General features: G+C 44.2%; 43 protein-coding genes and 3 pseudogenes (1 of these 46 only partly in view). 23 read left to right on the forward strand and 23 right to left on the reverse strand.

What is annotated here, in order from left to right; all coding sequences use genetic code 11:
* From AB4209_RS05810 to AB4209_RS05820, 3 genes are all read right to left on the reverse strand, one after another.
* Positions 1 to 1,042: DEAD/DEAH box helicase (locus AB4209_RS05810; RefSeq protein WP_136975199.1), on the reverse strand; the 1,042-nt coding region annotated here is incomplete at its 3' end.
* Positions 1,043 to 1,099: 57 nt separating this feature from the next.
* Positions 1,100 to 1,711 carry an ACP phosphodiesterase gene (locus tag AB4209_RS05815; RefSeq protein ID WP_372055124.1) on the reverse strand — a complete coding sequence of 204 codons (612 nt, stop codon included), beginning with the start codon at positions 1,709 to 1,711 and terminating at the stop codon, positions 1,100 to 1,102.
* Positions 1,712 to 1,916: 205 nt separating this feature from the next.
* Positions 1,917 to 2,045: a hypothetical protein gene (locus AB4209_RS05820; RefSeq protein WP_017059831.1), complete on the reverse strand. Its 129-nt coding sequence runs from the start codon at positions 2,043 to 2,045 to the stop codon at positions 1,917 to 1,919.
* 446 nt (positions 2,046 to 2,491) lie between these two features.
* Between AB4209_RS05820 and AB4209_RS05825 the strand changes: the two genes are divergently transcribed.
* Positions 2,492 to 3,715 carry an aromatic amino acid transport family protein gene (locus AB4209_RS05825; RefSeq protein ID WP_017064640.1) on the forward strand — a complete coding sequence of 408 codons (1,224 nt, stop codon included), beginning with the start codon at positions 2,492 to 2,494 and terminating at the stop codon, positions 3,713 to 3,715.
* Between the two features lie 148 nt (positions 3,716 to 3,863).
* On the forward strand, positions 3,864 to 5,288 hold the full coding sequence (locus tag AB4209_RS05830; protein ID WP_136973510.1) for a methyl-accepting chemotaxis protein: 1,425 nt from the start codon (positions 3,864 to 3,866) through the stop codon (positions 5,286 to 5,288).
* 408 nt (positions 5,289 to 5,696) lie between these two features.
* On the opposite strand, the gene AB4209_RS05835 is transcribed toward AB4209_RS05830, so the two are convergent.
* From AB4209_RS05835 to AB4209_RS05845, 3 genes are all read right to left on the reverse strand, one after another.
* Positions 5,697 to 6,422, reverse strand: a complete 726-nt coding sequence (locus AB4209_RS05835; RefSeq protein ID WP_017059834.1) for an HAD-IA family hydrolase — start codon at positions 6,420 to 6,422, stop codon at positions 5,697 to 5,699.
* Between the two features lie 303 nt (positions 6,423 to 6,725).
* Positions 6,726 to 8,534 (reverse strand): HD domain-containing phosphohydrolase, encoded by a 1,809-nt coding sequence (locus AB4209_RS05840; RefSeq protein WP_372055127.1) that lies wholly within the window; start codon positions 8,532 to 8,534, stop codon positions 6,726 to 6,728.
* 60 nt (positions 8,535 to 8,594) lie between these two features.
* Positions 8,595 to 9,089 (reverse strand): hypothetical protein, encoded by a 495-nt coding sequence (locus AB4209_RS05845; protein WP_017064644.1) that lies wholly within the window; start codon positions 9,087 to 9,089, stop codon positions 8,595 to 8,597.
* A 248-nt stretch (positions 9,090 to 9,337) separates the two neighbouring features.
* Here AB4209_RS05845 and AB4209_RS05850 point away from each other — a divergent pair, with 248 nt between their 5' ends.
* From AB4209_RS05850 to AB4209_RS05865, 4 genes are all read left to right on the forward strand, one after another.
* A complete protein-coding gene (locus tag AB4209_RS05850) occupies positions 9,338 to 9,814 on the forward strand; it encodes a CreA family protein (protein WP_017059837.1) in 477 nt (158 codons plus the stop codon).
* Positions 9,815 to 9,942: 128 nt separating this feature from the next.
* Positions 9,943 to 11,247, forward strand: a complete 1,305-nt coding sequence (locus AB4209_RS05855) for an inosine/guanosine kinase (RefSeq protein WP_017069885.1) — start codon at positions 9,943 to 9,945, stop codon at positions 11,245 to 11,247.
* A gap of 294 nt (positions 11,248 to 11,541) precedes the next feature.
* On the forward strand, positions 11,542 to 13,290 hold the full coding sequence (locus AB4209_RS05860; RefSeq protein ID WP_372055129.1) for a formate--tetrahydrofolate ligase: 1,749 nt from the start codon (positions 11,542 to 11,544) through the stop codon (positions 13,288 to 13,290).
* A 237-nt stretch (positions 13,291 to 13,527) separates the two neighbouring features.
* Positions 13,528 to 15,432, forward strand: a complete 1,905-nt coding sequence (locus AB4209_RS05865; protein ID WP_372055131.1) for a diguanylate cyclase — start codon at positions 13,528 to 13,530, stop codon at positions 15,430 to 15,432.
* A gap of 63 nt (positions 15,433 to 15,495) precedes the next feature.
* Here the strand turns inward: AB4209_RS05865 and AB4209_RS05870 are convergent, their stop codons facing one another.
* Positions 15,496 to 16,101 carry a beta-phosphoglucomutase family hydrolase gene (locus AB4209_RS05870; protein ID WP_017069882.1) on the reverse strand — a complete coding sequence of 202 codons (606 nt, stop codon included), beginning with the start codon at positions 16,099 to 16,101 and terminating at the stop codon, positions 15,496 to 15,498.
* A gap of 87 nt (positions 16,102 to 16,188) precedes the next feature.
* On the opposite strand from AB4209_RS05870, the gene arfB reads away from it, so the two are divergent.
* Complete coding sequence (gene arfB / locus AB4209_RS05875) at positions 16,189 to 16,599, forward strand: alternative ribosome rescue aminoacyl-tRNA hydrolase ArfB (protein WP_017059842.1); 411 nt, start codon at positions 16,189 to 16,191, stop codon at positions 16,597 to 16,599.
* Between the two features lie 93 nt (positions 16,600 to 16,692).
* On the opposite strand, the gene AB4209_RS05880 is transcribed toward arfB, so the two are convergent.
* The gene (locus AB4209_RS05880; RefSeq protein ID WP_017059843.1) at positions 16,693 to 17,010 is read right to left on the reverse strand and encodes a helix-turn-helix transcriptional regulator; all 318 of its coding nucleotides are present in this window, start codon (positions 17,008 to 17,010) and stop codon (positions 16,693 to 16,695) included.
* Positions 17,011 to 17,210: 200 nt separating this feature from the next.
* On the opposite strand from AB4209_RS05880, the gene AB4209_RS05885 reads away from it, so the two are divergent.
* Positions 17,211 to 17,537: a hypothetical protein gene (locus AB4209_RS05885; protein WP_029236416.1), complete on the forward strand. Its 327-nt coding sequence runs from the start codon at positions 17,211 to 17,213 to the stop codon at positions 17,535 to 17,537.
* Positions 17,538 to 17,637: 100 nt separating this feature from the next.
* Here AB4209_RS05885 and AB4209_RS05890 read toward each other — a convergent pair whose 3' ends face one another.
* From AB4209_RS05890 to AB4209_RS05900, 3 genes are all read right to left on the reverse strand, one after another.
* Positions 17,638 to 18,699 (reverse strand): trypsin-like serine protease, encoded by a 1,062-nt coding sequence (locus AB4209_RS05890; RefSeq protein ID WP_136981868.1) that lies wholly within the window; start codon positions 18,697 to 18,699, stop codon positions 17,638 to 17,640.
* Positions 18,700 to 18,978: 279 nt separating this feature from the next.
* The gene (gene gcvT, locus AB4209_RS05895) at positions 18,979 to 20,112 is read right to left on the reverse strand and encodes a glycine cleavage system aminomethyltransferase GcvT (protein WP_372055134.1); all 1,134 of its coding nucleotides are present in this window, start codon (positions 20,110 to 20,112) and stop codon (positions 18,979 to 18,981) included.
* Between the two features lie 447 nt (positions 20,113 to 20,559).
* On the reverse strand, positions 20,560 to 21,183 hold the full coding sequence (locus tag AB4209_RS05900) for a helix-turn-helix domain-containing protein (protein ID WP_017059847.1): 624 nt from the start codon (positions 21,181 to 21,183) through the stop codon (positions 20,560 to 20,562).
* Positions 21,184 to 21,623: 440 nt separating this feature from the next.
* On the opposite strand from AB4209_RS05900, the gene AB4209_RS05905 reads away from it, so the two are divergent.
* From AB4209_RS05905 to gcvP, 3 genes are all read left to right on the forward strand, one after another.
* Positions 21,624 to 22,916, forward strand: a complete 1,293-nt coding sequence (locus tag AB4209_RS05905; RefSeq protein ID WP_017072175.1) for a serine hydroxymethyltransferase — start codon at positions 21,624 to 21,626, stop codon at positions 22,914 to 22,916.
* 51 nt (positions 22,917 to 22,967) lie between these two features.
* Positions 22,968 to 23,348: a glycine cleavage system protein GcvH gene (gcvH, locus tag AB4209_RS05910; protein ID WP_017072176.1), complete on the forward strand. Its 381-nt coding sequence runs from the start codon at positions 22,968 to 22,970 to the stop codon at positions 23,346 to 23,348.
* Between the two features lie 89 nt (positions 23,349 to 23,437).
* Positions 23,438 to 26,317, forward strand: coding sequence for an aminomethyl-transferring glycine dehydrogenase (gene gcvP / locus AB4209_RS05915; RefSeq protein WP_372055136.1), 2,880 nt, complete (start codon positions 23,438 to 23,440; stop codon positions 26,315 to 26,317).
* Positions 26,318 to 26,660: 343 nt separating this feature from the next.
* Here the strand turns inward: gcvP and AB4209_RS05920 are convergent, their stop codons facing one another.
* Complete coding sequence (locus AB4209_RS05920; RefSeq protein ID WP_372055138.1) at positions 26,661 to 27,479, reverse strand: DUF2971 domain-containing protein; 819 nt, start codon at positions 27,477 to 27,479, stop codon at positions 26,661 to 26,663.
* Positions 27,480 to 27,887: 408 nt separating this feature from the next.
* On the opposite strand from AB4209_RS05920, the gene AB4209_RS05925 reads away from it, so the two are divergent.
* Positions 27,888 to 29,270, forward strand: a complete 1,383-nt coding sequence (locus tag AB4209_RS05925) for an MATE family efflux transporter (RefSeq protein ID WP_372055140.1) — start codon at positions 27,888 to 27,890, stop codon at positions 29,268 to 29,270.
* A 97-nt stretch (positions 29,271 to 29,367) separates the two neighbouring features.
* Here the strand turns inward: AB4209_RS05925 and AB4209_RS05930 are convergent, their stop codons facing one another.
* The 6 genes and pseudogenes from AB4209_RS05930 to AB4209_RS05955 form a co-directional block, all read right to left on the reverse strand.
* Positions 29,368 to 29,937 carry a type II secretion system protein gene (locus AB4209_RS05930; protein ID WP_136973498.1) on the reverse strand — a complete coding sequence of 190 codons (570 nt, stop codon included), beginning with the start codon at positions 29,935 to 29,937 and terminating at the stop codon, positions 29,368 to 29,370.
* A gap of 413 nt (positions 29,938 to 30,350) precedes the next feature.
* Positions 30,351 to 31,205, reverse strand: a pseudogene (locus tag AB4209_RS05935) (DUF1254 domain-containing protein); the annotation flags it as partial.
* 226 nt (positions 31,206 to 31,431) lie between these two features.
* Positions 31,432 to 32,058 carry a LysE family translocator gene (locus AB4209_RS05940; RefSeq protein ID WP_017066602.1) on the reverse strand — a complete coding sequence of 209 codons (627 nt, stop codon included), beginning with the start codon at positions 32,056 to 32,058 and terminating at the stop codon, positions 31,432 to 31,434.
* A 234-nt stretch (positions 32,059 to 32,292) separates the two neighbouring features.
* Positions 32,293 to 33,156: a delta-class carbonic anhydrase gene (locus AB4209_RS05945; RefSeq protein ID WP_017064661.1), complete on the reverse strand. Its 864-nt coding sequence runs from the start codon at positions 33,154 to 33,156 to the stop codon at positions 32,293 to 32,295.
* 606 nt (positions 33,157 to 33,762) lie between these two features.
* Complete coding sequence (locus AB4209_RS05950) at positions 33,763 to 34,563, reverse strand: hypothetical protein (protein WP_065583740.1); 801 nt, start codon at positions 34,561 to 34,563, stop codon at positions 33,763 to 33,765.
* A gap of 209 nt (positions 34,564 to 34,772) precedes the next feature.
* Positions 34,773 to 35,402: pseudogene (locus tag AB4209_RS05955) on the reverse strand (D-serine ammonia-lyase); the annotation flags it as partial.
* Positions 35,403 to 35,534: 132 nt separating this feature from the next.
* Here AB4209_RS05955 and AB4209_RS05960 point away from each other — a divergent pair.
* Complete coding sequence (locus tag AB4209_RS05960) at positions 35,535 to 36,728, forward strand: CynX/NimT family MFS transporter (protein WP_372055142.1); 1,194 nt, start codon at positions 35,535 to 35,537, stop codon at positions 36,726 to 36,728.
* A gap of 14 nt (positions 36,729 to 36,742) precedes the next feature.
* Here the strand turns inward: AB4209_RS05960 and AB4209_RS05965 are convergent, their stop codons facing one another.
* Together AB4209_RS05965 and AB4209_RS05970 are read right to left on the reverse strand one after the other, a co-directional pair.
* Positions 36,743 to 37,540: a helix-turn-helix transcriptional regulator gene (locus AB4209_RS05965; RefSeq protein ID WP_372055144.1), complete on the reverse strand. Its 798-nt coding sequence runs from the start codon at positions 37,538 to 37,540 to the stop codon at positions 36,743 to 36,745.
* 56 nt (positions 37,541 to 37,596) lie between these two features.
* On the reverse strand, positions 37,597 to 38,130 hold the full coding sequence (locus AB4209_RS05970; protein WP_372055146.1) for a YbhB/YbcL family Raf kinase inhibitor-like protein: 534 nt from the start codon (positions 38,128 to 38,130) through the stop codon (positions 37,597 to 37,599).
* 243 nt (positions 38,131 to 38,373) lie between these two features.
* Here AB4209_RS05970 and AB4209_RS05975 point away from each other — a divergent pair, with 243 nt between their 5' ends.
* The 5 genes and pseudogenes from AB4209_RS05975 (at position 38,374) to AB4209_RS05995 (ending at position 42,654) form a co-directional block, all read left to right on the forward strand.
* The gene (locus AB4209_RS05975; protein WP_372055148.1) at positions 38,374 to 39,783 is read left to right on the forward strand and encodes a DUF3404 domain-containing protein; all 1,410 of its coding nucleotides are present in this window, start codon (positions 38,374 to 38,376) and stop codon (positions 39,781 to 39,783) included.
* A complete protein-coding gene (locus AB4209_RS05980; RefSeq protein ID WP_372055150.1) occupies positions 39,761 to 40,408 on the forward strand; it encodes a response regulator transcription factor in 648 nt (215 codons plus the stop codon). The genes AB4209_RS05975 and AB4209_RS05980 overlap by 23 nt, the downstream gene beginning before the upstream one ends.
* The gene (locus AB4209_RS05985; RefSeq protein WP_372055152.1) at positions 40,408 to 41,220 is read left to right on the forward strand and encodes a DUF2861 family protein; all 813 of its coding nucleotides are present in this window, start codon (positions 40,408 to 40,410) and stop codon (positions 41,218 to 41,220) included. Before AB4209_RS05980 ends, AB4209_RS05985 begins: the two co-directional genes overlap by 1 nt.
* Before the next feature lie 103 nt (positions 41,221 to 41,323).
* Positions 41,324 to 41,647, forward strand: a pseudogene (locus AB4209_RS05990) (glycosyl hydrolase); the annotation flags it as partial.
* A gap of 149 nt (positions 41,648 to 41,796) precedes the next feature.
* Complete coding sequence (locus AB4209_RS05995; protein WP_017060503.1) at positions 41,797 to 42,654, forward strand: polysaccharide lyase family 7 protein; 858 nt, start codon at positions 41,797 to 41,799, stop codon at positions 42,652 to 42,654.
* A gap of 160 nt (positions 42,655 to 42,814) precedes the next feature.
* On the opposite strand, the gene AB4209_RS06000 is transcribed toward AB4209_RS05995, so the two are convergent.
* A complete protein-coding gene (locus AB4209_RS06000; protein ID WP_017060504.1) occupies positions 42,815 to 43,726 on the reverse strand; it encodes a LysR family transcriptional regulator in 912 nt (303 codons plus the stop codon).
* Positions 43,727 to 43,854: 128 nt separating this feature from the next.
* Between AB4209_RS06000 and AB4209_RS06005 the strand changes: the two genes are divergently transcribed.
* The 5 genes from AB4209_RS06005 (at position 43,855) to AB4209_RS06025 (ending at position 49,988) form a co-directional block, all read left to right on the forward strand.
* Entirely contained in the window at positions 43,855 to 44,919 is a 1,065-nt protein-coding gene (locus AB4209_RS06005) for an HlyD family secretion protein (RefSeq protein ID WP_017066726.1), read from the forward strand.
* Between the two features lie 3 nt (positions 44,920 to 44,922).
* Positions 44,923 to 46,473 (forward strand): DHA2 family efflux MFS transporter permease subunit, encoded by a 1,551-nt coding sequence (locus AB4209_RS06010; protein ID WP_017060506.1) that lies wholly within the window; start codon positions 44,923 to 44,925, stop codon positions 46,471 to 46,473.
* A gap of 289 nt (positions 46,474 to 46,762) precedes the next feature.
* The gene (locus AB4209_RS06015) at positions 46,763 to 48,352 is read left to right on the forward strand and encodes a response regulator (RefSeq protein WP_017064673.1); all 1,590 of its coding nucleotides are present in this window, start codon (positions 46,763 to 46,765) and stop codon (positions 48,350 to 48,352) included.
* Positions 48,346 to 48,678: an Hpt domain-containing protein gene (locus AB4209_RS06020; RefSeq protein ID WP_017060508.1), complete on the forward strand. Its 333-nt coding sequence runs from the start codon at positions 48,346 to 48,348 to the stop codon at positions 48,676 to 48,678. Before AB4209_RS06015 ends, AB4209_RS06020 begins: the two co-directional genes overlap by 7 nt.
* 413 nt (positions 48,679 to 49,091) lie before the next feature.
* Positions 49,092 to 49,988 carry an RNA polymerase sigma factor RpoD/SigA gene (locus AB4209_RS06025; RefSeq protein WP_229647550.1) on the forward strand — a complete coding sequence of 299 codons (897 nt, stop codon included), beginning with the start codon at positions 49,092 to 49,094 and terminating at the stop codon, positions 49,986 to 49,988.
* 187 nt (positions 49,989 to 50,175) lie between these two features.
* On the opposite strand, the gene AB4209_RS06030 is transcribed toward AB4209_RS06025, so the two are convergent.
* The gene (locus AB4209_RS06030) at positions 50,176 to 50,529 is read right to left on the reverse strand and encodes a hypothetical protein (RefSeq protein WP_017060510.1); all 354 of its coding nucleotides are present in this window, start codon (positions 50,527 to 50,529) and stop codon (positions 50,176 to 50,178) included.
* Between the two features lie 206 nt (positions 50,530 to 50,735).
* Positions 50,736 to 57,671 carry part of the coding region annotated (locus tag AB4209_RS06035) for a tandem-95 repeat protein (RefSeq protein ID WP_372055154.1) on the reverse strand (this coding region is incomplete at its 5' end). Its footprint extends 9,578 nt past the window's final position, so 6,936 of the 16,514 annotated nt are shown.

Below are 57,671 nucleotides of genomic sequence, written 5' to 3' on the forward strand. Positions count from 1 at the left end.
TGTTACCCGCACGGCCAGTACGTCCGATGCGGTGAACATAATCTTCTGCTTTAAATGGCATGTCATAGTTCACAACTTGTTCTAGCTGCTGAATATCAATACCACGAGCTGCCACGTCGGTTGCGATCAACGCACGAACTTTGCCTGACTTGAAATCGTCTAGGGCTTTTTGACGCGCACCTTGGCTCTTATCGCCATTGATTGATGCCGCTTTAATGCCGTCTAACTTAAGCTCTTTAACGAGAGCATCAGTGCCCTGCTTAGTCTTTGTGAACACCAACACTTGTTGCCAGTTTTTTGAACCAATCAAATACGCTAATAGCTCACTTTTACGCGACTTATCTACCGGGTAAACCATCTGTGTTACGGTTTCAGCGGTGCTGTTTTTTGGCGTAACTTGGATTTCACTTGGCTTCTGCATCATACGGTGTGCAATCGCTTTGATTTTGTTATCAAACGTTGCAGAGAAGAACAGAGTTTGACGCACTTCGTTCATGCGAGAAAGAATACGCTTGATGTCAGGCATGAAGCCCATATCTAACATACGGTCAGCTTCATCCAGTACCAGTACTTCCGTTTGGCTCAACATGATGTTTCTAGTGAACATGTGATCAATAAGACGACCAGGCGTCGCGACAAGAATATCTGCGCCACCGCGTAAGTTATCAGTTTGCACCTTCATGCTAACGCCGCCGTAAGCCACCACGACTTTAATGTCGGTGCCCTTTGCGTAGCTAGTTAAGTTATCGAAAACCTGTTGTGCCAATTCACGAGTTGGCACTAATACAAGCGCACGAACGAGCTTAGGGTTCGGAATAACGTTGTCTTTTGTCTCGATTAATCTTTGAATAATCGGTAAACCAAACGCAGCCGTTTTACCTGTACCCGTTTGAGCACCAGCCAGTACATCTTTGCCTTCTAATACCAATGGAATTGCTTGTTCTTGAACACTGGTAGGAGCCGTAAAATTAAGCTCAGACAACGTGGCAAGAAGATGCTCAGATAATCCTAGTTGGTTAAAAGATTTTGTAGATTCAGACATAGTATGATGCTCAAAGATTAAATAGGCGCGGATTGTAGCAAACCTGCATTACGCTGTTTACCTTTCCTTTTGATTTTTCTTCATTTGAAGCGCATTAAACTGCTTAGCTTCCTCTAAAACGTTGGGATAAAGCTCATTAAAGTGACACTGCAACGTATCATAGTGACGTTCGAGGTCATCGTAACATGTCTCGAGCATACCGAGCTTAGGCCTTCTCAACGCCATTCGCTGCAACACCACCTCTATAGATGACATGTCTTGATAGCTCTCTAACCATCTATGCTCAGCCATTTTCTGATGAACCATAACGAAATTTTCAGGCCAGTGTGGCTCTTGATGTTCAAAGATCTGCTCATGGCTATCTAAACAAAAACGCTCTAATGTCTGCTGTGAAAACTGATCCCAATGATTGGCTAAGCAGTGATCCCAAAATACATCGAGTGCGATAGGCGCAAAGCGTCGTGTTTGGTCTGAGAAAAGTGATTTTGCAGAACGAGATACATCATGACGATCAGTATAGCTATCAACAAATCGATGAAGCCTAATACCGTCAGAAAGGGAATCAGAATAGTGTTTATTAGGGTCGCCTTTAACAAAATCACCTAACAGGTTACCTGCTAAGTTGCTGTTACAGTGCTTGGCGATGTGAAGGTGTGCGAGAAAGTTCATTGAACCTCATTAAAGTATCGAGAACTAAGTAACATGGTAAACGTACTCGTTTATCTTCGCGAACTTTAATGAGGATAGTTTTGGTATGACGTGTGAGCGAATACGATTTGCTCAGTTTAGAATTGTTTGCTTTGAGAAGCTTTAGCTAAGAAAACTTTTAGCTTTAAAACGTTTCAGTTGAAACTGAATTAAAGATCTTAAAAGCTTAGTTCGAAGACTTGAAAAGCTCTTCTGCTAACTGTTTCACTGTCTGCTCATAGTCAGACAAATCAATGCCAATTTCCATAGCATCTAACAACTCTAGACTTTCGTCATTATAAGATTGGTCACTCATTGTGCCCCCTCTATTCCTTGATGTGGACATGATGTCCGATTAACTAGTGCACCATCTTGGACTTATATTATGTCACTTTGATGAACGCACTCTACTCTACCCATTCCATATTCATAGCTTAAAGCTACTCGCGATCATTAACGCTTTTTTGCGCTAAAGGGGTATACGCGAACGACATATGTACTGCCACCTTACACCAAGTACAACAAATTACTCTATAAATTTTGAAACCGATCATGGTCAAACGTTTGCTTTGCTCATTTGAATGCTGACACGCCCCTTTGTGTAAATATTAATTTACAGTGGATGTTTTTAATTACAATAAGAATTGCATTTGGAATTAAACTCAATCAGAATACTTCAAAATCGAGATATTCTTTGGGTTTATGCGCTTAAGCTAGAAGAATTACAATGAACACACACCCTAACGTAAAGAATTATATACAATGAATAAATCAAAGGTTTTTGGTAGTACTTTGATCATTGCAGGCACAACCATTGGTGCTGGCATGCTCGCTCTTCCACTTGCTTCTGCAGGTATTGGCTTTTCAACTTCACTTTTCTTGATGCTGGGTTTATGGGCGTTAATGGCTTTTACTGCGCTATTAATGGTAGAGCTTCACCAATTCGCAGAATCTGACGCTACCCTACACACGTTAGCTCATACCATTTTGGGGACAAAAGGAAAGTGGATTGCGAGCTTCGCGGTGATGTTTCTTTTCTACGCTCTGTGTGCGGCATACATAGCTGGCGGCGGTGCGCAATTTAACCAACGAATTTCGGATATCGCGGGTATCGAACTTAATGCTCAAATCACCACGCTTCTATTTACCCTATTAGTTGCCGGCGTTGTTACGATTGGTACACACAGTGTTGATAAAGTTAACCGCGTTTTGTTTGGCTTAAAGCTTATCGCGATGGTTTTGGTACTCAGCTTCCTAGCGCCAAACATTACCTCTCAATACTTAATGAGCATGCCTTTACAGCAAGGCCTGATTGTTGCGGCTATTCCGGTTGTGTTTACCTCTTTTGGTTTCCACGGCAGCATCCCATCAATTGTTCGATACCTAGATGGTGACGTTCGTTCTTTACGTAAGGTAATGATTATTGGCTCGGCACTGCCTCTGGTTATCTACGTTTTCTGGCAAAGTGTTACTTTGGGTGTGATTAGCCAAGAGCAATTATTGTCTGATACAAGTTTAGGCGCGCTATTAGTCTCACTATCGCAAACTGTTCATCAATCCAACCTAAGCGTGATCGTCGGTGTGTTTGCGGACCTTGCACTGCTGACATCTTTTATTGGTGTAAGCTTGGGCTTATTTGAATTCATGGGCGACTCACTGAGCAAGAAACTAGGTAACGCAAAACGTGTTAAGACAGCTGCTATCACCTTCTTACCGCCACTGGGTTTTGCCTTATTTTACCCACAAGGCTTCATCATGGCTTTAGGCTACGCAGCCATTGCACTTTCAGTGCTCGCGATTCTGTTACCAACAGTGATGGTCTACAAGGTTCGTTACACTGATTTCTCTGTCAAACCTCAATCTGCAGAAGCCAGTTACCAAGTGTTAGGCGGTAGCAAAGCGTTGTTTTTAGCAGGTAGCGTTGGCGTATTTATCATTGCCATTCAAGTTCTTATTTCAGTAGGGTTACTGCCTTCTTTGGGCTAATAAACCTATACAGAACTAATTTACTTGATCCAGATCTCACAAATAACATGTCACTATCATTAATTTTCACAATTAGTCGATTGAAGTCACATTTTTATTGAGGTCGGTTATTTAGAGTCCACGGTAAAGGATTTACCGTGGAGTTTTTATGAAAGAAGTACAATTTCGAACGATAGACAAACTGTTTATCAAGATGTCGATCAACGACAAATTTTGGGTCATTTTCTTAATCTTTTTTGCCGCTTTGGCAAGCCTAGCTGGACTGAACTACGTCAACAAAATGGAACACATTGACGTAACTGCAAAACAGCAGGTCGAGTATCAACTGCAAGGCATTTTATCAGCATCAGATTCCCCTGCTTCTGTTCGCTCTGTTAGCCAGCAAACTCGCGCTCAACAAACCACTATTTCAAACAATGGTTCGGTGACTGCCACAGCACTCGCACAAGATGGCAACTACTACTCACTTACCGTTTCAACTAACGATATACAGAATCAAAAGCAGCAAGCACTGTACACTTTCTTACTGAGCTTTTTGTGGTGTGTGCCTTTTGGTCTTTTCTGTTACTGGGTAGCGACTTTCCTAGGCGGCGCACTTTGGGTTCTTTATTCAACGACTCAAAAGATTGGTGATGGTGACTTAACATCACGCCTTGGCTTCCACCCTGGCCGTGACGAGTTCGGCACGATTGGTTGTGCGCTTGACCGTTCAATGGACACGCTTAGCGAGTTAGTCAACAACGTAAACCACAGTGCAGCAACGCTAAGTGAAACGTCAGCTTCTTTCGAAACAGAGATGAAGCGCAGCGAAACACAAATCATGAGCCAAAATGCCTCTCTAGACTCTGTAGCGACAGCAATGGATCAGATGACAGCTTCAGCAAATGAAGTCTCTAACATCTCTGCACGCTCAACGGAACAAACCGAGCAAGACGCGCAGCAAATCAACGATAGCCACGCGAAAGTTCAACAAGCGATCTCAGAAATCACCACCCTTTCTTCTTTGATTGAGCAAACCTCATCTTCTGTTACTAGCTTGAATGTGAATACGAGCCAAATTAACGAGGTCATCACGACGATCAATGCTATTTCAGAGCAAACTAACTTACTTGCTTTGAATGCCGCGATTGAAGCCGCTCGTGCGGGCGAACAAGGCCGAGGTTTCGCTGTTGTTGCTGATGAAGTAAGAACACTGGCAAGCCGCACTCAGTCGGCAACGGTAGAAATCCAAGCGATGATTGAGCGCTTACAGCAAGAGAGCCAAAATATCGCGAAGATCACCGAACAGACGGTTGATCAAGCGCAAACCAGTAGCCAGTTGATTTCGGACATTGGTCACGACGTAAACTCGATTGCAGATTCAGCTCAAGCGCTAATGGACATGAGTATCCAAATCGCAACATCAGCCGATGAGCAAAGTAACGTTGCCAATACGATTGCAGCAGAGCTTAACGATATTCGAAGCCAATCCGATGTGATTAAAGACGTGGCTCAGAATTCTTCAAATGGCGTATCTAGGCTAACAGAAGCGTCGGTTTCTCTATCTCAGACATTGGCACGCTACCGAACTTAAGGATCAACTGGTGAACTAGCGGCGTGAATTGAAAACAAACTAATGAGGACTCGTAATGGGTCCTTTCTTTTTGGCTTTTGTTTAATAACATTACAAGAACCATGGTCGATAACGATGACATTATCAATTACCATGAAGCAAGTCGCAAAGGAGAGATTAAGAAGTGTCAGAACTGTCTAATATTCGAGCTTAGGAGTAATCTAATTGAACGGGTCTTTTTTCGCTTACCCCCTTGCTGCAGGTGACACATAATGAATAAAACAGAAACACCAAACACCGACGACATTACATGCCCTTTATGCCAACACGACGAGTATCTGCTTTCAGAAAGTGGAGAAAAGTTTACTTGTGCATCTTGCGGTTTCCACACCAAACAATTTAGTAAGGTAGTCAGCCTTCAACTAAGCTCTACCCCACCAAAGCTGCAGAATTCGATATACCACCATTTGAGCAGTGCTTGCCATTAATCCAAACTGAAATTTCTTCTAAACTGTAGATATCCTGAGCCGCGAGTTCTGCTGAGTCGGCTTCGGGATCTACGATTGCTTCATCAATACTCGGGCGTAATCGAAACGATTGGATACCCGCGCGAACACCAGCCTCAATCCCTTTCAACGTATCATCCACGTAGATGCACTCATTTGGCAGAAAGCCCATGTTCATGGCCGTGTACATGATTAGATCAGGCTCTGGCTTCCAGCTGTTAGCATCAAAAGCTGAGAACACTTTGCCTTTGAAGTCGTCTAACATGCCTGTCATCGCCAATGAAGATTCAACCCTAGATTTCGGTGCATTGGAAGCAATACAAAACTCGATGTCTTGTTGTTTGAGGAATTCAATAAGTTCGATAGCGCCATCCATCGGTTTTAAATGACGCTGGAACAGTGCTTGTAATTCATTGCGATATAACGGCTCAAGTGTATCAATCGAGATAGATAACCCAAGACGTTCTTGTGTATCCATTAAGATGTCGGCTAGCTTCCCGCCTTGAAAGTGCGCATAGCAGTCGTTGACGTTTAGCTCCGCTCCAAAGCCAGTGAAAACGTTCACCAAAGCTTGGCAGCACAGCTTTTCACTATCGATAAGTGTTCCGTCACAATCGAAAATCACACATTTAGTCTGTTCTAACCGCATAGGTATCTCACTCAGATTGAATCCAAGTTTTATCCTATAGTGTTCTTTCAATGCGCGAGATGATTGAGGTAACAGTTTGCAGATACAGGCTTATTTCTCTTCGCGAAATATGGAGTTGATCACTTTATCGCTCAGCATAAGCAATAGTTTTCATTAAATTAACCCAGATTCTACGAAACCAAATACTGCGAGCTTTACATAAGCTACTCAATTTCAGGAGAAAATATAAATCACTACTTCCTAGCCGGATCGTGGTGAATCGATAAAAAAAATGGCTTATAGGCTACTCAGATAGAGCGACAATTAGCTAACAACCGACTCTTCTAAGACCTTAGCTTCAAGCGAAGGTGAAGACGCATATTCTACAGTTCCAGTATCGGGGTACGAATCTCGGATAGCGACAAACTCGGATAAGTGTTTCAGTAGCAATTTAGTTAGCTGAGGATCAAACTGGTAGCCACACTCTCGCTCAAACAAATCGACCACCATATCTAACGGCCACGGTTCTTTGTAGCAACGTGCACTAAGCAGCGCATCAAACACATCGGCTACGGCAGTGATACGAGAAAACAGGTGTATTTCATCACCCACTTTTCCATTCGGGTATCCAGCACCATCCCAACGCTCGTGATGTTCGTTAGCAATGATTGCCGCGAGGTTGGTAATATCACCCGCTCCGCTCTTTAGTAAGTTATAGCCAGCCGTAGTATGAAGCTTCATCACCTCCCACTCTTGGTCGGTTAATTTCCCAGGTTTATCCAAGATTGATTCAGGGACTGAAATCTTACCCACATCGTGCATTGGGCTGATGATCTCAATCATCTCGACCTCGCGATGGCTCAAGCCACGATACTTAGCAAGCAGTGCAGACAACTTGGCTACACGCTTAACGTGATTACCAGTTTCGCCAGAGCGGGTTTCAATTGCCTCTCCGAGAACATGAATCATATCCTTTTGGATATTCAAGGTCTGTTTCTGAAGCTTTAAGATTCGTTTGTTCTTATTCGCCAACTCTTTCTTTTGGCGCAGAGTGACAAATTGCATCAAGATGATCAGGCTCAAACCCGCAATCACCATCGACAGCCCCAATAACAACTGGAAGTTTTTGCGAATAAAGGATGAAGGCTCGTTAATGAAAACCGCTTCGTCAGGTAACGCGTTTCCACTAATCCCGTATCTCTTCATTGCAGGGTAATTGAATACAAAACGTTTGTTGTCTCCGGGAGTTAACGGTGTAGTAAAACCAAGTGGAAGGTATTTATCCAACGCATCGACGGCCTGTTCACCCATGCTTTGTGAGTGATTAACGTAACCACCGAGTACATCACCCGAAATATAGAACTGCCATAAAGCAAACACCGGAGCAGCACTCGCTTTTGACAACGTATCCGCAATCTCTTGGTAAGTGTGATAAACCCCTTGCTTTAACTCGGTGTTGTAATGACTGAGCAATACCGCATCGTCCGCAGAGATCCCTTCCAAAAATTGGCTCGTATGCTCCAGCGACAAGTCGCGAATTTCTACGAGATTGATATTTGAAAATTCAGCCATCATTTTGTTCATTTCTTTATGAATCAATTCAGACGTGACACTGTAATCATTTACAAAATAGAGATTCTTTAGATTAGGTCTTAATTTGGAGATCAGCTTAATATTAACGTCTATCTGATCGTTATCGTAAAGCACAGTTGCTCTGTCAGACACCGCGTACATGTCGGTGCTGAAATCATTGATGCCGGCTGCAACGACAGGTGTGGAGCGATCAATCAAATTAGGCAGAGATTCAAGAAAATTGGCTGCGTTATCGTCCGTCGCAATTACGCCATCAAATTTATAACCTGCATACTTCGCACGTAAGTAGTTCGCGAGAGAGTCGTAATACTCTGGGCTGTGGACACGCTTTGAATCCAAATACTCTATTGAGAGTTTAACTTCGGTTTGAGACTGGCTGAACGCACTGTCTATCCCTTTTTGGAAGTCAGCAGTCCATTGATAAGAAGGTTCGTATGAGTGTAAAACTAGGATGCGTTTAATATCCCAGTCGTTAGCAAAACTGAGTGAAGAATAAGCGCTAACACATAATACAGCGATTGATATCAATAGCTTGTACATACAATACCCTTTAAATAAGACGGGGTATTGTACTTAGATTAACGCTTTGTCAAAGAATCTTTAGTTCTCGATCCATACTTTATCGCAAGAAGCATGATCTTGTGCCCAAAAATCGTGTAACTGCTTAGCAAAGTTGTTGATACTTTGACCATTTTCAGCAACGACATCCGAGATCAATAGGGAACCATCCGCTTCTGTGACGATAGCGCTCGCCACAACTTCACCGTTTTGAGTACCAATATATAATACATGATCGTCAGAAAGCATAATTTGGCTCAAGAACTCAAGCATGTGTGCCCTTTCGATTTCATCTTGGTAAACGCTTGCTTGGTTGAGTGAAAATAGCACGGTCAATTTATGGAAATCGACTTTATGAAGTTCATCAATTTGGGAAGGAGTTTGATCTTGTGCTAGGAGTTGGTATGTCTTGGATGGAAGTTTGCTTTGATAAAGTTCACGGCCGAGGAGGCTCTCTTTTGCGGGGTAAGCAATATCGAGCTGACTAAATAGCCATTGGTTTTTCTTGTGTGCAATTTCAGGTATTTCGTTATTCATTCTTTTAGTACCTACGGTTAGTATCCCCAAATATCGCAGTTATTTGGAAGACATACGGTCGGCTGAGGTGCCGAGCTACAAGCAGAGAGCATACAGAGCATGACCAAGGCCAACAAGTACTTTAAATGCTTCATATTTTTCATTATCCAACAACATCCTTTAAGAACTTAGCGAAAAGCTCTACACTCGTATTCGAGCTTTCAATATCCTTATAGTAAACAGAACTATATAAATAAAAAGGACTTCTTATGAAAAAAGCCTTAATAGCAGCAGGTATCGTCACAATGTTAGCTGGCTGTTCGGACAACGAGGTTGGCGACGTCTCACTGGGTTTCTTCACGATGAAGGATATCAAGATGTCTTCATTAGATGACGATAAGATCGCAGGTGTTACCTGTCATATCGCATCAATCGAAGCAAACCTTAGCCTTTCTGATCCAAGTGATAGCTCTATCTCTTGTCGTCAAACAGGTGAAATTACACCAGAAATGATTGCTCAGATAGACAAGAGTAAGTCTGGCGAAGTGGTATTCAAGCAATCGAAAAGTATCTTCTTTAAAACAATGAAGGTTCGTCGTATCTACGATGCAGAGAATCAGTCGCTGCTTTACTTGTCTTACACCACCAAAGAAACGGAAGGCAGTTTCAAACACAGTCTTTCAACTGTTCCACTTTGGGGTACAGAGGCTTACGTAGACCCAGCAACACTTGTTCCAGCTGAATAGCCTTAAGCACAAGTAAGCCGAATCACCTGTACAGACATTGTGCAGGTGATTCAAAATGTAATAAAAATGAAAGAAACAGAAACAAAATGTGATATCATGCGGCAAAATTTTTTCACTGTATTTTTCATATGAAGTTTCCTGGACAGCGTAAATCTAAGCACTACTTTCCAACTCACGCACGTGATCCGTTGGTCAACCAAATTCAACAAACGCCTAAGCTTCACCGCGCAACGATTGTGGGTGTTGGCCAAACGATTGTTGATATCGAAGCCCGTGTTGACAACGAGTTCCTAGAAAAATACGAGCTGAGTAAAGGTCACTCACTGGTATTGGAAGAAAGTAAAGCAGATGCGCTGTATGAAGAGTTAGTTGAGCGCGGTTTGATCACGCATCAATATCCTGGCGATACTATCGGCAACACACTGCACAACTATTCCGTACTTGCGGACAGCAAATCTGTCCTGCTTGGCGTAATGTCTAAGAAGATTGAAGTTGGCTCATTTGGTTATCGTTACCTTTGCCGCACTTCTTCTCGTATGAATCTAAACCACCTTCAAACTGTTGATGGTCCAATTGGTCGTTGTTACACGCTGATTTCTGAAGATGGCGAACGTACGTTTGCAATCAACGAAGGCCACATGAACCAACTTCTTCCAGAAAGCATTCCTGAAAAAGTCTTCGAGAAAGCTTCTGCATTGGTTGTGTCGTCATACCTAATGCGTGGCAAACCTGAAGATCCGATGCCAAAAGCGGTACAAAAAGCGATTGAATACGCGAAAGCGCACAATGTGCCTGTTGTACTAACACTTGGTACTAAGTATGTGATCGAAGGCAACGCTGAATGGTGGCAAGAATACCTGAAAGAAAACGTAACCATCGTCGCGATGAACGAAGATGAAGGTGAAGCGCTAACGGGTGAAAAAGATCCTCTATTGGCTGCTAACAAGGCACTTGAGTGGGTTGACCTAGTTCTATGTACTGCAGGTCCTATTGGTCTATACATGGCAGGTTACACTGACGAACCAGCGAAACGCGAAACCACACTGCCATTGTTACCGGGTAACATCCCTGAGTTCAATAAATACGAATTCAGCCGTGCGATGCGTAAGCAAGACTGTAAAGACCCAGTAAAAGTGTACTCTCACATTGGCCCTTACCTAGGTGGCCCACTTGAGATTAAGAATACCAATGGCGCTGGCGATGGTGCACTTTCAGCACTACTTCACGACATGGCAGCAAATAGCTACCACCACGTGAATGTACCAAACTCAGAGAAACACGAGCACACTTGTCTAACTTACTCTTCACTGTCTCAAATTTGTAAGTACGCAAACCGTGTAAGCTACGAAGTGTTGACTCAGCACTCTCCTCGCCTTTCTCGTGCATTACCTGAACGCGAAGATAGCTTAGAAGAAACATACTGGGATCGTTAATCGACCATATTAGGCAGTTACCTCTTAAAGGTTAACGCCAAGTGAGATTACCCATTTCTTGAAGGGCTGCTATATGCAGCCCTTTTTGTATTCAACACCAATATAACGGCAGCTGAAGTTAATCATATCGAATATTTTGCTCGTTTAAGATTTGATCTCGCGCAATGACTCTTTAGATCTGTTATCTTCCAGCACATAATTCGTGTGGTTTGCCTTCACTTGGCAAATTTATACAGTACTATCGCCACGCAAACGTTTACGTACCACCTTTCGGTTCTGATATAAGGATCAAATATGCTGTCTGATATTGATATTTGTCGCTCTACTCCCCTTAAAAACATCAGTGAGGTTGCCAAGCAAGCTGGCCTGCACCACAACGAACATCAGCCATTAGGGCAATTCAAATCTAAAGTGTCTCTCACATCACTTGAACGCCTCGCCAACCAACAAGATGGTAAGTTAGTCGTAGTCACGGCGATCACACCGACACCTCTTGGTGAAGGCAAAACCGTCACTACTATCGGATTAGCACAAGGCCTCGCAAAGATTAACCAATCTGCAATGGCCTGCATTCGTCAGCCTTCAATGGGCCCGGTATTTGGTGTAAAAGGCGGCGCAGCGGGCGGTGGTTACTCTCAAGTTGCCCCTATGGAACAATTAAACCTGCATCTCACGGGCGATATTCATGCTGTTACGGCCGCTCACAACCTCGCCTCCGCCGCCATTGATGCACGTTTGTATCATGAACAGCGTGAAGGGTTAGACGCCTTTGAAACGCGCTCAGGCTTAAAAGCACTGAATATCGACCCAAGTAGAATCGTTTGGCGACGTGTACTTGACCATAATGATCGCGCATTACGCATGATCACGGTTGGCAAGAACGAAGCAGACAAAACAATTAACGGCTTTGAGCGAGAAGATGGATTTGATATCTCAGCCGCTTCTGAACTAATGGCCATTCTTGCTCTAGCCAATGACCTTCAAGATTTGAGAAAGCGCATCGGACGAGTGGTACTTGCTTACAACAAACAAGGCTTGCCGCTAACCGCAGATGACTTCAACGTTGCAGGCGCAATGACCGTGACCATGAAGGATTCTATTGAACCAACATTGATGCAAACCCTTGAAGGCGTTCCTACCCTAATTCACGCCGGGCCTTTCGCGAACATCGCACATGGTAACTCTTCAATTATTGCCGATAAAATAGCGTTAAAGCTGAGTGACTTTGTGGTAACTGAAGGTGGTTTCGGCTCAGACATGGGCTTTGAGAAAGCGTGCAACATAAAAGCGAAAGCGTCGAACAAGAAGCCCGATTGCGCTGTGGTTGTCGCAACCTTACGTGGATTAAAGGCTAACTCTGGTTTATACGATTTGAGACCGGGCACTCCGTTACCTGATTCAATCTTTAATGATGACCAAGACGCGCTTGTTGCAGGGTTTGAGAACCTAAAATGGCACATCACTAACGTTAAGCAATACCAAGTGCCTACAGTTGTTGCGATTAACCGATTCCCACAAGACTCAGCTCAAGAGCTCGATGCTTTGAAACAGATGATCACCGACTTCGATCCAAGCGTTAGCGTTGAAGTAAGCGAAGCATTTGGTCAAGGTGGCGAAGGGGCGACTCAACTGGCTCACGCCGTGGTAAAAGCTTGCCAAAAACAGAGTGGATTTAAGCCTTTGTATCACTCAGAGCAAAGCCTAGAAGAAAAGCTGATGGCAGTCGCTGAAGTTGGCTATGGCGCAGCAAGTATTACGCTATCTCCACTGGCTAAAAAACAACTGGCCGAATTCAAACTGCATGGCTATAACGACCTATCGGTTTGTTTAGCAAAAACACCATTATCGATCTCGACAAAAGCACACGTAAAAGGTGCACCAATCCAATTTGACGTGCCCGTTAGAGAACTAAAATTGTGTGCTGGTGCTGGTTTTATTTACGCGTTGTGCGGCAATGTAATGACCATGCTAGGCTTGCCTGACAAACCGGCGTTCATGTCGTTAGATATTGATAGTAATGGAAATATCGTCGGCCTAAGCTAGCTGCCCTTAGTTAGATAATCGGCAATTAATCGCGATTAATTTAGCTTAGGTTTCGGAGCAGTGTTCTATATTGAGCAATCATTTACTAACGAAGTGATTGCTCAACAATCAAGCTTAACTGCAAAAAGTTGCACTTAAATCGTAGTTATATGCGAATCTTGTCTTAACTTCTGGGTCAAGATCACATTAAAAACCCTATAAAATATATAGTATTGCGCTGATTCTTTGAGGACAGTGATGAATACAAGTATAAAAAAACTAGTCAGCCAATTTCTATGTACCATCTTTGCCCTAGGACTAGTCCCTGCCCTCTACATTAACTCTGAATTTGACAGGGTTGAAGCTCAGCACACGCTAAATATCCAACAGTCCAGCCAGAACCAGATCGAATACAGCTTTCATGAACTCGCTGTTATTGTTGAGCAAATCTCTAACTCTGTTCCGTCAATCGCCGACTCTCAAACACTACTCCGAGCGATTCGAGAACCTTCTATTATCCATAAAGAAACCCTGCAAGATCTTTGGGTGATGTTAGCTCGTGGCCAAAAATACTATTCCCAGCTTCGTTACCTCGATCTAGCTGGCAACGAAGTGTTTCGCGTTAATTATAAAGACAATCAAGCAATCGTGGTTCCAGATAGTGAACTGCAGAACAAGTCTTCGCGTGATTACTATGAGGTACTACAGCAATTAAAGATTGGTGAGATTAGCTCTCGCGGTATTGATCTTGAAGTCGAAAACGGAGAGATCGTTCGCCCTTTGATTCCAGCACTACGCATTATGACGCCAGTCGCTGAAAACAACCGCATTATTGGTTACTTCATCGCAAACCTGAACATGCTTGAGATTTATAAGCGCCTTCACTATCAAATTGGTGCATCTTCTGCTGTTCCTATTATTCTCAACAAAACCGGACACATAATCATGGGGCCGGATCCTACGGAATCTTTCGGACATGTAATTGAATCACGTTCAGAGCAGACTTACGCAAAGTTATACCCTGAGCTTTGGACTGCGATTCAAGACAAGACATCTTCGAGCTATTTCGATGGTGAGAACTGGTATTTTCATTCCGACATCAGCCCTAAAATCAAACAGTTTGAAGGCCCTATTTACATGGTTCTTCACATTGAAAATCAGCAGTTCAGCAGTCAATACCGAGAAGAAAAACAAGCGATCGTCGTTCAGATCATCACCTTGTCTTTCTTGATTTCGATGATCTCCGCTGGCTTCGTATTGTGGAACAGCAACCACAAGAAGAACAGTATCGAGAGCCAACTTGCTAAGGCCGCAATGAATGGCATGTCTGCCTTGGTGATTACCGACAGAAACAACCGAATCATCAAAGTAAACCAAGAGTTCACCCGTGTGAGTGGCTACGAGTTAGAAGACGTAAAAGGCCGCCAACCGTCCATGTTTGCCTCTGGTCGCTACAACGAAGAGTTCTACATCAAGATGTGGAGCATCATCAAAGAGAAAGGCATGTGGGAAGGCGAAGTGGTTAATCGTCGTAAAGACGGGTCTTTGATCACGGAAATATTGCGAATCCAAACCATTAAAGACTCGAAAGACGTGATTCAGTTTTATGTCGCTTCATTTGTGGATATAAGTAAACACAAAGAGCTAGAAAACAAACTGAGAAACCTGAGTGAAAAAGATGCCTTAGCTGGGTGTTGGAACCGCCGTAAATTCGATCTTGAGCTGCGAGATGAGTGCTCTCGTGTTAATCGTTACCCTACTCGCGAACAGTCTTGTTTAGCGATTTTGGACATAGACCACTTCAAACGCATCAACGACAGATTTGGTCACGATTATGGAGATCGCGTCATTCAAACCGTTGCTCAAGTATTACAACGAGAGTGCCGAGAAACTGATTTTGTGGCTCGTATTGGTGGCGAAGAGTTTGGCGTTATTCTGCCTCATACCACAACAGAAGAAGCTGAGTATGTACTTAACAGATTGAGAATCGCAGTCAGTATTGAGTTCGATAACGTGGTGACGGTCAGTGGTGGAATTACCAACCTGACCAACGACCCTGCTCTTAACTACAAGTGCGCCGATTTAGCACTTTATGAAGCCAAAGCAGCAGGTCGAAACAGTGTGTGCCTGTTCCTAGACAGCGAAATGAGCGAAATCGCCTAACAGAAAATCAGTATTGTTCCGCTAGGCTATTAGTTTGGCGGTTTAACAACCCAATCCTTGCAATCAGCTTGGTGCAGGATAGAACTCTAGTTTGTTCCCCTCTACCACTAGAATACAATCCATGTTCGCAGCATGAGCAGCCTGCTTACCTAGGTTCGTATCTTCAAACACAACACACTGCTTTGGCTGCAAACCCATACCAAAACACGCATCTAAGAAAGTATCCGGATTTGGTTTGTGATTCTTAACGTCTGTTGCTGTCACGAGAATATCGAGCTTACTCAAGATCTCTGTCTTATCCAGTAACTGTTCGGCACTTTTACGTTGACTGCCCGTTCCGACTGCAATCTTCTTGTTACCCAGATGCTCTAACAACAGAGAGTGAGTACAAGGGATAACGTCTCCTTTGTCTTCGATAGCCGCAAACGACGCCATTTTAAACGTAGAAACCGCTTGTGGGTCGAGCGATAAACCGTATTTGCTGTTCACCTCACCGGCTATCTTATAACTCGGCATGCCACCTAAGCTATGCAGCCAAGACGCTTCAAAATGAAAGCCAAACTCTTCAGCCGTTCGCTCCCACGCCTTTACATGTGCAGGCATTGTATCGATCAACGTACCGTCCATATCAAAGATTAATCCTTCATATGCCGTTAAATCTATTTTCATCACTACTACCACTCTTAAATAAAGTTACTGATACCATAACCAATATTCAGTATCATGGCGCCATATTACCGTTCAAAATGGATGTTTATGTTACAAATATCTAACTCTGTTTCGATTCAAGACTGGGAACTCCAGTTAACAGCGATCAGAGCACAAGGAGCCGGCGGTCAGAACGTCAATAAAGTATCGAGCGCGATACATTTACGTTTTGATATCAAGCACTCTACCCTACCTGACTTCTATAAAGAAAAGCTCCTCGCACACAAAGATAGCCGCATCACCAAAGACGGTGTGATTATCATTAAAGCGCAACAGTATAGAACTCAGGAACAAAACCGAGATGATGCTTTAGTGCGCTTGAAAGAATTGATCTTGGAAGCGACAAAGGTTCAAAAAGTAAGACGAGCAACTAAGCCGACGCGTGGCTCTCAGAAAAGACGTTTAGAAAGCAAAAAACAAAGAAGCACCACCAAACAGCTGCGTGGAAGAGTGAGCTGATGGCTTCATGCCCTCAGAGAACACATTACCCTAGAAGTATCTGTCAATTTGACTAACGAATCGATCTATTACGCTGTTTATTTGAAAGAAAGACTACTGCTTCTTTTTGACCGACAAAATCAGCTTGATCAACAACAGGCGCTCTTCGCTGGTCAGCAGACGACTGACTGCAGCTACATCTTCCGCTGTTACTTGTGATGCGCCAACAATATCAAGCACCACATCCAAATCCGTCACTTTTAAGGTTCTAGTGATTGAACGATACTGAGACATCTTGATGTCCGCCTCTCCGCGTTCAATCCTTTGATAGGTTTTTAAGCTCATTCCTGCACTCGAGGCTAACTTTTCTTGAGACAAGTTGGCTTGTTTCCTACGCTCAATCAGCGCCAATATTATGGGTTCTTGTGACATAAGCTCATCCTCAAAAGACAGTTATGTCCTAAATTCAGCAAGAAGCAGACCATATTGACTTGTGATGGTTTACATAAGCCATCAAAGGCATATTATTCGCTTGATAAAACCGTTACGTTTCATAAACCTTCACACTGATATCAGTTGTGAACGTACAGGCTAGGTAACTTGAGTATTCAAGTGTTGGGAAATAATAAAAATTGCATATTGCGAATAAGAAAGACGTCAAATTGGAAATTGCGAATCGCTATACATTGGCATTTCCTTGCATTAGTCACGCATTAGAATCAGACAATCCCCGCCCAGAAATTATTGCAATACAACATAAGCTACTCACGTACAAAGAGGTGTTGCTGCACGGGAACATGTTGGAAGGTAAGGAATTAAAGCAAGCTTTTTCTGCATTGAACGAAAATGAAAAAGGTGTGGCTCAAGGTGGGATTAAAAGCATCAATGCTGCGATAAAAGAGATGGATGAGATTCTAGAAAGATACAGCCGTAAAGCGGTTATCGAGCTGAGTAACTAGTTCTACAAGCAACTAACCAACTGCACACCTGCAAAAGTAAAAAATAAAAAGTCGACGCTATCTTTAAATAAAGCGTCGACTTGTTCAAAACATTGAAGATCTAACGTTTAACTGCTTTTCTAACACCAGCAATCAACATCAGCATCCCTAGCAAACCAAATGAAATACCTCCGCCACTGCTACCAGAGCCAGTTGACGCACTTGTCCCAGCAACAGCAACTCGTTTTGCCTCTGTCGCGGTAAACTGGACAGTTTCCGTGCTATCATTTACCCCTTTAGTTACATCCGTAATCCAATCTTTATAATCATATACCTCTGTAAATACAGATGTTACGCCGATGTCATCACCGCAAGTAGTCGGCCCAAAACTCGTTATACCGACCTGTTCATATGTAGAGCCATTTTTCCAAAACACCGGACCACCAGAATCGCCTTGGCATGTACCCCCGTATAAGCCATTATTCGGTCCGTTACCGTTGAAACAAATTTGTTTATCAGTGACTAACGGACCGAAAACAGCTTTACAATTAAGAGTATCAACATATGTCAGGTCAACTTGTTGTAGCAATGTCGTACCATCAACATCAGTCTCGATGTCACCATGGCCAACTGCAACGAAATCATTCGCAGCATTAAGGTATGTATCAAATTGAGGGATAACAGTTTCAGCTGAGGATTGAAGGTTAAGAGAAGCTTCTAACTTTAAAATCGCAATATCATTTCTTAATAGTTGATTGATACTGTTTGAATAATCCGTTCGATAATACACCTCAGATACTCGTACTTTCTGGATGCTACCGTTAGGGAATAGAGAAGTATCTTCCAATTGAGGAACAACTACCGTGAAAAGTTGAGCATTCTCATCACCATAAATACAGTGTGCAGCAGTCAGTACATGATAGTTATCTAAAATTGTCGCACCACAGTAAGGGCCTGTTGAGTAAACACCGTCATAATCAATACGATCAATGAACAAGCTTGCCATCGAAGGAAATTCCGTGACTGAAGCGTCGCTACCATTCACAATATAGGGTGTTACACCCAAATCAGGAGTACTTTCGTCCGTGTTTTCCGTTGCCATAACACTTGATGTGTAAATTAATGGCGCTAAAAGCCCTAAAACGGCTTTACGAACCGGACTCATTGTATGGTTTACGTTCATAGTTAACTCCTTGTAACCCCTACTACTTATTTACAAAAATGATGAATCGTCACCATAACACGTCACAATCGTGATTATAGTAAGTGTTTGTAACGATATCGCCACATATCTCATTTTATAAACGAATTTTAAGTAACCGTTGTTAGTGGGTAACGTTAAAAGCAATACGTTACCAAAGACATACGCTACCAAAATCAAAAAAGCCTACCGTTAGGCTTCCCAATAAAGAGAAGCAAACAATAGGCTTTCATTTAGCTTAGTGGTTTCTCTTAAAAGAGATTAGCCACGATAGTAACGCTGAGGTACGAATGGCATTTTTTCTACTGTCATTGGTAGCTTCTTGCCACGAACTTCAGCGAATACTTCAGTGCCAATAACCGCTAGGTCAGTACGAACGTAAGCCATAGAAACAGGCTTGCCCGCGTTAGGACCCGCAGTACCACTTGTTACAACGCCAATCTTGTTGTTTTCAGCATCGAACAGCTCAGCGCCTTCACGTACTGGTGCTTTAGTCTGACCAACAAGACCAACACGCTTGCGTTGAACGTCTTTAGTCGCGATTTGCTCAAGGATGATATCAGCGCCAGGGAAACCGCCTGCACGTTCACCGTCAGTACGACGCACTTTTTGGATACCCCATAAAAGGCTAGCTTCTACCGGCGTTGTTGTTGTATCTAGATCGTGACCGTACAGACATAGACCACACTCAAGACGAAGTGAGTCACGAGCACCAAGGCCAATCCACTCTACTTCTGCTTCTGATGTTAGTTTACGAGCAAGTGCTTCAGCGTGATCGTTCGGTACTGAGATTTCGTAGCCATCTTCACCGGTATAACCACTGCGGCTTACGATGCACTCTACGCCGTCGATATCGACTTTTTGAACATCCATGAACAGCATGTCTGCAACGCTTGGTTGGAAACGAGCCAGAACTTCAGACGCTTTCGGACCTTGAAGTGCTAATAGAGCGCGGTCATCAATCACTTCCATTTTTACGTCTGCAGGAAGGTGAGCCGTTAGGTGGTCGATATCTTGTGTTTTACACGCCGCGTTCACAACAACAAATAGGTGATCGCCAAGGTTAGCAACCATAAGATCATCCATGATGCCGCCCTGTTCATTAGTAAAGAAGGCGTAGCGCTGCTTACCAGAAGGCAGGTCGATAATATCTACTGGAACCAGAGATTCTAAAACAGCGGCTGCATTTTCACCGTGTAGACGCAGTTGCCCCATGTGAGAAACATCAAAAAGACCAGCAGCGTCACGAGTGTGTAAGTGCTCTTTCTTTACACCTAGTGGATACTGAACTGGCATGTCGTAGCCAGCAAAAGGAACCATTTTTGCGCCGACTTCAACGTGAAGTGCATGCAGAGGTGTTTTTAGTAGGTCTTGATTAGCGTGTTCTTGAGTCATTTTATTCTCCATGAAGCGTTGCAGGCTTTCCAAATCGAATCTGCCGCTTATATCTCTATTTAGAGTCGCCTCTAACGATATGGGTTAACGTTAGAAACAGTAGATAGTAAAAAGTGATGTCTTCTATATAGGCTTTTATTACTAGCGATATAAAAAGAGCCTTCTGTATAAAAGCTATACGACTCACTTTCTAAGAATTCACTTCAGTAAACTTCAATCAACATGAGTAAACCGTGTTCACTATAGTAAACAAGCCTGAGTCAGTTTTACACCCTTAACAAGATTAAAACAGCTCAAAATGTGATATTTAACAATTTAAAAACAACTTTCAGTCGCATACAAAAACGCGATATTGATGCTTTTCACACCAACATCGCGTCTTTTGGCAAACGTTAGAAACAAAAGCAAACGTTTGCATTCACTATAAGAAATTCTAACTTTGTTAACTTATTTTGCAGTCACCCACAAAATCAGTGCATCTTCTGTACTAGTAGAAATCAACATATGCCCCATGTTGGCGTCGTAATACATGCTGTCACCTTCGCTCATGGGTACCGGCTCATAGAATTCTGAGTAGAACATCACATCACCAGAGATCACCATCAAGAACTCCTCACCATCGTGGCGAACCCAATCGTTATACTCTTCAAAGGTGCGTGCTCTCACTCGGCTCTTGAACGGCATCATCTTCTTATTCGAAAGTTCTGTCGCGAGCAGTTCATGCTCGTAAGTCGGAGTTGGGTGAGGTTTGCCCTGACCTGCTTTAGTTAAGTCACGACGTCCTGTGGCAACCTTTTTTCTTGGTGGCTCAAAGAGTTGCGGCATATCAATTTGCAAACCCATAGCCAATTTCTGCATCGCTTGGAACGTCGGTGAGATTTGTTCGTTCTCGATTTTACTCAGCGTAGAGCGCGCCAAACCAGTACGTTGGCTCGCCTCTTCTAACGTAATGCCCAGCTTGCTGCGGATATCTTTAATACGCTGGCCGAGCCTAAGTGGTTCGATATTCTGATCTAACGTCTCTTTCGCCAACGTTAAAGATGGGTACTCATCATAAATGTCTTCTGACATAGGTCCCTCATTCATTTCTTACTTCCTGTCTATTGATTTCATTGTTGCATGAAGCGCTTTGTTGATTAAAGAGCACACAGGAAAATAAAGCGTGCTCCCTGTAGCAAAACGAGAAAATCTGTTTCCTATTGGAAATTTTTGTTGAAAATTGATTTTATCGGAGCTATGTTATCGACTTGTTAGATGAAGAGATGCTACTTCAGCTTGCAGCAAGTGATAGATTTAACATTTGTAAGAGCTGTTTTTTACCCGAAATTTTTGGGAACCAATTCGTGCTGCATTGACCCTACAACGATCGCTTTGACGCTATGGTCGTATAAATAAGAAGCAACGCACTATTTATACACCTATATAACGCAAACGATACCGATGCAGAAATCAACGTAAGACCTAATGGACTATAAAAACAATCACCATTAGCTTAATGAAAGGTCTCGACAATGAACGCTTATCAAAACCATAGCTTAGACAGTTTTTTCTCTACGAACCTATCTGCGACTGACGACGCAGTATTTGCTGGAATCCAAGCAGAGAACACTCGTCAAAACGAACAAATCGAACTTATTGCTTCTGAGAACATCGTTTCTAAAGCAGTAATGCAAGCTCAAGGCACTTGCCTTACCAACAAATACGCAGAAGGCTACCCAGGTCGTCGTTACTACGGTGGTTGTGAGCACGTAGATACAGTAGAAGCTATTGCGATTGAACGTGCTAAACAGCTATTCAAGTGTGAATACGCGAACGTACAACCTCACTCAGGTGCTCAAGCGAACGGCGCAGTTAAACTTGCCCTACTTCAACCTGGCGACACTATCCTAGGTATGTCTCTTGACGCTGGTGGTCACCTTACGCACGGTGCACGCCCTGCGCTTTCAGGCAAATGGTTCAACGCAGTTCAATACGGCGTAGACCGCGACACTCTTGAAATCGATTACGAAGCGGTACGCGCTCTCGCTATCGAATGCCAACCTAAAATGATTATTGCAGGTGGTAGTGCTATCCCACGCGTTATCGACTTCGCTAAATTCCGCGAAATCGCTGACGAAGTTGGCGCTATCCTTATGGTAGATATGGCACACATCGCGGGTCTTATCGCGACAGGTGCTCACCCTAGCCCACTACCACACGCACACGTTGTTACAACAACAACGCACAAAACACTTCGTGGCCCACGCGGCGGTATGATTCTGACGAACCACGAAGACATCAACAAAAAGATCAACTCTGCAGTGTTCCCTGGCCTACAAGGCGGCCCACTCATGCACGTTATCGCGGCTAAAGCAGTGGCGTTTGGCGAAGCACTTGGCCCAGAATTTAATACTTATATTGATTCAGTGATCGACAACGCAAAAGTTCTTGCTGAAGTGTTGCAAACTCGCGGTTGTGACATTGTGACTGGCGGAACAGACACGCACCTAATGCTGGTTGACCTTCGTCCTAAGGGCTTGAAAGGTAACGTAACTGAAGAGGCATTAGAGCGTGCAGGGATCACATGTAACAAAAATGGTATACCATTCGATTCAGAGAAGCCTATGATTACCTCTGGCATTCGTTTAGGTACGCCAGCTGGAACCAGTCGTGGTTTTGGCACTGAAGAATTCAAACTTATCGGTGAATGGATCGGCGATGTACTTGATGGCTTAGTTGAAAGCCCTGAAGGCAACGCTGAAGTTGAGCAACGTGTTCGCAAGCAAGTTAAAGAGCTTTGCAAGCGCTTCCCTCTTTACCGTTAGACCGTTTTTAAGATTTAAATTAAAACCTCATAAATTTTTGGAGAATAAGCAATGGACAATACACTAAAGTTTGCAGACAGCCACGAGTGGGTAAAAGACAACGGTGACGGTACTGTAACTATCGGTATTTCTGAGCACGCTCAAGAGATGCTAGGTGACGTTGTGTTTGTTGACCTGCCTGACACTGACGACGAAATCGAAGCTGGCGAAAGCTTCTCTCTAGTTGAGTCAGTGAAAGCTGCTTCTGATATCTACGCACCAATCTCTGGCGAAATCGTAGAAATCAACGAAGAATTAGAAGATAGCCCAGAGCTAATCAACGAAGAACCTTATGAAGGTGGCTGGATTGTTAAAGTGAAGATGTCTGATGCGTCTGAACTAGACAACCTTAAAGATGCGGAAGAATACCTAAGCTCTATCGAAGAAGACTAATAGGTAACCTCATTACGATAAAGCTGCTCTTTTGAGCAGCTTAATTTTAGGGGCTAGCTCACGGCTCCAGAGAGAAAGTAGAACATATCATGACTGAATTACTTCAAAGCCAATTACTGAAAGACCTGGGTACTCAAAACGAGTTTGTTGCTCGTCATAACGGCCCAAATAAAGCAGACCAGCAAAAAATGCTTGAAGCGATCAACGCGACTAGCCTAGACGCACTGATCGACGAAACGGTTCCTGCACAAATCCGTCTTGAAAAACCAATGACACTTGCTGCGCCACTGAGCGAAATGGACATGCTGACCTCTCTTAAAGAGATCGCTAACCTAAACCAAGTGAAACGTACTTTCATTGGCCAAGGCTACTACAACACATTCACTCCAAACGTTATTCTACGTAACGTTTTAGAGAACCCAGGCTGGTACACAGCTTACACACCATACCAACCAGAGATTTCTCAAGGTCGTCTTGAAGCTCTACTCAATTACCAACAAATGGTAATGGACCTAACAGGTATGGAAATCGCGAACGCATCCCTTCTTGATGAAGCGACAGCGGCTGGCGAAGCAATGACACTGTGTAAGCGTGCTGGCAAAAGCAAGAGCAAAGTATTCTTCGTTGCTGACGATGTTCACCCTCAAACACTAGAAGTTGTTAAAACTCGTGCTGAGTACATCGGTTTTGAAGTAATGGTTGGTGCTCTTGAAACACTTCCAGAGCAAGACGTATTTGGTGCGCTTCTTCAATACCCTAGTACAACGGGTGAAGTGCGTGACCTAACAGACATCATTGCTAAAGCTCAAGCTAACAAAACACTGGTTACAGTGGCTACTGACCTACTTGCCTCTGCTCTACTTAAGCCTGCGGGCGAAATGGGCGCAGACGTAGTCATCGGTTCAGCGCAACGTTTCGGCGTTCCTATGGGTTACGGTGGTCCTCACGCTGCATTCATGGGTACTCGTGAAAAGCATAAGCGTACAATGCCAGGTCGTGTAATCGGTGTATCTATCGATACTCACGGTAACCAAGCGCTACGTATGGCAATGCAGACTCGTGAGCAACATATCCGCCGCGAGAAAGCGACATCGAACATCTGTACAGCTCAAGCACTTCTAGCAAACATGGCGTCTTTCTACGCGGTTTACCACGGTGCAGAAGGCCTACGTACTATCGCTCGTCGTACACACCACATGACAGCTATCCTAGCGGCTGGCCTGACTAAAGCGGGTTACGAGCTAACAAACAACAGCTTCTTCGATACCATCACAATCAACTCTGAAGAGAAGACAGATGCACTGTACGCGAAAGCACAAGCAGCAGACATCAACTTGCGCCTTCTTAAAGGTAAGATCGGTATCAGCTTAGATGAAACAACCACAGTCGACGACGTGAATGCCCTATTCGCTATCTTCGACGTAAAAGAAGACGTTCAAGCGCTATCTTCTGACATTGCATCAAATGAGTTTGCGGCAATTCCAGAAAACTGTCGTCGTGAATCAGAGTTCCTAACTCACCCAGTGTTCAACACGCACCACAGCGAAACGCAAATGATGCGTTACCTAAAACAGCTTGAGAACAAAGACTTCTCACTAACGCACGGCATGATCCCACTGGGCAGCTGTACGATGAAGCTGAACGCTGCTGCTGAGATGATTCCAGTAACATGGCCTGAGTTTGGTTCAATTCACCCATTCGCACCTCTAGAGCAAGCGGCGGGTTACACAGCACTAGCAAAAGATCTTAAAGAGAAGCTATGTGAAATCACCGGTTACGACGATTTCTCACTACAGCCTAACTCTGGAGCATCTGGCGAATACGCAGGTCTAATCGCGATTCAACGCTACCACGCAAGCCGCGGTGAAGGTCACCGTAACGTTTGTCTGATTCCAAGCTCGGCGCACGGTACTAACCCTGCAACAGCATCAATGGTTTCAATGAAGGTAGTGGTTGTTAAGTGTGATGAAGATGGCAACATCGACATGACAGACCTAGCAGCGAAAATCGAGAAGCACAAAGACAACCTATCAAGCATCATGATCACTTACCCTTCTACGCACGGCGTATACGAAGAGCAAGTGAAAGAAGTGTGTGAACAAGTACACGCAGCGGGCGGTCAGGTTTACCTAGACGGCGCGAACATGAACGCTCAAGTAGGTTTAACTTCGCCTGGCTTCATTGGTTCAGACGTATCCCACTTGAACCTACACAAAACATTCTGTATCCCACACGGTGGCGGCGGTCCGGGTATGGGTCCAATCGGTGTTAAATCGCACCTAGCACCTTTCCTACCAGGCCACATCGAAAATGGTGTTCAAGGTTCTGACTACGCAGTATCAGCAGCAGATTTAGGTAGTGCGTCAATCCTACCTATCTCTTGGGCTTACATCGCAATGATGGGCGAACCTGGCCTAACAGACGCGACTAAAGTAGCGATTCTGAACGCGAACTACGTGATGGAAAAACTACGTCCTCACTACCCTGTTCTTTACCGTGGCACTAACGGCCGCGTAGCGCACGAATGTATTATCGATATTCGTCCACTAAAAGAAGAAACAGGCATCAGCGAAGAAGATATTGCTAAGCGTCTAATGGACTTCGGTTTCCACGCGCCTACGATGTCTTTCCCAGTAGCTGGCACGCTAATGGTAGAGCCAACTGAATCAGAAGATTTAGAAGAGCTAGACCGTTTCTGTGAAGCGATGATCGCAATCCGTCACGAAATGGCAGCAGTGAAAAACGGTGAATGGCCACTAGACAACAACCCTCTAGTGAACGCACCGCACACACAAGTTGATCTAGCTGGCGCAGAATGGGATCGCCCTTACTCTCGTGAACTTGGTTGCTTCCCATCGAAAGCAACGAAGAACTCGAAGTACTGGCCAACAGTTAACCGTGTAGACAACGTATACGGCGACCGTAATCTAATCTGTTCTTGCCCAAGCATCGACAACTACGAAGACTAATTTTGTAGATTTTAGATAAACAAAAGCGAACCACTTGGTTCGCTTTTTTGTTTTTCAGATTATATGACTAAGAAAGCATTGACCTTACCGTAAGGGAAAGGTTTAAGGTTGAGTGAAACCAACGATGAATTAGGAACTGATTATGGGATGTTGCAATAAAGCGCCAAAAGGTGGAGCCCCTCTTGGCTTGCTTCTAAAAGTAACGCTTGGGATTGGTCTTTTTGTTTTTCTACTGGCTTTGTGGCAGTAGAAGCTATACAGCGCCAGATTTAAGCTAAGAAGTAATAGTATACAGAAGATAGATAGCGCCAAGTTGATATTGGCTCTACAGTTGTTTGTTAGCTTACAACTCTACAGGCATAAGATCCCACGTTTGTGCGTCAGGCTCGCACTTGAATACCCTACAGCCAAATGACTTCAAGAAATCGAGATCATCCTTAACGCGTTGTTCATGTGCTCCCTCTTCGATGCGAGCAACATTGCGGTATACATTAGCTCCAAGGTAAATTTCTTTAATACCTGACTTTGGGACTTTATAACAAAACAAGGGTTGTCCTAGATAACTATTTCTAACCTTATTCCACCTGCCATCATTTGTCAGAAGCTGATCTTCCTTAGTGTGATAGCCAAACTTAAAATCGGTAAGGCTTTTTATGACACGAACTTCTTCTTCATAACCCCACTCTAATGATTTATATAAAAATTCTTGCTTTAAATAGTTCTTAATCTCAGGACTGAAAACCGTCGAAGTTCGTAGTTCATCTAGATGCTTTTGAGATGGCACACCATTTAAGTCTTTATTTTTTGTACTGACATAAATTATCTCACCTAATTGAGCAGGGATTATAAATTCTTGGTTTGAAGTAAGCCCACATTCTTCAGCATCAATACCAATCACAACCCCTCTATGACTATCCCCATAGTGCGACCACATTAGAGAGTTGAGAGGGTTTCTAGTTAACGATGACACCGCATATTTTCGCGAAAAATGCCCTTTGAAAACTCGAACAGCATTACGTGGTGAAATACTACCTGTGGCAGAAAAACCAAAATTTGTCCCCTCAAACGGGTCATTAAGATCCTCTAACCCAGTGAAACCGAGCGAGAGATTCTTAAGCATGAGGACTGCGGAGTTAAAAGACATATATTTATAAAGCATCATACTATTACTACTCAGTTGATATTTTCAATTGTATACAGCTATTAGACCGAAAAAATCCCGCATCTAAATACAGAATCTTACTCTCTAGTTCCTTATGCCACCAATTGTACTAGCCTTTGTCTTTCCATAACAATCATTTATACCGCTAGCTTAGTGATTAGCGTGGTAAATATAGAATTTATCGGTCGAGTATGATTCCTAATAAATCATTAACTTACGTGCGTTGGCGCTGTGTTTTGACCTTCAGAACCTATCCGAATATCAAAGCAAGTTAAACTCTATAAATCCAATGCTTGACCCTATACGGTAAGGTGTTTATATTGTCGCCCGCCCAACGGGGCACATCCTAAAATGCACACCGGCCATCCTGCCATCATTCGTGTATTTATATTGGTGTTGTGAACTTCCATGCTAACGAAACTTCGTCCTTTTACTCGTGAATCGGGTGCGCTTATGCATCTTTCGATTCCAATCATTTTGACTCAAATAGCTACCCAAGCGATGGGATTTGTCGATACGACAATGGCTGGCCAAGTAAGCCCTGCCGATCTTGCCGCTATTGCTCTCGGCACTAGCCTTTGGATTCCTGTGTTGCTGCTACTGCGTGGCGTGATTATGGCGCTAACGCCTGTTGTCGCTTACCACCGCGGCGCACGTGACTTCCAAAGTATCTCTGTTGAATTCTTCCAGATGGTTTGGTTGGCATTAATCGCGAGTGTGCTACTTATCGCTTACTTGGTGAGTGCTAAACCGATCTTAGAATGGATTGGGGTAGCCGCTGAGATCATCCCTATCGGCAGTGACTATGCATTTGCCCTAGCCTTCGGTGTGCCGGGTATTGCCCTGTTCTACACTTTGAACGGCTTCTGTGAAGGGATGAACAACACCAAAGTACCAATGATCATTTCCGTGGTTGGTCTGTTGATAAATATTCCGGTCAACTACGTGCTTATCTACGGTAAGTTCGGCTTCCCTGAAATGGGCGCTGTAGGTTGTGGCTGGGCGACAAGCTTGGTGTACTGGTTAATGTCGGGAATGCTGTATTCCTACATCAAAGGCCATCATCACTACAAAACCATTATCAGCTTTGCAGACGCGAAGCCAAAAGCAAAAGAGATGCTTCACCTTCTAAGATTAGGTTTACCTATCGGGATGAACATCGCGGTGTGTGGCAGTATCTTTGCGGTAATCGCTCTTATGATCGGCCGTATTGGTGCCGAGAATGTAGCAGCGGCGCAAATCGCTCTCAATATATCGAGCCTAACTTATGTGATCCCGATGAGTATCTCGTTTGGCATTACGATTCGTGTTGGACACGCTTTGGGTGAAAAAGACGAACTCGGAGCGATTGAGCGCAGCAAAGTCGGTATCTTGGTTGCAGCGTTAATTTCATTGCTTTCGGTTGCGATGTTCTTGCTGTTCCCTGAGTGGATCATTAGGCTTTACACCACCGACCCTGCAATTAGCGCAACAGCAGCAGTATTGTTGACCTTTACTGCGATGTACCAGTTCAGCGATGCATTACAAACGTCTGCTAACGGTGCACTGCGTGGTTATAAAGATACCAAGATCCCGATGATCTTAGCTATCGCTTCATACTGGGGCTTAGCACTACCACTGGGCATGGTGTTGGGCTTAACAGACCACATTGTTCCAGCAATGGGTGAAGAAGGCTTTTGGATTGGTATCCTAACGGGCTTGAGCGTTTCAGCGACGTTGATGTTAATTCGCTTACGACACGTGATTAGGAAGCGTGACTTGCCACCAGCAAGTGCTCCATTGGCAAACTAAGACAGAGCATCAAGCTAATACAAAAAAGCGCATTATTGCTACTCGGCAATAACGCGCTTTTTTATTGAATTTCTATCAATCAGTTAAAGAGTGCGGTTTAACAATTGTTGTTAACAATACGGACTGTACACTCACATCCTTCATCAGGACATTGGCTGCCATTTGTTCGGCCAAAAGAGTCATAAAGAACAAAGCAACCTTGGCGCGTCTCTAGATCCGCGTCCGTTATGTTCGTACTATCTAGTTCAGCTTGGGTAAAATCGTAATCGTAACCAACTACAGTATGTCGGTTACCGAAATCAGACGTTAAGCTGTCATCATCTGACAAGGTAAGGAAATCGAGCATTTTTAATGGTTTATCACCGGACTCTCCTTGACTTTCAGGGCATAGCGTACCCCAATCAACTTCAACGCTACCAATACCAAAGTCAATCACATAGTTACTTTGGTCACCTGGGTTTGTTGCGTCAGGATCAAGCCCTGCGATAATAGCTTTAGAAGTCACTTGCGTGATCACGCCTTCCATCGCACCCGCAACACCTTCAAGTACCGTTTCTCTCGCTGATTCCTGAATACCAAGGAATCTTGGAGCAGCCGTTACCGCTAATACTCCGAGTATCACGATCACGATGATTAATTCCATTAAAGTAAATCCGTTTTTCTTCATGACATCCGCATCTTTTGATAACTTAAATATTCAATAACCCAATGAATTACCTATAACTATACACCTCAAATAGGACTCATAACACTCCACGGCTATCGCTTTTTATAACGCTGGTTGTGGTATTTGTTCCCTTTAGAGGCTGAAAAGATAACTGGAAGCGTTATCACATAAGGTGTCAGCGGGTTTAAATTCGATCAAATGCGTGGTGCAACTGAAAGTATCGATGGAAGAAGGTTTAATTGATTTATTTGAACTGAGGCTCGCTGCGTATAATCAAAGTTAGACCATTTTTGAGTCGCCCTTTGTGTTTCTACACTTAAGAAAGCAAGAAATGAAATAGAATCCATAAAAAAGCGCGTTATTGCCATTTGGTAATAACGCGCATCTATAATCGTTGTACGACTATCGCAACATTAGTTCACTGCTTTCACGTAAGGAAGCACTCGGAATCCATCACGTACTTTTTGGCTTGGAATGTAATGACGGAAAGCTAAGTTAAACACACCAGAATCGTTTTCTGTTTTGATGTTGTTTACTGCATCATCACCACAACCAAAGCTTACGGTGTAAGTGCCGTCTGCATTTTTCTCAGCCGTGTTTGAGCTTACGTTCGCCACTTCACCAAACATGAAACCTTGCTTGTTGTAGACCGTTACCGACCAAAACGCTTGGTTCTTAGGATCATCAAAGGTTGCCTGATGACAAGTGTCTGCTGGGAAGTTACCAGAGACTTCGTAAATATTGTCATCTAACTGCGCGCCACCCCAACCGATAGCCGCACCCACTGCGTACTTCTCTTTGGTAAACATCTCTTTTGAAGCATCTTCAGGGCTGGTAAACATACCAAACGTCGCCTGAGCACCATCGCGTTTCAGTAGTTTCGGCATTTCCATTTTAAGGTTTTTCTCTACCTCATCGAATGATTTCTCATCCACTTGCATTGCCATAAATTTGCCGTCTGCTTTTGCATCAATGCTCATCTGATCTTGGATTTCATGAACTTCATTTTTCGAGAATGTCGCGTCGGTACGAACAATGACGTAAACGTGATCACCGCTATGAGTAGAAAGATCAAACGTACCTGAACCGTATTGCATTGGCTGAATGCGGTGATCTTCAGTAATCACTTCCATCGACATGTACTTGCCTTCAGGGATCTCAGGTAACGTGACGGTCGCCCCCTTTGATACATTAATTACTGCCATTGAGTAGTAGGTGTCTCGGTTCATTCGAACCACATCCTGTTCATCTGTTGGCGTTAGCTCGCGTTACGTTCCTCTCTTTGATTAAAACACTTAACGACACTAATAAGTTTAGATCCAGCCGAGAAAGCTGTTGTTCGATAGTCATCATAAGACATGCATTCGAGTAATATCACTCGTTAAATAATTGCACCATTGTGACTAACAAACAAGTCTCTGTTTAAACGATGGCATTTATATCCAACTAAAAAGGCGAACCCATCGGTTCGCCTTTTTGTTTAAAGATTCGTATTTATCGATTGATCGCCAAATATGAGCCAGCAGCAATCATTATTCCACCAGCACTTTGGTTTAACCTTTTATGTGCGCGTGGCGTTTTTAACAAACCTGCCATTCTGCCCGCGCCCACAGCGATAAGCATTAAGCCTGACATCAGAGCAACAGATGCTAAAGCAGAAACTAATACGATATCTTGTGAGCGCAGAACAGTCAGATCAATAAAAGTCGGCAAGAACGAAATATAAAACAGAATCACTTTAGGGTTCGATGCTGAAATCAAAAAGCCTTGCGCGAAACTCGCGAGTTCAGATTTCTGACTCTGTTTGGCCGCAAGTTCCGCAGAGCCTTGCACTTCAGGCAGGCTCTTAAACATCTTGTAGCCCAAGTAAATCAAATAAGCTGCACCAACATAGCGAATCACCTCAAACGCAATCGACCAATTCTCGGCAATCGTTGCTAGACCGAAACAGGCAAGCGCAAGGTAAATAAGATCACTGCATATCATACCTAACGAAAGCGTGACGCACTTTCGCCATCCTTGAACCATAGCACGAGCTAAAATGGCAAAGACGCCAGGCCCCGGAGTAATACCAAATACAAACATGGCAATAAAGAATGTAATCGCACTTTCTAATGACATTGGACTGTCCTTTTCTATAACCCAACATAATTGATCATGAACGTATCATGGAGCTTCGATTCTGGTAAAGAACGTTTTTTACTAAATACGATTTACACAACTCATGTATTGAATAAGTGTCGCACGTAATTTACCCACCAGACTTAATTAAACCTAAACCTAAGTACTTTTCGTTAGGGCATAAAAAAGGCGAACCTATTGGCTCGCCTTAATCATTTTGTTCGCCAGAATCGTTTAGTCGTTACGAATGGGTGATAACAACTCGGGGTTAACCACCAAGTTTCTCACACCGTGGGCGTGATCTTCGTTAAAGTCATTGCCTTCACACCAGCTACCTACTGTCGCGATATTTACTTTCGCGACTTGTGGTCTAACGCTCCATGTTACTTGGAAAGGTGAACCTTGCTCATTATAACCAGGACCCGTTGTAGAGCCTGCGTATTGGATCGCTGAGCCCGTATCTTGTGGGATGTTTGGTGCTTGGTGTAAGCCGTTCACTTTTGAATGTTTAGCGAGCGCTTCAAAGTCGGGTGCTTTGTCGTCATTCACTAATACGTAAACTTGGGTTTCTACACGCAGTTGCGGGTTGGTAATCGCATCGTTAAAACAAGCACCCAGTGTTTCACCCGGTTCAACTTGCGCCGTTGAATAAACATAGTGAACTTCAATGGTGTCACCCGAATGCAAAGAACCATGCTCGCTCGGACAAACCTTGCCCTCAAATGGTTTCAGCTCAGCAGAACTCAGCTTGCCTGTGTATTTAAAGCCACTCTGGAATCCCTTACCATCACCGTTACCAGCGTATTGAGTAAACTCTCCACCTTTATGCTCAGCATTTTTATGGAAGTGAATATTACATAAGTTCATCGCTGTTGAATCAGGGGCATCCGAGAACAGCCTAGTATTTTTACCTTCTAATGAACCCAAATCTCGTGGAGCTTGCGGTCCAAAACCTTGCCCTTGGGTATTTTCAGAAAGCTTCGCTCTTTGTTCTGCGATAACTCCATCTGATACAGACTCATGGTTCGCATCTGATGCATTTGCATGAGCTGACAATATCACCATCGCGACACTTAAAAACACACTCTTATTCTTCATTTTTCTTCCCTAGAATATTGATAACTAAACCTAAACCTACTTAACAGCAAACATCTTACTATGCTCGTAAGTGAATATAAGAGTTGTCTTTGTAAGATTAGATTTCATTGCTTACTTTGGGATGAGTATTAGAACCCTTGATGCATATAACAAGTCAAACAGGGTAAATTCGGCGACTCCCTTCCAGAACTAATAATTCCTATTTTCGTTAACCGTCGCCTGACTCAGCGCTCAGATAAGTGAACACGATTCTTAGGAAGAATGGTGGCCAGATTTAGAAGACCAAAAAAGGCGAACCATCTGGCTCGCCTTCACGTTTCATTCTATCTATTAGGTTGTCGTTCTAGGTTAACGATGAATATGAGTAAGTTTCTCATCATAATGATAAAGCACGAATTAATAAAACATTGTTCGATTGTATTTTATTTGGCTGACGACATCCAGTGATAAGCGGAGTAAACACGAACAGTCACGGTCTTGAAGAGTAAACAAAAGCGTACGGGTTTAGTGCTTAAGAATAATAATTCGAGAGCTCAATTAGGTTGCCCGCCGCTTATCATCTGAAAGGTGGTGTCAGTTAGGCTTGGGGATTCACACGCTATAAGCTTAATCTTTACTGGAACACAGTTCAGAGATTCGGTCACACATGGCTTGGTTGACTGCGAAGTGGGTGTTGAGGAATGCTAGTTGGGCAAGTGCCGATTCAGCGGTGCGCTCGTAGCCTTGGGTAAAGGTTGGTAGCAATTGGGCAAACTTAGGGAAGCGTGCTTCTAGCCTTCTATCCGACATAAATTCATCAACGAATTCAGGCTCAGACTGTTCAGTTTGATCCACAAGATCGATCAAACGGTCGAGTGCGTAAGATTGAACGAACCGACTGCCCGACAGCTTTTCGCCTCGGTTATAACGAGACATACCCACATAAAGATTGGTTAGAGCCTCACCAATGATCCAATCTTGGGAATTAGTGTCTGTCTCCCCTTTTATTGGTGAAACACAACACTGTGTATCAAATTCATGTTGCTGCCAAACAATACGCCCTTCAGCAAACGGAATGTGCGCTAACTCGTGGGGTTCAAACACTGCAAACTCACAAAAGATTCCGTCAGCGTACAGAACTTTATAGCCATCGACGGTATTTCTCACTGCGTAGTCGATTGAGTGAATATCAGATAGCCAATGCAAACTGTCTAAGAAATACTGCTTGTGCCCTGTTTGCACTATTGCGAAAAAATCGACATCTGAATACTGATCAAGTCGTTCTGTTTCAATACCTACTGAGCCCAATCCCAGCAGAGCATGAGCCTTACCCGATGCTTCCAAAGACTCCCCAATCGCATCTAAACGCTGGAGTAATTTTTCTGGTGTGTTTATGTGTCTTGTCTGTATCACTTTGTCCGTCTGCATTGCTCAATCCCTATCAAGTTGAATGCCACTCAACCTAACTGATAGTTAGAACATCTAAGAAGCTTAATTTATAAAATGTGTATTTTGGATAACGATCTGTGCAAGTTATTGTTTGAATTAAGGTGGGATTTAGAGGTGAGAAAGAGTGTGTACAAGCTATAAACAACACTCTTCTATCATGACTTATCTTTTTAGCAGCTCATATTTGCAACAACGTTGACACCATGCTCACGAAGTTTGCTTTTCTTCCAAGCTCTCGCGTCTGCCGACATATGAACAGAGACAGTAAAGCCCAATTTTGCACTCATGATACCGATCGACATGCCTAGATTACCTGTGGAGCCTACCGCAATGCTGTATTGTTGGAAGAAGTCACGGAATTCAGGTTCGAGCAACTTACTGTAGTCATCGCTCTCACACAGTAACCCCGCTTCAATCGCAAGCTTCTCGGCATGTGTTAGTACTTCATAAATACCACCACGCGCTTTGATTGAACCTGAAATCGGCAAATGGCTGTCTTTCTTCATCATCAAACGCCCTTTTATAGACTGCTGATAATGCGCTTCCAATACTGATTTCATAGATGGAATGTCAATAAGCTCAGACTCGATGATGCCATTGGTCGCTTGAGTTTCAGGAAACGCCTTGGCTACATAAGGAGCAAACCTTTGTAGCCTCATGCTCGCATCGTGAATATCTTGTTCGCCTAATCCCACATAAAGCAAACCTCGCTCCAGAGTCGTCACATTTGGGTTAAACCAAACCACTTCTTCCAATGCAATCAATTGTTGAAGCAGTGGGAAGTCCGAGATGAGCTTGTCGATATTTAATACAGTCATGGGTGACTTTTCTGGCTAAGCGCGTACTGCGCAGGTTCAATCATTAGTAAACCTATTTAAACGGTATTTGTGTAATCATTCAATGATCTGTAGGCTAGCCTGTCTTCTCATAAGCAAACAGTAGAACAACCTATGAGCGCCTCTCTTCGTAATAGCATTTTCGTGATGTTAGGGATTCTATTCCTAGCACTTAACCTTCGTGGGCCTTTTACGAGCTTGGCTCCTGTGCTTTCTCAGGTTATGGAAGGCCTCAACCTTACGTCATCGGCTGCAGGCTTCTTAACAGCTTTGCCACTGTTAACTTTTGCCTTATTCTCACCATTAGTCACCAAGATATCCCAACGAATTGGTCTAGAGCCTAGCCTGTTATTAGGCTTAGTTCTGATCACTACGGGTATTACACTGCGCTCTGCTGGGTTAACCCCAACCTTGTATATCGGCACGGTGATGATCGGGCTTGGTATCGCGATTGGTAATGTGTTGTTGCCTGTAGTAGTGAAAGTTAGCTTCCCGACACGCATCGCTACTGTGACTTCTCTGTACATCTTTACGATGGGCATCGGGTCGACGTTAGGCTCAAGTTTGATGGTGCCGTTTTCAAATCTAACCTTATTTACGATCACGGGTTGGCAATTAGCACTGTTAATGAACCTAATATTCCCAATATTAGCTTTGATGATCTGGTTGCCTAAAATCAGAAAACGCTCACCTTCAGCCAACAATAACAAGCAACAAGACAAACCTCTGCCGATGAAACAGATGATTAAAAGCGGCGTAGCGTGGCAAGTAACGTTAGCGCTTGGGCTTAACTCATTTACCTTCTACTCTTTGGCTGGCTGGTTGCCACAGATATTGAACGATCTTGGCTACAGCGAAATCGACGCGGGCTACATTTATGGATTTCTGCAATTTTCGACTATGGTTCCGGGGCTGCTGTTACTGCCGTTCTTAGCCAAAAGTGACAATCAACAATGGCTCATCACTCTATGTGCATCGAGTGTATTTGTTGGATTGATTGGTCTTCTGTATTTGCCTGAGTTTGCGATCTTTTGGGTGGGACTGTTTGGATTAGCCAACTGCTCGACATTTATTATCGCGCTCTCTTTTGTTGGCTTGCGTACATCGAATAGCAGCCAAGCCGCATCATTGTCGGGTATGGCTCAGGGAATCGGTTATGCGTTGGCAGCCACTGGTCCAACGCTGGTGGGTAAGCTTCATGCTCAGACAGATTCTTGGAGTGTGCCGATTCTGTTGATCGCATCTGTTGCCTTTGCGTGCACGATTTTCGCGGCATTGGCAGCACGAGATAAGAAAGTGAGCGTTTAAGCCAAACATAATGACTATGGCGTCGCGACTCTATGGCTGACGACGGTTTTGATGTATTCACTTGGCGACAAACCAAACTTGCCTTTAAAGCGCTGACTAAAACGCCCTTCCGATTGGTAACCGCAAGACTGAGCCAACATCGCCACATTCTGCTGTCCGTTTTGCATCAGATAAAGCGCGTGACTCAAGCGAACTTCAGCCAGTACCTCTCGATATTGCATGCCTTCCAGTTTGAGCTTCCGAATCAATGTGGCTCGGCTCATCGCAAAACGCTCCGCCACCGACTCTAGCGGATGTTTCTCATCTGGTGAATGTGAAAGATAATGGCTAAGCTTTTGGCTAAACGAGACGTTGGCACTGGCAAACAGTCGATGCAATACCCCTTTTTCAGCCAATTGCTGGTACAAGCCCTGCAGCCAAAACTGTTGAGTCTCTTTGCTCATGCTCTGTGTATCAAACGAAAACAACGCATTGAGTGAGTCTTGTAAGTTTCGATCTACTTTCACCGTAGGCAGTCCCAGATCATTCGACCGTTCCTCACTTAAATCAAGCATCGCCTGAGAAGGTTGGAATTGAAAGCTGAACACTCGCGACAAGAAGCGCCCTTTGTGGGGCATGTTCTCAAAACTTAGTGAAGCTGATGCCTCACACAACAGCAGATCAGAATGTGAGAGCTCTGCCGCTGAATCTTTCCAAAACAGGCGCTTACTTCCTGTAATGATCTGAATGATACTAGGGGATAGAATCCTCACATTACGCAGCTTTTGTAACTGCTCTGCACGAAAGATCGTCACTTGATATTGATGATTCATCTCATCCCCTTATTTACTTATTATGTATGTGTATAAGCTTTAACGTACATAAGCTATTAACGTGTATAAGTTGCGGTCAGTTTAGCTTTGTCTAAAGCCATGCTGTTCAACGTGAATCCAACCACAGCCGACGGCGTATTTTCGTCGAGGTTAAGTTTGTCCGTTGGTAATGCCCAAACCGTGAACTGGTAACGGTGCATACCATCTTTTTCTGGAGGACAAACGCCACCGTAGCCAACTGTACCGTAATCAATACGACCTTCTTTGCCACCGACTTTAGAGATGTCGACACCGCGAGGTAGCTCGTTCACAGTTGCAGGGATATCAAACGCAACCCAATGCCAGAAGCCACTTTCAGTCGGTGCATCTGGATCATAAGCTGTGATAGCAAAGCTTTTGGTACCTGCTGGTGCATCTTTCCACATCAATTGTGGTGATTGATTATCGCCGTCACAACCCCAACTAGAGTATTCAAAAGTCTTTGCCATTGGGTGACCTTCTTGAATATCGCTGCTGGTTAATTCGAACGCATGAGCAGAGCCTGTAGCCAAAATACTGATTGCCAATACTGATTTGATGATGAGTTTCATGATGGTTCCTCTTATTTGGTATGAGTTGAGTATAGTCCTTCCCACATGCTTAATAATGACAATAAGTACACAATTATCTGATTTATTGGAATAAAATGATACTTATTGTAATTTCATCATATTATTTAAAAGCATGATCCACACGACAGTTTGTTGTTAAGGGAGCACTTGTTGACATTCAGGTTACAAATCTAACCCAAAAGTCTTTAGACTCGCCTCACGACTTTTAATGAGAATGATTGGATGCGCAGGTTTACCTTAGCCCTTTGCTTGACCTTTTGGCTCCCAACTTTAGCCAATGCCCAAAGTTTGCAAGACAAGTGGCAAACCCTGTATCAACTGACCTGGCAATCATCCCCAATCTTAGTATCTCAACAAGAGTTGGCTCAGTACCCAAAAGTACTGCTTCATGAAAGTAGCCGTTATCCTGATTTCAACCAATTCAGTTGGGACGACATCGCAACGTTAGCCTCAATACAAGATCACTGCCAAGCAATTGAAAACAGTAACCCTTCATTACATGACGCCATCGAGTTTGAGCTCGCTTTGTGTCAGCAACAAGCATTGGATTCGATTTGGTTTGCAGCACACTCCAAACGTCACCCTTCCGGTGGCAGCTTTGCTGATCGTTATTTGGCAGCTTACCCAGACGTAAGCGAGCAAATACGCCCGTTTTTGAGTATTACCAACCCACTGCACCCTTTATATACCAAGCTAGAAGCACTCACGGCACAAGGCAGAGAAGCACTGCTCAATGGATACCGCGCTTGGCAACAAGACGATGTGCTTTGGTTAAGTGGCGAACAAGGCTGGAAAGCCATTCCCTTAGATGTTTGGCAACCTATTGCAGAGCAGCAAGAACTATCGTTGGCAGGTGAAACCTGTACTTTTCGTTACAGCAACGTGTGCTTAAGCGAGCCTAGCAATGACAATCTGATCATGAAAACCTTGATATTTTCATTGCTGTTAACGTTGCTTTCCGGGCTCGCTAGAGTCTTATACCTAAGAACAAAACAACGAAAAGAGAGGCAGTTCGTTTTACAGCTTCTTACTCATGAACTGCGCACGCCCATTACTAGCCTTGGCTTAACTGTTGAGATGTTCAGAAATCGCTACGATGACTTTTCGGATGAAACTCAAAGTGCAGTTTGGCGTTTAATATCTGACTATCAACGGCTCTCTCAGCTCACCGAAAACAGCAAAGTGTACCTAAGTTCGGATCAGTCAGAGCCTTTGTTGAAGCAAAACGCTTCATTAGAAGAGTGGCTCGATCATGTATGTGAAAAACACAATATCGAGTATCAATGTGATTCAAGTGATGCTGAACTTAACCTACCGTATTACTGGCTAACCATCTGCTTGGATAATCTAATCAAGAATGCCAAACAACACGGTAAAGGCGAGGTTTTGGTAAAGGTCGAACTCGAAGACAAGCTGACGATTGAGGTACAAGACGAAGGGCACTTCCCTTCGCCGATACAACGACTCATGTCTCGTGTCACGCCAAGTGAAACGCACAAACTGGATAACATGGGCATTGGCCTAACTATTGTCGAACACTTAATGAAACAAGCGAATGGCCGCCTCATTATTCTTCGTAACCCAACCCGATGTATTTTGGAAATTGCTTATGAACACCCTACTGCTGATTGAAGACGACCAACTGCTTGGACAAGGCCTCGTCAGCTTCTTTGAATCCAATGGTTACCAATGCCTTTGGGCGAAGGATTCAGAGAGTGCCAGTAAGCAATGGTTTCGAGCCGATCTTGTGATATTGGATCGACAGCTTGAAGATGGGGACAGCTTGCAACACCTTCCAAACTGGTTGCTCCTCAAAGCGCTGCCTGTGATTGTGCTGACCGCTAAAGTCGAAGTTCAACAACGTGTTGAAGGTTTAATGGCGGGTGCCAAAGATTACGTGACTAAGCCATTTTCTAACGACGAATTACTTGCTCGAGTCATTACCCAGCTACATCCGTTAGGTGTGAGCCACTTAAATTACGCAAATATCCAAATCAACTTGTCGGAACGAATCGCTTATCTGGACGAAAGCCCAGTCACATTAAAACCTAAAGAGTTTCAGCTATTGGTACTGTTTGTTCAGAACCAAAGCCGAGTGTTTCACCGAGATGAGTTACTCAATAAAATTTGGGGGTATCAGGCCTTTCCTAGTACCCGAACTATTGATAATCACATACTGCGCTTACGCCAGAAGCTGCCAACATTGAATATCGAAACGCATCGCGGCGTTGGTTACCGCTTGGCTGGGGAATCATAATGAAAGTTACTTCGTTAGCCGCACTGATCTACACATTGCCGCTCGCAAGTCATGCGGCATGGTTTACCGACACGCCATTGCAGCACACCTATCAATCTCTACTTGATGACCAACCTCAAGTTGCGTGGCAAGAGCTGCAAATCGCACTCGATCACAAATCACTCGATAGTGAGCTTTGGCTGCCAGTCAAACAAGAGATCCTGAGCCAGACTCAATGTGGAACCTTACTCAAACAAAGTGCTGAGCCAAAACACCACATCCAAGTCAGCTTCATTCGACGCTATGGCCTGTCGTCGCACGGTTATCAAATCAAAGTCTCTGCCGAGCAACTCAGCAAAGGCTCAGAAACTCAAACTCTTTCTTTGGTATCGCCTAAAGGTAAAGTCCTTCTCGATGGACAACTCGCTTCCAATAATGAGTATCAAGAGATTGAAACCAATGAAATGTTCATCAAACCCGAATCTGGTGTTTATCAACTAAAGATAGGTTCAAATCACTACCCTATTATTGTCGCTTTAAATAACAGTAATCGATGGCTGACGCTCGAAAGTAAACTCAGCGAACCACATATCGTGCTCTCGCCTCCAAAGGTGATCGACAACTGCCCCGACGCTAACGTGAGTTGGCAATGGTTTGATGAAAACTACAACCTGCTGGGTTACAAAGTGCCAATCAAAACAGCGCAAGCACCCGTTCCCACAGAAAGTCCACTTGGAACCAAAGCCAAGCACTTGAGTGCTTCGGTTGAAATGTTTGAATACCAAGGCGCTATTGAAGTCCAATATGTGCAGCGCGTCGCCGTGCCTTTCTAATGGAAAACCACTAAAGCCAAACAGAAAATAGAGACATATAGGTGACAAAGCACTAGCGCTACTTAGGTGTAATAACCGTAGTTACCCTTTACGGAATCTAAATATGCTCAGCGTACGTCACCCACTCAATCTTTCTAATTTTGCCATTGTGGCTTTAACAACAGCTTGTCTGTTTTCATCCAACGCACAAGCGAGCCAAATAACGCTCACCAGTAACAACAATACCGTCGCTACCTCATCGAATACTTTAGAGGTCGATTGGAACGGCTTAAGCGTTAACAGTGCTGCTCTCACCGTTGATAGCCAACCACAGAAAGCGACCAATCTGGTCATTGGCTTTTCCGATAAAGCTGACTCAGCAAAAATCGCCACTTGGACCTTAGTACCCAGTGGAATAAACGTTAAGGCAGAGCTTAATCAAGACCAGCCAATCCCAATCGACACCTAATTCTCTCTATTTTTGTACAAGAAAATTGGGTGCCGACCACAATTTCAAACACAGATGTTTTCACATAAATCTCAAAAGTGATATCAATGCTTATATTGAATGATAATAATACAAAAGAGATATTTTTGATGAAAAAGACCCTACTCACTTGCTGTGCCCTTCTTGCCTTTTCTTCTTCGGCAATCGCTAATGTTCAGTTTTCGAATCCAGAAGGAGCTTTAGGCGAACCTTCTAATTACTCTCAATACCAAAATGTTTTGTCAGTTTCTGAACTTCAAATTTCAGATCCAAACGGAAAGAAAGGCAACAAAGACTATTTTGCGCTCGATAATAACTACGACGGCATTGTGAACAACAACTTCTATGTCGACAAAGAAAGTGAAGCGCTAGTCTTTACCATGAAGAATGACCACCTGCGCAACGAGCTACGCGTTCAGGAAAACTTCCGCACAGACTTAACAAATGAAACATACACATTAAGTTCGGAGGTGGAGATCATAAAACCTGAAGAGTCGATGAAGAACTCAGACTCTAAGCAAGACGAGATTACATTCCTACAAGTACATAACAAAGGCTTAGATGATCTTGGTACTCACAATGTCCCTCACCCTTTGCTTCGTGTTGTATGGAAACGTGACAATAATGGTATTGAAGGGCATTTCTGGGCAATCATTAAAAACAACGCTGTAATTTGTAAAGGATCGTTCGGCAAGAAAAACCAAGACAAGGAAATGTGCAAATCAGACGTAGCATATTCTCAGTATGATTTAGGCAAAGCACCACAAGGCAAACCAACAGCATTTGATTTAATCGTGGGTGATAAGAAACTTATTGTTGACGTAAACGGTGAACGTAAAGTTGAGCAGGATATTGACTACTGGCGTCACCTATTAAGCTACTTCAAAGCTGGCGTATACAACCAATTTACGAATGGACAAAGTGAAGCTCACTTCTACAAGCTAGAGTACACAGAGAAAAAGAGCTAGTTCGGTACTTAGCCTACAACTACATTAGCAATCAGAAAAAAACGAACTTGTTAACAAGTTCGTTTTTCTCTTTTCAATGTTATTGGTCATTGTCAATGAATTACAACTAATCAACAGTTAGGCAGCCGATTCCTTCTGTTGCTCCCAATACAATATGCCTTTATTTCGTTATTTGATTGGCTCTATTTTGAAAAGCAGTCAGTAGATAGTCGATAAAGACCTTCTTACGTTTCGGCATCAACTGCCTGTCTGCATACACTAGGCTTACTGAAACTTCTGGCATCTCATATTCAGGTAACAGACGAATCAGCTTACCTGTCTTAAAGTGTTCCCGACAAATGAATTCAGGAAGCACCGCCAAGCCGAGCCCATCCACACACGCTGTTAGGCATGCCGTGATGGTATTCACCCGCAACTGACACGGTAGATCGATCAAAATCGACTCTCCGCCTTCTAATTGTAAATGCCACTTGGGTAGACGCGCGGCCTTGTTCACCACCTCAATCATTCTGAATGGCGGTTCAAGATCATCGGGTGAAGAGACGTCATCGAACTGCTCTAAATACTCAGGGCTGGCTGCCAATACACGCTTTGATGTTGTGAGGTAGCGAGAAACCAAGCTCGAGTCCACTAGCTCACCAATTTGTGCGTAAAGATCGATCCCCTCCGCAATGATGTCGACTTCTCGATTCGACAGTTCTAAGTTCAAAGTCACGTTTGGGTGCTCTTTTAGGAAGCTGTGGATGTATTTAGCTAATACTTGATGCCCCAATTCGACAGGCAACACAACATTTAACTGCCCTCGGATCAAATCCTGATTGGCTGAAACCTCTAGCTCAGCTTGGTTCATGATCTCTTGCATCTGCATGCTCGACTGATAAAAGCGCTCACCCTCTGGCGTTAAGACTAAACTTCGTGTCGAACGAGTGATCAACCTCACACCTAGATGCTGTTCCAGCTCGTCTAGCTTTCGGCTGACGGTCGACTTGGTCATGTTCAATGCTTCAGCTGCGTGCGTGAAACTCCCACAATCAACAACTTGTGTAAAAACAGTCACAGCATTTAAGTCCATCGTACTTCTCCCAAAGCGCCATTAGTTAGATTTTTGCAACAGTGTTTCCCTTTTTTCCTATCTTATCAATCAATCGAATTCATTTACAATTCGTTACATCTAAATAAAAACAAAATGAGAAAGAAAAAATGACAGAGAACAACAACGCTTCGCAAACAGTAAGCACAAAAAAACGTAAAAAAGCTCCGCTTATTGCTACTGCGATCATGCTGTCATTGGGTTTAGCCGGTGCTGGATACTGGTACGGCTATGGCCAGTACTTTGAATCTACCGACAATGCCTACCTACAAGGCGACATCACGAATATTAGCCCTAAGGTCTCTGGCTATATTGTTAAGTCTTATGTGAGTGATAACCAATCGGTTAAAGAAGGTGATTTGCTGGTTCAAATCGATGACCGTGATTACCAGTCAGCACTCGCTCAAGCAAACGCCCATTTAAGCGTCGTGCAATCAGACGTCAAAAATCTAGTGGCACAACAAACGTTACAACGTAGCAAGATCAATCAAGCAGAAAGCCGCGTTGATTCTGCACAAGCTGAATACGAACGCGCGATTCAACAAGTGGTACGTTCTCGTAGCTTACTAAAGCGTAACTACGCGTCTCAAGATGAAGTCGATAGCATGGTTGCACAACAAAAAGTAACTCAGGCAGATTTAGAAGAAGCAAAAGCAAACCTCGTTGCAACCAATGACCAATTAACCGTTATCGCTAGTGAGATTGAGCAAGCAAATGCATCCGTGACCGAAGCTCAAGCCCAGAGAGATCAAGCACAGCTTAACCTTGATTACACCAAAGTTTACGCGCCAGCAGATGGCGTGATTGGTAAACGCAGCGTACGTGAAGGCTTGCTGATTCAAGCAGGCGCACCACTGATGAGCTTGGTACCAAACAACCAAGTGTGGATTGAAGCCAACTTCAAAGAGACACAGCTAAGTGGTATTCACAAAGGTCAGACGGTTGAAGTAGAGCTGGATGCGTTCCCGGGGCAGCCTCTTGAAGGTGTGGTAGACAGTTTCTCCCCTGCGACTGGCGCTAAATTTGCGCTCCTACCACCAGAAAACGCGACCGGTAACTTCACTAAAATCGTTCAACGTGTACCGGTTAAAATTACTATTCCAGATCAGCAAGAGTTGAAAGGTCGACTGCTTCCTGGTTTGTCTGTGGTAGCGACCATCGATAAACGAGGCTAGACCATGAGTAACGCTGGTGTTGTCACCCAAACAAATGATGATGACGAGGTTTCGAGACGCCATTGGATCGCCCTATTTGGCGGCTTGATTGGCGCGTTTATGGCGATCTTGGATATTCAGATCACCAACTCGTCTCTCAAAGATATTCAAGGTGCGCTATCAGCCACCTTGGATGAAAGCTCGTGGATCTCTACGTCTTACCTAGTCGCAGAGATGATCGCTATCCCACTCAGTGGTTGGCTTTCTAAAGCGCTCGGTAAACGCCGTTATATCACGTGGACGACAGCCATTTTCACCATTTCATCTTTGTTGTGTTCGTTCTCTTGGAACATGACCTCGATGATCGTGTTCCGCGCGATGCAAGGCTTCAGTGGTGGTGCTCTAATCCCGCTTGCTTTCTCGCTGGTGATTCAGTTATTGCCGGTCAACAAGCGTGCTGTGGGTATGGCACTGTTTGGTGTAACCGCGACCTTTGCTCCATCGATTGGCCCTACCTTTGGTGGCTGGCTGACGGAGAACTTCTCGTGGCACTATATTTTCTACATCAATATTCCGCCAGCTTTGCTTGTGATCACCATGATCCGATATGGCTTGGACGATGAAAAGCTCGACCTTGGCACGCTGAAAAAAGCCGATTGGTTTGGTATCGCCACCATGGCATTAGGGCTAGGTTGTTTGGAAGTGGTGTTAGAAGAAGGTAACCGTGAAGAGTGGTTCAGTTCGAGCTTTATTATTGGCTTGAGTATCGTGTCGGCGGTGAGTTTGGTTTACTTCGTGATAAACGAACTCCAACACAAGAAGCCATTGGTTAACCTGCGGCTATTGCGGGATGGGCAATTTGCGATGTCTTGTATCGCCTATTTGATTCTAGGAATGGCATTGCTCGGCTCTATCTATGTTCTACCGATGTATCTCACTCAAATTCAGCAATATAACGCGATGGAAATTGGTGAAGTGCTAATGTGGATGGGTTTCCCACAGCTTCTGATATTCCCAATTGTGCCAAAGCTAACACAGATCATTAAGCCTAAGTACTTGGTTACCTTTGGCTTCGCGATGTTCGGTTTTAGTTGTTACGTAAATACACACATGACAATCGATTTTGGCGGACAACAGCTGATTTTATCTATGGTTCTGCGTGCTATTGGTAGTCCGTTCATCATGGTTCCGCTGTCTTTGGTTGCCATGAAGAACATCAGCAAAATGGACACGCCAGACGCATCAACGTTAACCAACGTAATGCGGAACTTAGGGGGCGCTTTCAGCATCGCGATTATCGCTACGCTATTGGATAACAAAACCCGTGAGCACTTAGCACACATCAAGGAGTCGCTACCTTCAGTGAGTCAACTTGGTTGGCAGACGCTTCAGCAACAACAAGCGTTTTTCATTCAGTCAGGAAGTGATGCCGCAACTGCGATGCAACAAGCACAAGCAAGTTTGCTCGGCACAATGCAACGTGACGCAGCCATCATGGCTTACAACGATGTGTTCTTAATGATGACGGCGTTCTTGGCTCTAGCGGCAGTATTGATTCTAAACATGCGTGATTAACGCTAGAGTTTCGGTAAATAAAACTTCAAGCAAAGAACAACATTTCGAATAAAAACTCGAACAATAAAACAGAGAGGTGAGCTTATCGGCTTGCCTCTTTTTTATTTCTAAAACACGTATAACCCCACTAAAATCAGGTAAAAGTCACCTGCGTTTGAAGGCTTTCATAAATGTTATCTAATACTCTTTAATTACCAATAGTTTATTGAGTGTTTGTATGTGATATAGGCACCTTGACAATGTGCAACTTGACACCTAAATTAAAAAATAACATTTGGTATTAAGGAAAATGGATTTGACCTTACCAACAGACCTTCGAATTTTGATCGTCGACGACTCTAAAAGCGCAACAATACTTATTAAGCAGCAACTGGCTAGTTTGGGAGTTTCGCGCGACTGTATTTTTATTGCGACCGACTATCGAAAAGCCATTAAAGCGGTCGAGACACACTCTTTTCATGTACTCCTCATTGACTACCACTTAGAACAGTCTTTTACTGGCTTTGAGCTGTTGGGCATTCTGTATCGAAACCGCCTCATCGATCATACTGTGGCGACAATCTTGCTCTCTGGGGATATGCGTCAGGAAACAGTATTAACCGCCCTTTCAGGTGAAGCACACCACTTCGTTTCTAAACCGATTAATACTCAAACGTTGGGTAAAAAGATCCAAAGTGCCGTGTCCGTTTCAAAGAAACTCACCCAACTGAATGATTTGTATCCCATTGCCAGTCAAGAGAGATTAGCTCAAGCTTTGGCGATCTCCCCTAATGGTACTAGCGTTCAGTTCGAAGCGACATTGATTGAACATTTAATTGCAGGTAAGAAATGGCAGTTACTCTCTAGCGTCATTAACAACTCCAAAACCAACATGCACCCAACCAAATTGGTGGCTGAGGCGCTGATTCTCGACAGCTTAGGCAAGCCAAATTTAGCCATAGATAAGCTCCACAATTTTCTAATAGCACAGCCACTCTCATTGAGCGTGATTGACTGCTTAAGCTGTATCTATGAAAAACATAAAATGCTGCTGCCTGCTCTTAAATTAGCGATTCGTGCATTTGAGATGACTCCCAGCATCAGCCATCGTGCAATCAGGGCCATCGACTTAGCTGAGAACGCAGATAACACACATATGATCATAAAGTTAGGTGAGATGTATGCAACCCACATTTCAGCTGCTGACATTGATGTCATCCATTCCATTGGTGCGCACTTTAATTCCTTAAAAGCAACGTATCAGCGCGAGACGCAACTAAAGTACAAACGTATTTTGCTTGAGCACGCCAACCAATTCACCGAGTTGGTAAACCTGAAACTTCCGGTAAAACAACAGCAGCAAGTTTTGGCCAGCCTTGCCCTATTTCAGAGCAGCATATTGCTCATCGAAAATAGCCCTCAGATTGCCCACAAAAAAGTGATTAGAGCTTCGACACTGTTAGCGAACAATTTCCACAGCCAACCGACTTATTTGCTCACTCAGTTATTACCCATGCTCGCCCACTTTGGTGAGTACTCTCTTTATCATTTAACAGTGGAATGTCTCAAATCTCGTGGAGAAGCCATAAATCACCAACTTGAGTCCAAAAATGTCGACCCTTCAACGTGTATAAACATTGAAAATTTGGGTTCGATCCAAGAAATAAAGGACTACATTCACAGTTACCCATATTCAGTTGCCGCCAAACTTGACTATATATACGCCGTCAATAAAGCTCATATAGATGAGAAACTTAGCGACGACTATCTAGAAGAAATCTTACAGTTAGAACTTCCTCCAAAATGGAATCAATGGATTAGTGATTCATCAAGGTATGGTTTTTCCACTAAGCCGCCTAGCCCATTTTCAACATTCAGCCGACAGGAGTCCACATGCTAGACTTTGATGCTTTAAACGCCTATTTAGACAATGACAGAGACGTCATTTACGCCGTTTTGTCTACATATCAAGAAGACCATGGCAATTCGCTACAAGAGATCGAAGAGTTGGTTCAACAACAAGATTGGGGCAAGCTTCATTTTACCGTGCACACCTTAAAAGGCATTTTAGCCAGCTTTGGTGAAGAAACGGCCACAGTTGCATTGGAAAGAGTAGAACAAAACACACTCAATAAGCTTGCGCCGCAAGATGATGATCTTTCGGTTATCTACAGCGAAATGAAGATCATTAATCAGCAAATCGATGAGGTTCTTAGCACTTATTAGTCGATAGAATTAAAACGTGCATGGCGATACTTAACAGCCGACACAGCTAAAAGAGTTGAGGTGCTTGGAAACATTGAACCTCGACTCTTAACATTTTTCTCATCATTTCTCCTCTCAATTATAGTTCTAACCCACACCTATAAATTCACGTCATTTATCTAGATAAACCGATTTATAACACATGCTTTATAAACTATCCGTCTTAATGTTTTAAACGAAAAACCAACACACTTGATGAGATGCAAAATAGTTAAATATTTGTAGATCTTTTTGTGACATAAACATACGAAATTGCATTTTATTTATTGGTAAAGAAGAAATTGTTATCTACACTCTAATGAAACCAAGCGTTAATCACTTGGTGGCATAATAAAAAAACTAAAACGTTCAGTCGGCTAGATAAGGACAAGGAAATGAACAACGATAGTTTTGCTGCGTTTCAGGGGCTCACGGATGAAACACCCATTACCGAATCATTTTCTACCAGTGCAGACCCTTATGCTCATTATCTGAAAGATATTGTTGGCATTGATCTGCTGTCGCGTGAAGATGAGGTGTATTACGCAAAATTGAATCGCGCGGGTGAGAAAAAAGCGCGTGATGTAATGATCGAATCAAACCTGCGCCTTGTTGTGAAAATCGCAAAGAGTTACCTAAAACGTAAAGGCAATAATTTCACCCTGCTCGACCTGATCGAGGAAGGCAACATTGGCTTGATTAAGGCCATCGACAAATACGATCCAGAACCAGGCTATCGTTTTTCAACCTATGCTGTTTGGTGGATCCGCGAAAACATTGAAGCCGCACTCATGAACACGGGTCGAACCGTTCGATTGCCAGCCCACGTGTGTAAAGAAATAAACAGCCTCGCCTCAAAAAAGCTCGATGCAAGCAAAAAAATGAGTAAAGAGGTTTCAATTTCTGAGCTATCAGACAGTTCAGGTGTAAAGGCCGAACGCGTCGATCAACTGGTGGCGTTAAGCGGGTTTATTGACGTGACGACAACGGTTGGAACTAGCCATGCGCCTATGGTGCTTGATCAATGCGAAAGTGAATATATCCCAGACCCTCAACAAGATTGTGAGGATCAATCCTTTACCCAAGCTCTAGAACAAATCATCTATACACTTCCTCCAAAATTACAAAAGGTGCTCATCCACCGTTTTGGTTTCTTTGATAACAAGGTGAAAACGCTGTCTGAGGTCGGACAAATGTTGGATGTGAATGTTTCTAATGAACGTGTTAGACAAATGCAGAAAGAAGCGGTCGAAAGAATTCAAAAACGACTCAAATTTGATGGTTGGGTGTAAGTCGTAGCCCAGTTGAGAATTAGTTGAAAATAACGTTAAGCCAAAACAAAGACCTTTAGGGTGAGCCTCCAAGCTTGCCCTTTTTGTTTGCTGATTCGTTAGAAAAATAAAAAAATCGTAAGCACACGAACCCTAAGTCGCTAATGCCTAATGCCTAATGAAAAATGACAAATGCCACACCATTAACTTACCTTAAAGAAGTGACTCGCTCACTGCGCAAAATGAGATAATTGATATAAGTGGTTTCAAGACAATCTTGTTCCCACACTGATAAAATCCGTTTAGCCGCAAAATAATAATCTTTGTTTCTCAACAACATCCCAACGGTGCGGCTAAGCTTTTCAAATCGAACGTGATCGCTCGCAGAGATGTAGTCATCGTCACTTTCAATAATGGGCGCTAAACCATCAGCAAACCAATTATTCAATATTTCTCGCATCTCTAATTCAGACTCAGGCACATCCACACTCGACAACTCTCGATGTTGAGGCGGTGGCACTATGTACTTCGACGCTTGCGGTGAACTGACATAACGATACATGTCGTCCCTCCTGTCTAACGGACCCTTCTCATAATTAAGGACATATTTACCTGTTCTCAAGTTTATTTAGCGAAACAAAAAAATAAATAAAAAAAAGCCATGTATCAATAACTCTACATGGCTTTAATGAGGGCAACTTTACGCTGCCCTATCTCCTTGTTGGCTTAGACTAAATGTCGGTTTAGACTAAAACTAAGCCCTCTCGATTAAATCGAGCTTTGGTCGAAGTCGTTGCCTTGATCCGTTCCAGTTTGAGAATCTGAATCGAAGCTTCCAGAGTCGTCCGTGAAGTCAACACCTTGATCTTGACCACCTGAACTTGTCCAGTCGCTGCCACCAGATTCCATACCTGCCATGTCCGGTTGCTGTTCTTGCGTAGAGCCTTGCATGGTGTATTGATCATCGACCTCAACTTCAACAGAACCGCTAGCACCGTCTATTGAGCTACCCAATTCGTCGTAACCTTGGAATTGGATCTCGCTAGTCCCTTCGTAACCTTCTGGAAGTTCAACAGATACAGGCTGCTCTAAGTTGCCACTGATTGTGAAGCTACCATCACCGTTATCCAGTGCGTTACTTACAGTAGCGCCCTCAGGTAGACCAGACATATCAGCGTAATCAACCGATTCGTTACCACTTACCTCATCTGGAATCGAGATAGAGATGGTATCACCCGGTGCCGCGGTTACATCTGCTGTACTATCTTCAGTTTCAGCATCTTGAGCTTGGTCATCAGCTTGTTGAGCCACTTCCACTTGTTGCTCTTCTGTTGCTTGAGCAGCTTGGACTTGTGGTTCATCACTTTGTACTGAATCATCTTCAACTTGGATGCTTAAGCTGTGACTTGATACTTCACCGCCGTCGTTAACTTCAACATTCATCGCTAAATTGCCATCGAAGTCTTCGTTCGGCCAGTAAGTCCACTCACCTTCACCTGATTCGGCAAAGAAGCCAGCATCGTTCGCGTCTGCAACATCAACAACTTGTGCAGAATCACTGACGCCTAACTCATCCACCAGCTGTGCATCCGTGATAGTTAGTGAACCATCATCAGCTAAGGTATAACCTTCGCTCGCCGCTGCTTCATCGCCACTTTGGATATCCACATTGAAGAAGCTTTCGATGCGATTTTCGCCATCGGTCGCTATAAACCCAACTTGAACATCGCCGGTGTAGTCTTCAGCAGGAGTGAATTGATAGTTACCTTGGTTATCGCTCTCAATTACGCCCTGACCTTCCATCAAGCTTACTGACTCAATGCTCAAGCTGTCGCCTTCTGCATCGCTCAGATTCGCTAACATGTCTTCATCAGTGAACGACAAGGTGGCATCCGCTGCGATTTCCGTCGTTGTGATGCTGTTAACTTCTGGTGCTGCATTCCCTTGCGAGTCACCTTCTTTCACGACTACGCCAGTTTGCTCATCATGAAGCACGCCATCTTTATCAACTACGTACGCAATGTCTGCTTCGCCCGTGAAGCCTGGTGCTGGTGTGAACGTCCAAGTGCCATCGCCATTATCGACAATCTCACCTTGGCTGCGGTCGGCAAGATGAACCAGTTTCACTTCATCATCGCTGTCTGCATCCACATTCTCAGCCAAACCAATTAGGTCGTCCGCCGTTAGGATGATGGAATCACCCGCCACAGTTTCGAAATCACCTGAATCGATACCATCATCAAACGCTTCCGGCTCATCTCCGTAATCAACCGTTGTTGCGCTTACGGTTACGAAGAACTCACCATGGAAGTCTTCAGGCGGCGTCATTTGAATGTTTGAGATATCCCAGTCGAACAGGTCGATGTATTGACCCGGCTCGGTGATCATCACGGTATTCACACCATCTGTTACCTCGAATCCAACAGGGAAACCTGTCATCACCAAGTTACTTAGTGTTTCTGAATCATCGACTAGGCCAACGTTCAGTCCCAAGTGACCCGTTTCATCTTCGCCGAAGACTAATGGACCGTCATGGTCAGTTGAAATAACCGCGCCATCTGCGACAGGACGTACGTACACAGGAACATCGAGAACCGTTTCGAACTCACCGTCACTCACGACAACTTGTAGGTCAGAAACACCCGCAAAGTCGCCTGTTGGTGTGAATGTCCAAGTACCATCACCGTTGTCTGTAACTTCTCCGCCATCTTCACCGTCTGCGGTGATAATGCGAGAAACAACAAGGTCTGCGGTATCAATGTCACCGAACAAGTTCATCAAGTCGCCAGCATCGAAGGTGAACGCGCCATCTTCGTCTGTGGTCATCATTGCGTTGCCGACATTGAATGGTGCGTCGTTAACCGGAATGACATCCACATTCAGCGAGCCATCAACCACTTCTTCACCGTCAGTCGCTTGATAACCGAGTTCTACTAAGCCATTAAAGTCTTGAGTAGTCACTAAGTGATACATGCCGTCTGGTTGCTGAGTTAAGGTCGCATTCGCTGGTGCTCGTACTGTGATGCTCTCAATGCTGATCTCGTCGCCATCAAGGTCTGTCACTTGACCCGCGATGTAAGCAGGGTCAATCACCATGACCACATCTTCTTCGCCTTGCATCTCAATGGTTGGCGCTTCAGGTGCATCATTCACTGGCGTAACATCGATGTTGCCGTCGACTGAAATTGTCTCTTGGCCATCGCTAACGTTAAACGTCATTGGCACATCGCCATTGAAGTTTTCGTTTGGTGTAAATGACCAAGTACCATCTTCGTTATCTAGCAACTCACCCAAGCTAGGGTCGATTTGTAGACCAGAAGCCGACAGCTCGTCTGCGGTGTTATCGATGTCGGTAGCTTGAGCTAACAACATGTCTTGTGTGATAAGAATGGTGCTGTCTTCGGCTGTGGTTAGTTTCACATCCTCAGATTCAGGTCCATCGTTCACAGCCAGAACTTCGATACCTGCCGTTGTTGTTGCCGTTGCACCGTCATCATCGGTCACGACCACATCTAGGCTGATATCACCATTAAAGTTCTCGTTTGGCGTGAAGGTCACAGACCCGTTATCGTTTTGAACCAAGGTGCCGTCAGAGCCTGTGTAAGTCACACTTTCAAGCGACACTTCACCATCAACGTCAGAGCTATTAGCAATTAACTGCTCAGGGCTGATTGTAATGGTGCCATCTTCGTTCATTTGGTAAGACGTAGAACCCGCTACCGGCGCATCGTTAACATCCGTTACCGTCACACCAATATTAGCATCGACTGTCTCAGTGCCATCAGTCACTGTGAAGCCAAGGTTGACATCGCCATTGAAGTTCTCGTTCGGAGCAAAGCTATAAGTGCCGTCACCGTTGTCAGTGAACACACCCTCTGCGCCCGTGTAAGACACATCCGTGATAGAAAGGTCATCACCATCAATATCCGCAGCACCTGCTAATAGGTCAGCGTCAGTGAAGGTTAGCGTTCCATCTTCCTCAACAGTAAAGTTTTGGTCTTCTGCTGTTGGTAGGTCATTGACTGGATTAACGGTTAGGTCGACGCCAGCTTGAACAGTTTCAAGGCCATCTGACACATCGAAGCTCAAATCAATGTCACCGTTGAAATCAGCATCCGGCATGATAGTAAATGAACCATCTTCGTTCGCTGTTACAGTCGCATTGTCACCTGCAGATAGATTGCTTGCGGTTAGTGCATCACCATCAACATCCGATGCGTTAGCCAGCAACTGCTCTTGAGATAGCGTAATTGAACCATCTTCATCAACCGAGTAAGCCAGGTTTCCAGCCACTGGTGCGTCGTTAACTGCAATAACTTCAATACCAGCGGTGGTTTGAGCGGTAGCACCGTCGTCATCAATAACCGTCACATCAAGGTTGATGTCGCCGTTAAAGTTTTCGTTTGGTGCGAACGTTACCGAACCATCTTCATTTTGAACCAAGATACCGTCTGCACCTGAGTAGCTCACGCTATCAAGAGACACTTCCCCGTCCACATCGGAGCTATTAGCAATCAACTGCTCAGGGCTCAATGTGATGGTGCCATCTTCGTTCATTTGGTAAGACGTTGCGCCTGCCACAGGTGCATCGTTAACGTCTGTTACCGTTACGTCGATGTTTGCATCAACCGTCTCTGTACCATCAGATACTGAGAAGTCCAGACTTACGTCACCGTTAAAGTTCTCGTTCGGTGCAAAGGTGTAAGTGCCATCGCCATTGTCGGTGAACACACCCTCTGCGCCAGTGTAAGACACGTCGGCAACTGACAGCTCATCACCATCAATATCAGAAGCACCCGCTAGCAGTTGCTCGTCTGTAAAGGTAAGTGAACCGTCTTCTTCAATGGTGTAAGCGACATCTTCTACAACTGCGATGTCATTCACTGGATTCACAGTAAGGTCGGCCGTTGCAACAACCGTTTCAGTACCATCAGAAAGGTCGAAGCTTAGGTCAATATCGCCATTGAAGTCAGCATCTGGGGTAATGGTAAATGAACCATCATCGTTTGCCGTAACTGTAGCGTTATCACCCGCGGTTAGGTTGGCAGCGCTAAGATCATCGCCGTCCACATCCGATGCTTGAGATAGCAACTGCTCTTGAGTCAGAGTAATGGAACCATCTTCATCAATGCTGTATGCCAAATCACCCGATACAGGTGGATCGTTAATTGGAAGAACATCAATACTTGCGCTAGTGGCTACTGTCGCACCTTCTTCATCTGTCACCACTACATCTAGGCTAACATCGCCATCGAAGTTTGCGTTCGGTGCAAAGCTGAATGTGCCGTTGCCGTTGTCAGTAAAGATACCGTCAGCGCCTGTGTAAGTAACACTATCAATCGCCACTTCACCTTCAATATCAGAAGAGTTCGCCAACAGTTGCTCTGCACTGATGGTGATAACTTCATCTTCGTTGACTGAGTAACTGGTTGAGCCTGCGATTGGCGGATCGTTCACCTCAAGTACAGTGATTCCCGCGGTAGTCGCTTCTGTTGCCCCTTCTTCATCGGTAACAACAACCGCTAAACTCACATCTCCATTGAAGTTCTCGTTTGGAGAGAAGGTGTAAGTGCCGTCACCGTTGTCTTCGAACACACCATCACTGCCAGTGTAAGTCACGCTATCAATCGCAACCTCACCTTCAATATCTGAAGAGTTGGCTAATAGCTGTTCGTTACTGATCGTGATTGAGTTGTCTTCATGCACAGTGTAAGACGTGCTACCCGCCACTGGTGGATCGTTCTCAGGCGTCACGCTCACATCAATGTTGGCTTGAACCGTATCCGTGCCATCTGACACATCAAAGCTGAAGTTCACATCACCATTGAAGTTCTCGTTTGGCGCAAAGCTGTAGCTTCCGTCACCATTGTCGGTAAGCACACCATCAGCACCAGTGTATGTCACACCTTCGACTGTTAGGTCGTCACCTTCAACATCCGTTGCACCCGTTAACAGGTCAGCGTCAGTGAAGTTAAGAACCCCATCTTCACCAATAGTGAATGCTTGGTCTTGTGGCTCTGGCGCATCATTGACAGGTGTTACCGTCAAGTCTAGGCCAGCCGCGACCATGTCTTCTCCATCGGTTACATCGTAACTAAATTCGATATTACCGTTGAAGTTTTCACTCGGTGTAATGGTGAAGCTGCCATCGTCGTTCATTTGAACGGTCGCATTTTCATCATTGGTAGTTAGGTTGATTGCTGATAAATCATCACCATCAATGTCAACAGCGTGCTCTAGCAACTGCTCTTGAGTTAGCGTGATGCTGTTATCTTCGGCTGTCACAGCACTGATGTCACCATCAACTTCTGGAGCATCATTCGCTGGCGAGATATGAATCGTCACATCTTGGGTTGCCGTCGCGGTGGTGCCCGTATCAACATCAGTCGATGTCGCATTTACAGTTAGAACCACATCACCATTGAAGTCACCTGAAGGGATAAACTCTAGCCCTTCTAGCTCGCCTGGTTGCAATGACCATGTGCCATCACCGTTATCGGTACCTGCAGAAAGCGAGCTGCCTTCCGGCACATCTTCAATCAAAATAGCAAGGTTTTCTGAACCATCGGTATCAGTAAGCGCCGCATCAATATCAAGTGGTACAGGTGTGTCTTCAGTACCAATGATTTGGTAATCCGCGTCAGACACTGTGATTTCAATGTTATCGATGCCAAACGACTCATCACTTACACCTTGATTCAAGGTTGAACCGAAGCCTAACTCAAGTTGGCCGTCTTCAACGGGTACCGTTAGGTTGATTTGGTGTGCTTGGTCATTCCAACCACTGAAGCCCTCACCTTGCGATACGCCGTGAACCACTTCGCCGACTTCATTTCCTTCTGAATCGTAAAGCGTTGTTGTGCCATCTTGAGTACGGAACGCAGAATTATCTAATGTCGTTAGCTCTTCGCCGCCGACAAAGATTTGGAACGACTCACCATCCCAAGAATCAATTTCGTAGAAGTTGAACGAGATATTAACTTCGCTCACATCACTTGGAATGTCGTAAGTTTTACTGACGGCTTCATCACCGCCCGTTCCACCAATACGACCTAGCATGTCACCCGACTCGAAGCCTTGAGAGCTTTCTGTGCCTGTATTCCAACCGTTTGAGCCAGACTCGAAGTTGTCTGAAGCAATCACTAGGTCAGAAGCAATCGACAGCTCTGGCATATCAACCACAGATTGAACATCAATCGTCGCTTCTGCTGGTACTGTCGCGGTACCGTCATTCACGTCGAACGTCACATTCACATTGCCGTCGAAGTTTTCATTCGGTGCGAATGTGTAAGTGCCGTCGCCGTTATCAACCAAAGTACCGCTATCTGAAGCCACATTTTCAACCGATAGGTTATCACCATCAATGTCGCCCGCATTTTGCAGCAGTTGTTCTTCTGTGAAGGTAAAGCTGGTGTCTTCTTGAGTCACAAATTGTGGCTCACCGACTGTTGGCAGGTCATTAACTGGGTTAACCGTTAGGTCAGCCGTTGCTTGAAGCGTCGCATCGCCATCGGTAATGTCGAAGTTCAAATCAATGTCGCCATTGAAGTTAGCATCTGGCGTGATAGTGAAACTACCATCATCGTTTGCTGTAACTGTCGCATCACCACCAACGGTTAGGTTAGCCGCTGTTAAGTCATCGCCATCAACATCACTCGCTTGAGCAAGTAATTGCTCTTGGCTCAAGGTAATTGAGCCATCTTC

Source organism: Vibrio sp. 10N.286.48.C11 (assembly GCF_041469805.1).
Taxonomy (GTDB): Bacteria; Pseudomonadota; Gammaproteobacteria; order Enterobacterales; family Vibrionaceae; genus Vibrio; species Vibrio crassostreae_C.

Bases quoted from the DNA above. Each gene is read 5' to 3' on its own strand.
- AB4209_RS05815 (WP_372055124.1), bottom strand. From the start codon at position 1,711: ATGAACTTTCTCGCACACCTTCACATCGCCAAGCACTGTAACAGCAAC.
- AB4209_RS05820 (WP_017059831.1), bottom strand. From the start codon at position 2,045: ATGAGTGACCAATCTTATAATGACGAAAGTCTAGAGTTGTTAGATGCT.
- AB4209_RS05825 (WP_017064640.1), top strand. From the start codon at position 2,492: ATGAATAAATCAAAGGTTTTTGGTAGTACTTTGATCATTGCAGGCACA.
- AB4209_RS05830 (WP_136973510.1), top strand. From the start codon at position 3,864: ATGAAAGAAGTACAATTTCGAACGATAGACAAACTGTTTATCAAGATG.
- AB4209_RS05835 (WP_017059834.1), bottom strand. From the start codon at position 6,422: ATGCGGTTAGAACAGACTAAATGTGTGATTTTCGATTGTGACGGAACA.
- AB4209_RS05840 (WP_372055127.1), bottom strand. From the start codon at position 8,534: ATGTACAAGCTATTGATATCAATCGCTGTATTATGTGTTAGCGCTTAT.
- AB4209_RS05845 (WP_017064644.1), bottom strand. From the start codon at position 9,089: ATGAATAACGAAATACCTGAAATTGCACACAAGAAAAACCAATGGCTA.
- AB4209_RS05850 (WP_017059837.1), top strand. From the start codon at position 9,338: ATGAAAAAAGCCTTAATAGCAGCAGGTATCGTCACAATGTTAGCTGGC.
- AB4209_RS05855 (WP_017069885.1), top strand. From the start codon at position 9,943: ATGAAGTTTCCTGGACAGCGTAAATCTAAGCACTACTTTCCAACTCAC.
- AB4209_RS05860 (WP_372055129.1), top strand. From the start codon at position 11,542: ATGCTGTCTGATATTGATATTTGTCGCTCTACTCCCCTTAAAAACATC.
- AB4209_RS05865 (WP_372055131.1), top strand. From the start codon at position 13,528: ATGAATACAAGTATAAAAAAACTAGTCAGCCAATTTCTATGTACCATC.
- AB4209_RS05870 (WP_017069882.1), bottom strand. From the start codon at position 16,101: ATGAAAATAGATTTAACGGCATATGAAGGATTAATCTTTGATATGGAC.
- arfB (WP_017059842.1), top strand. From the start codon at position 16,189: ATGTTACAAATATCTAACTCTGTTTCGATTCAAGACTGGGAACTCCAG.
- AB4209_RS05880 (WP_017059843.1), bottom strand. From the start codon at position 17,010: ATGTCACAAGAACCCATAATATTGGCGCTGATTGAGCGTAGGAAACAA.
- AB4209_RS05890 (WP_136981868.1), bottom strand. From the start codon at position 18,699: ATGAACGTAAACCATACAATGAGTCCGGTTCGTAAAGCCGTTTTAGGG.
- gcvT (WP_372055134.1), bottom strand. From the start codon at position 20,112: ATGACTCAAGAACACGCTAATCAAGACCTACTAAAAACACCTCTGCAT.
- AB4209_RS05900 (WP_017059847.1), bottom strand. From the start codon at position 21,183: ATGTCAGAAGACATTTATGATGAGTACCCATCTTTAACGTTGGCGAAA.
- AB4209_RS05905 (WP_017072175.1), top strand. From the start codon at position 21,624: ATGAACGCTTATCAAAACCATAGCTTAGACAGTTTTTTCTCTACGAAC.
- gcvH (WP_017072176.1), top strand. From the start codon at position 22,968: ATGGACAATACACTAAAGTTTGCAGACAGCCACGAGTGGGTAAAAGAC.
- gcvP (WP_372055136.1), top strand. From the start codon at position 23,438: ATGACTGAATTACTTCAAAGCCAATTACTGAAAGACCTGGGTACTCAA.
- AB4209_RS05920 (WP_372055138.1), bottom strand. From the start codon at position 27,479: ATGATGCTTTATAAATATATGTCTTTTAACTCCGCAGTCCTCATGCTT.
- AB4209_RS05925 (WP_372055140.1), top strand. From the start codon at position 27,888: ATGCTAACGAAACTTCGTCCTTTTACTCGTGAATCGGGTGCGCTTATG.
- AB4209_RS05930 (WP_136973498.1), bottom strand. From the start codon at position 29,937: ATGAAGAAAAACGGATTTACTTTAATGGAATTAATCATCGTGATCGTG.
- AB4209_RS05940 (WP_017066602.1), bottom strand. From the start codon at position 32,058: ATGTCATTAGAAAGTGCGATTACATTCTTTATTGCCATGTTTGTATTT.
- AB4209_RS05945 (WP_017064661.1), bottom strand. From the start codon at position 33,156: ATGAAGAATAAGAGTGTGTTTTTAAGTGTCGCGATGGTGATATTGTCA.
- AB4209_RS05950 (WP_065583740.1), bottom strand. From the start codon at position 34,563: ATGCAGACGGACAAAGTGATACAGACAAGACACATAAACACACCAGAA.
- AB4209_RS05960 (WP_372055142.1), top strand. From the start codon at position 35,535: ATGAGCGCCTCTCTTCGTAATAGCATTTTCGTGATGTTAGGGATTCTA.
- AB4209_RS05965 (WP_372055144.1), bottom strand. From the start codon at position 37,540: ATGAATCATCAATATCAAGTGACGATCTTTCGTGCAGAGCAGTTACAA.
- AB4209_RS05970 (WP_372055146.1), bottom strand. From the start codon at position 38,130: ATGAAACTCATCATCAAATCAGTATTGGCAATCAGTATTTTGGCTACA.
- AB4209_RS05975 (WP_372055148.1), top strand. From the start codon at position 38,374: ATGCGCAGGTTTACCTTAGCCCTTTGCTTGACCTTTTGGCTCCCAACT.
- AB4209_RS05980 (WP_372055150.1), top strand. From the start codon at position 39,761: ATGAACACCCTACTGCTGATTGAAGACGACCAACTGCTTGGACAAGGC.
- AB4209_RS05985 (WP_372055152.1), top strand. From the start codon at position 40,408: ATGAAAGTTACTTCGTTAGCCGCACTGATCTACACATTGCCGCTCGCA.
- AB4209_RS05995 (WP_017060503.1), top strand. From the start codon at position 41,797: ATGAAAAAGACCCTACTCACTTGCTGTGCCCTTCTTGCCTTTTCTTCT.
- AB4209_RS06000 (WP_017060504.1), bottom strand. From the start codon at position 43,726: ATGGACTTAAATGCTGTGACTGTTTTTACACAAGTTGTTGATTGTGGG.
- AB4209_RS06005 (WP_017066726.1), top strand. From the start codon at position 43,855: ATGACAGAGAACAACAACGCTTCGCAAACAGTAAGCACAAAAAAACGT.
- AB4209_RS06010 (WP_017060506.1), top strand. From the start codon at position 44,923: ATGAGTAACGCTGGTGTTGTCACCCAAACAAATGATGATGACGAGGTT.
- AB4209_RS06015 (WP_017064673.1), top strand. From the start codon at position 46,763: ATGGATTTGACCTTACCAACAGACCTTCGAATTTTGATCGTCGACGAC.
- AB4209_RS06020 (WP_017060508.1), top strand. From the start codon at position 48,346: ATGCTAGACTTTGATGCTTTAAACGCCTATTTAGACAATGACAGAGAC.
- AB4209_RS06025 (WP_229647550.1), top strand. From the start codon at position 49,092: ATGAACAACGATAGTTTTGCTGCGTTTCAGGGGCTCACGGATGAAACA.
- AB4209_RS06030 (WP_017060510.1), bottom strand. From the start codon at position 50,529: ATGTATCGTTATGTCAGTTCACCGCAAGCGTCGAAGTACATAGTGCCA.